Source organism: Microbacterium sp. 16-032, from assembly GCF_041079455.1.
GTDB lineage: Bacteria > Actinomycetota > Actinomycetes > Actinomycetales > Microbacteriaceae > Microbacterium > Microbacterium testaceum_A.
In genome coordinates this window covers 57,672-113,746 of the sequence record NZ_JBFYGQ010000007.1, presented here as the reverse complement: position 1 = coordinate 113,746, position 56,075 = coordinate 57,672, and the positions used below count along the sequence as shown (strand labels likewise).

The 56,075-nt window shown below is 71.2% G+C and carries 53 protein-coding genes, 1 tRNA gene and 1 pseudogene (1 of these 55 only partly in view); 28 read left to right on the top strand and 27 right to left on the bottom strand.

Annotation, left to right across the window (positions count from 1 at the left end; genetic code table 11):
• Positions 1-25: 25 nt before the first annotated feature.
• The 5 genes from AB6V31_RS15465 to AB6V31_RS15445 all read right to left on the bottom strand — a co-directional run bounded on the left by AB6V31_RS15465 (position 26) and on the right by AB6V31_RS15445 (position 4,758).
• Complete coding sequence (locus tag AB6V31_RS15465) at positions 26-1,000, bottom strand: WYL domain-containing protein (RefSeq protein ID WP_369366725.1); 975 nt, start codon at positions 998-1,000, stop codon at positions 26-28.
• The gene (locus AB6V31_RS15460) at positions 997-1,989 is read right to left on the bottom strand and encodes a YafY family protein (RefSeq protein WP_074694898.1); all 993 of its coding nucleotides are present in this window, start codon (positions 1,987-1,989) and stop codon (positions 997-999) included. The genes AB6V31_RS15465 and AB6V31_RS15460 overlap by 4 nt, the downstream gene beginning before the upstream one ends.
• A gap of 97 nt (positions 1,990-2,086) precedes the next feature.
• Entirely contained in the window at positions 2,087-3,034 is a 948-nt protein-coding gene (locus tag AB6V31_RS15455; RefSeq protein ID WP_156371760.1) for an FKBP-type peptidyl-prolyl cis-trans isomerase, read from the bottom strand.
• A gap of 9 nt (positions 3,035-3,043) precedes the next feature.
• Positions 3,044-4,063, bottom strand: coding sequence for a tRNA (adenine-N1)-methyltransferase (locus AB6V31_RS15450; RefSeq protein ID WP_144784873.1), 1,020 nt, complete (start codon positions 4,061-4,063; stop codon positions 3,044-3,046).
• Complete coding sequence (locus tag AB6V31_RS15445; protein ID WP_369366723.1) at positions 4,060-4,758, bottom strand: HAD family hydrolase; 699 nt, start codon at positions 4,756-4,758, stop codon at positions 4,060-4,062. The genes AB6V31_RS15450 and AB6V31_RS15445 overlap by 4 nt, the downstream gene beginning before the upstream one ends.
• 128 nt (positions 4,759-4,886) lie before the next feature.
• Between AB6V31_RS15445 and AB6V31_RS15440 the strand changes: the two genes are divergently transcribed.
• Entirely contained in the window at positions 4,887-5,753 is an 867-nt protein-coding gene (locus AB6V31_RS15440; RefSeq protein WP_056231963.1) for a PAC2 family protein, read from the top strand.
• A 210-nt stretch (positions 5,754-5,963) separates the two neighbouring features.
• On the opposite strand, the gene AB6V31_RS15435 is transcribed toward AB6V31_RS15440, so the two are convergent.
• Positions 5,964-6,809, bottom strand: coding sequence for an undecaprenyl-diphosphate phosphatase (locus AB6V31_RS15435; RefSeq protein WP_268103923.1), 846 nt, complete (start codon positions 6,807-6,809; stop codon positions 5,964-5,966).
• An 8-nt stretch (positions 6,810-6,817) separates the two neighbouring features.
• Entirely contained in the window at positions 6,818-8,119 is a 1,302-nt protein-coding gene (locus tag AB6V31_RS15430; protein ID WP_369366720.1) for a M20/M25/M40 family metallo-hydrolase, read from the bottom strand.
• 141 nt (positions 8,120-8,260) lie between these two features.
• Between AB6V31_RS15430 and AB6V31_RS15425 the strand changes: the two genes are divergently transcribed.
• The 6 genes from AB6V31_RS15425 to AB6V31_RS15400 all read left to right on the top strand — a co-directional run bounded on the left by AB6V31_RS15425 (position 8,261) and on the right by AB6V31_RS15400 (position 13,154).
• Positions 8,261-8,346, top strand: a tRNA-Leu gene (locus AB6V31_RS15425).
• Between the two features lie 203 nt (positions 8,347-8,549).
• Complete coding sequence (locus tag AB6V31_RS15420; RefSeq protein WP_369366718.1) at positions 8,550-9,494, top strand: metal ABC transporter solute-binding protein, Zn/Mn family; 945 nt, start codon at positions 8,550-8,552, stop codon at positions 9,492-9,494.
• On the top strand, positions 9,491-10,279 hold the full coding sequence (locus AB6V31_RS15415; protein WP_369366715.1) for a metal ABC transporter ATP-binding protein: 789 nt from the start codon (positions 9,491-9,493) through the stop codon (positions 10,277-10,279). The genes AB6V31_RS15420 and AB6V31_RS15415 overlap by 4 nt, the downstream gene beginning before the upstream one ends.
• Positions 10,276-11,145 (top strand): metal ABC transporter permease, encoded by an 870-nt coding sequence (locus AB6V31_RS15410; protein ID WP_369366714.1) that lies wholly within the window; start codon positions 10,276-10,278, stop codon positions 11,143-11,145. The genes AB6V31_RS15415 and AB6V31_RS15410 overlap by 4 nt, the downstream gene beginning before the upstream one ends.
• Entirely contained in the window at positions 11,145-11,957 is an 813-nt protein-coding gene (locus AB6V31_RS15405; protein WP_369366799.1) for a metal ABC transporter permease, read from the top strand. The genes AB6V31_RS15410 and AB6V31_RS15405 overlap by 1 nt, the downstream gene beginning before the upstream one ends.
• Positions 11,958-12,107: 150 nt before the next feature.
• Positions 12,108-13,154, top strand: coding sequence for an isopenicillin N synthase family dioxygenase (locus tag AB6V31_RS15400; protein WP_369366712.1), 1,047 nt, complete (start codon positions 12,108-12,110; stop codon positions 13,152-13,154).
• Between the two features lie 126 nt (positions 13,155-13,280).
• Here the strand turns inward: AB6V31_RS15400 and AB6V31_RS15395 are convergent, their stop codons facing one another.
• Positions 13,281-14,360, bottom strand: coding sequence for a VIT1/CCC1 family protein (locus AB6V31_RS15395; RefSeq protein ID WP_369366710.1), 1,080 nt, complete (start codon positions 14,358-14,360; stop codon positions 13,281-13,283).
• 202 nt (positions 14,361-14,562) lie between these two features.
• Complete coding sequence (locus tag AB6V31_RS15390; protein ID WP_369366708.1) at positions 14,563-16,767, bottom strand: DEAD/DEAH box helicase family protein; 2,205 nt, start codon at positions 16,765-16,767, stop codon at positions 14,563-14,565.
• Positions 16,768-17,116: 349 nt separating this feature from the next.
• Here AB6V31_RS15390 and AB6V31_RS15385 point away from each other — a divergent pair, with 349 nt between their 5' ends.
• Both AB6V31_RS15385 and AB6V31_RS15380 read left to right on the top strand, forming a co-directional pair.
• Positions 17,117-17,977 carry an SGNH/GDSL hydrolase family protein gene (locus AB6V31_RS15385; protein WP_369366706.1) on the top strand — a complete coding sequence of 287 codons (861 nt, stop codon included), beginning with the start codon at positions 17,117-17,119 and terminating at the stop codon, positions 17,975-17,977.
• On the top strand, positions 17,974-18,654 hold the full coding sequence (locus AB6V31_RS15380) for a hypothetical protein (protein WP_056232005.1): 681 nt from the start codon (positions 17,974-17,976) through the stop codon (positions 18,652-18,654). Before AB6V31_RS15385 ends, AB6V31_RS15380 begins: the two co-directional genes overlap by 4 nt.
• Positions 18,655-18,675: 21 nt before the next feature.
• Here the strand turns inward: AB6V31_RS15380 and AB6V31_RS15375 are convergent, their stop codons facing one another.
• Both AB6V31_RS15375 and AB6V31_RS15370 read right to left on the bottom strand, forming a co-directional pair.
• Positions 18,676-19,485 (bottom strand): RNA methyltransferase, encoded by an 810-nt coding sequence (locus AB6V31_RS15375; protein ID WP_056232010.1) that lies wholly within the window; start codon positions 19,483-19,485, stop codon positions 18,676-18,678.
• 34 nt (positions 19,486-19,519) lie between these two features.
• Positions 19,520-20,722, bottom strand: coding sequence for an amidohydrolase family protein (locus AB6V31_RS15370; protein WP_369366704.1), 1,203 nt, complete (start codon positions 20,720-20,722; stop codon positions 19,520-19,522).
• 125 nt (positions 20,723-20,847) lie between these two features.
• Between AB6V31_RS15370 and AB6V31_RS15365 the strand changes: the two genes are divergently transcribed.
• The 3 genes from AB6V31_RS15365 to AB6V31_RS15355 all read left to right on the top strand — a co-directional run bounded on the left by AB6V31_RS15365 (position 20,848) and on the right by AB6V31_RS15355 (position 22,817).
• The gene (locus AB6V31_RS15365) at positions 20,848-21,696 is read left to right on the top strand and encodes a Sir2 family NAD-dependent protein deacetylase (RefSeq protein ID WP_369366702.1); all 849 of its coding nucleotides are present in this window, start codon (positions 20,848-20,850) and stop codon (positions 21,694-21,696) included.
• Between the two features lie 113 nt (positions 21,697-21,809).
• Positions 21,810-22,190: a hypothetical protein gene (locus tag AB6V31_RS15360; protein WP_369366700.1), complete on the top strand. Its 381-nt coding sequence runs from the start codon at positions 21,810-21,812 to the stop codon at positions 22,188-22,190.
• 39 nt (positions 22,191-22,229) lie between these two features.
• Positions 22,230-22,817: a histidine phosphatase family protein gene (locus tag AB6V31_RS15355; protein WP_369366698.1), complete on the top strand. Its 588-nt coding sequence runs from the start codon at positions 22,230-22,232 to the stop codon at positions 22,815-22,817.
• Here the strand turns inward: AB6V31_RS15355 and AB6V31_RS15350 are convergent.
• The 5 genes from AB6V31_RS15350 to AB6V31_RS15330 all read right to left on the bottom strand — a co-directional run bounded on the left by AB6V31_RS15350 (position 22,814) and on the right by AB6V31_RS15330 (position 28,979).
• Positions 22,814-23,629 carry a CoA ester lyase gene (locus AB6V31_RS15350; RefSeq protein WP_369366697.1) on the bottom strand — a complete coding sequence of 272 codons (816 nt, stop codon included), beginning with the start codon at positions 23,627-23,629 and terminating at the stop codon, positions 22,814-22,816. The two genes, AB6V31_RS15355 and AB6V31_RS15350, sit on opposite strands and share 4 nt — an antisense overlap.
• A gap of 79 nt (positions 23,630-23,708) precedes the next feature.
• Complete coding sequence (locus tag AB6V31_RS15345; protein ID WP_056232031.1) at positions 23,709-24,176, bottom strand: MaoC family dehydratase; 468 nt, start codon at positions 24,174-24,176, stop codon at positions 23,709-23,711.
• Positions 24,173-25,351 (bottom strand): acyl-CoA dehydrogenase family protein, encoded by a 1,179-nt coding sequence (locus tag AB6V31_RS15340; RefSeq protein WP_369366695.1) that lies wholly within the window; start codon positions 25,349-25,351, stop codon positions 24,173-24,175. Before AB6V31_RS15340 ends, AB6V31_RS15345 begins: the two co-directional genes overlap by 4 nt.
• On the bottom strand, positions 25,348-27,360 hold the full coding sequence (locus AB6V31_RS15335) for a biotin carboxylase N-terminal domain-containing protein (protein WP_369366693.1): 2,013 nt from the start codon (positions 27,358-27,360) through the stop codon (positions 25,348-25,350). The genes AB6V31_RS15340 and AB6V31_RS15335 overlap by 4 nt, the downstream gene beginning before the upstream one ends.
• Positions 27,361-27,362: 2 nt before the next feature.
• Complete coding sequence (locus AB6V31_RS15330; protein WP_369366691.1) at positions 27,363-28,979, bottom strand: carboxyl transferase domain-containing protein; 1,617 nt, start codon at positions 28,977-28,979, stop codon at positions 27,363-27,365.
• Between the two features lie 118 nt (positions 28,980-29,097).
• Here AB6V31_RS15330 and AB6V31_RS15325 point away from each other — a divergent pair.
• Positions 29,098-29,409, top strand: a pseudogene (locus AB6V31_RS15325) (helix-turn-helix domain-containing protein); the annotation flags it as partial.
• Positions 29,386-29,979 (top strand): hypothetical protein, encoded by a 594-nt coding sequence (locus AB6V31_RS15320; RefSeq protein ID WP_369366797.1) that lies wholly within the window; start codon positions 29,386-29,388, stop codon positions 29,977-29,979. The pseudogene AB6V31_RS15325 and the gene AB6V31_RS15320, both read left to right, overlap by 24 nt.
• 126 nt (positions 29,980-30,105) lie before the next feature.
• Here the strand turns inward: AB6V31_RS15320 and AB6V31_RS15315 are convergent, their stop codons facing one another.
• The 3 genes from AB6V31_RS15315 to pdhA are packed head-to-tail and all read right to left on the bottom strand — an operon-like array spanning position 30,106 to position 33,757.
• Complete coding sequence (locus AB6V31_RS15315) at positions 30,106-31,596, bottom strand: dihydrolipoamide acetyltransferase family protein (RefSeq protein ID WP_369366689.1); 1,491 nt, start codon at positions 31,594-31,596, stop codon at positions 30,106-30,108.
• Positions 31,593-32,636, bottom strand: coding sequence for an alpha-ketoacid dehydrogenase subunit beta (locus AB6V31_RS15310; RefSeq protein WP_369366687.1), 1,044 nt, complete (start codon positions 32,634-32,636; stop codon positions 31,593-31,595). Before AB6V31_RS15310 ends, AB6V31_RS15315 begins: the two co-directional genes overlap by 4 nt.
• Entirely contained in the window at positions 32,633-33,757 is a 1,125-nt protein-coding gene (gene pdhA, locus AB6V31_RS15305) for a pyruvate dehydrogenase (acetyl-transferring) E1 component subunit alpha (RefSeq protein ID WP_369366686.1), read from the bottom strand. The genes AB6V31_RS15310 and pdhA overlap by 4 nt, the downstream gene beginning before the upstream one ends.
• Positions 33,758-33,931: 174 nt before the next feature.
• Between pdhA and AB6V31_RS15300 the strand changes: the two genes are divergently transcribed.
• Complete coding sequence (locus AB6V31_RS15300; RefSeq protein WP_056232426.1) at positions 33,932-34,405, top strand: Lrp/AsnC family transcriptional regulator; 474 nt, start codon at positions 33,932-33,934, stop codon at positions 34,403-34,405.
• Positions 34,406-34,420: 15 nt separating this feature from the next.
• Here AB6V31_RS15300 and AB6V31_RS15295 read toward each other — a convergent pair whose 3' ends face one another.
• A complete protein-coding gene (locus AB6V31_RS15295; protein WP_369366683.1) occupies positions 34,421-35,413 on the bottom strand; it encodes a DMT family transporter in 993 nt (330 codons plus the stop codon).
• 71 nt (positions 35,414-35,484) lie between these two features.
• Between AB6V31_RS15295 and AB6V31_RS15290 the strand changes: the two genes are divergently transcribed.
• Positions 35,485-36,039, top strand: a complete 555-nt coding sequence (locus AB6V31_RS15290) for a CGNR zinc finger domain-containing protein (RefSeq protein ID WP_056232055.1) — start codon at positions 35,485-35,487, stop codon at positions 36,037-36,039.
• Here the strand turns inward: AB6V31_RS15290 and AB6V31_RS15285 are convergent.
• On the bottom strand, positions 36,036-36,908 hold the full coding sequence (locus AB6V31_RS15285; RefSeq protein ID WP_369366681.1) for an alpha/beta fold hydrolase: 873 nt from the start codon (positions 36,906-36,908) through the stop codon (positions 36,036-36,038). The two genes, AB6V31_RS15290 and AB6V31_RS15285, sit on opposite strands and share 4 nt — an antisense overlap.
• A 247-nt stretch (positions 36,909-37,155) precedes the next feature.
• Between AB6V31_RS15285 and AB6V31_RS15280 the strand changes: the two genes are divergently transcribed.
• The 4 genes from AB6V31_RS15280 to AB6V31_RS15265 all read left to right on the top strand — a co-directional run bounded on the left by AB6V31_RS15280 (position 37,156) and on the right by AB6V31_RS15265 (position 44,100).
• On the top strand, positions 37,156-37,890 hold the full coding sequence (locus AB6V31_RS15280) for an exonuclease domain-containing protein (protein WP_369366679.1): 735 nt from the start codon (positions 37,156-37,158) through the stop codon (positions 37,888-37,890).
• A gap of 345 nt (positions 37,891-38,235) precedes the next feature.
• Complete coding sequence (locus AB6V31_RS15275) at positions 38,236-40,530, top strand: M1 family metallopeptidase (protein WP_369366677.1); 2,295 nt, start codon at positions 38,236-38,238, stop codon at positions 40,528-40,530.
• 411 nt (positions 40,531-40,941) lie between these two features.
• A complete protein-coding gene (locus AB6V31_RS15270; protein WP_369366675.1) occupies positions 40,942-42,804 on the top strand; it encodes a DUF222 domain-containing protein in 1,863 nt (620 codons plus the stop codon).
• 468 nt (positions 42,805-43,272) lie between these two features.
• The gene (locus AB6V31_RS15265; RefSeq protein ID WP_369366673.1) at positions 43,273-44,100 is read left to right on the top strand and encodes a carbon-nitrogen hydrolase family protein; all 828 of its coding nucleotides are present in this window, start codon (positions 43,273-43,275) and stop codon (positions 44,098-44,100) included.
• Positions 44,101-44,175: 75 nt separating this feature from the next.
• Here AB6V31_RS15265 and AB6V31_RS15260 read toward each other — a convergent pair whose 3' ends face one another.
• The 3 genes from AB6V31_RS15260 to glgA form a co-directional block, all read right to left on the bottom strand.
• On the bottom strand, positions 44,176-44,427 hold the full coding sequence (locus AB6V31_RS15260; RefSeq protein ID WP_013586710.1) for a type B 50S ribosomal protein L31: 252 nt from the start codon (positions 44,425-44,427) through the stop codon (positions 44,176-44,178).
• Between the two features lie 134 nt (positions 44,428-44,561).
• Positions 44,562-45,344, bottom strand: a complete 783-nt coding sequence (locus AB6V31_RS15255) for an ABC transporter ATP-binding protein (RefSeq protein WP_369366671.1) — start codon at positions 45,342-45,344, stop codon at positions 44,562-44,564.
• Positions 45,345-45,492: 148 nt separating this feature from the next.
• Positions 45,493-46,683: a glycogen synthase gene (glgA, locus tag AB6V31_RS15250; RefSeq protein ID WP_369366669.1), complete on the bottom strand. Its 1,191-nt coding sequence runs from the start codon at positions 46,681-46,683 to the stop codon at positions 45,493-45,495.
• Between the two features lie 76 nt (positions 46,684-46,759).
• Between glgA and glgC the strand changes: the two genes are divergently transcribed.
• The gene (glgC, locus tag AB6V31_RS15245; protein WP_056232086.1) at positions 46,760-48,004 is read left to right on the top strand and encodes a glucose-1-phosphate adenylyltransferase; all 1,245 of its coding nucleotides are present in this window, start codon (positions 46,760-46,762) and stop codon (positions 48,002-48,004) included.
• A gap of 83 nt (positions 48,005-48,087) precedes the next feature.
• Here the strand turns inward: glgC and AB6V31_RS15240 are convergent, their stop codons facing one another.
• A complete protein-coding gene (locus AB6V31_RS15240) occupies positions 48,088-48,561 on the bottom strand; it encodes an S-ribosylhomocysteine lyase (RefSeq protein WP_056232089.1) in 474 nt (157 codons plus the stop codon).
• A 327-nt stretch (positions 48,562-48,888) separates the two neighbouring features.
• On the opposite strand from AB6V31_RS15240, the gene serB reads away from it, so the two are divergent.
• Together serB and AB6V31_RS15230 are read left to right on the top strand one after the other, a co-directional pair.
• Positions 48,889-49,530: a phosphoserine phosphatase SerB gene (gene serB / locus AB6V31_RS15235; RefSeq protein WP_056232092.1), complete on the top strand. Its 642-nt coding sequence runs from the start codon at positions 48,889-48,891 to the stop codon at positions 49,528-49,530.
• Between the two features lie 95 nt (positions 49,531-49,625).
• Positions 49,626-50,303, top strand: coding sequence for an alpha/beta fold hydrolase (locus AB6V31_RS15230; RefSeq protein WP_369366666.1), 678 nt, complete (start codon positions 49,626-49,628; stop codon positions 50,301-50,303).
• Between the two features lie 299 nt (positions 50,304-50,602).
• Here AB6V31_RS15230 and fabG read toward each other — a convergent pair whose 3' ends face one another.
• A complete protein-coding gene (fabG, locus tag AB6V31_RS15225; protein ID WP_056232098.1) occupies positions 50,603-51,313 on the bottom strand; it encodes a 3-oxoacyl-ACP reductase FabG in 711 nt (236 codons plus the stop codon).
• A 135-nt stretch (positions 51,314-51,448) separates the two neighbouring features.
• On the opposite strand from fabG, the gene AB6V31_RS15220 reads away from it, so the two are divergent.
• The 4 genes from AB6V31_RS15220 to AB6V31_RS15205 all read left to right on the top strand — a co-directional run bounded on the left by AB6V31_RS15220 (position 51,449) and on the right by AB6V31_RS15205 (position 53,870).
• Complete coding sequence (locus AB6V31_RS15220) at positions 51,449-52,162, top strand: DUF4190 domain-containing protein (protein ID WP_369366665.1); 714 nt, start codon at positions 51,449-51,451, stop codon at positions 52,160-52,162.
• Positions 52,163-52,290: 128 nt separating this feature from the next.
• Positions 52,291-52,659 (top strand): DUF3099 domain-containing protein, encoded by a 369-nt coding sequence (locus AB6V31_RS15215; RefSeq protein WP_369366664.1) that lies wholly within the window; start codon positions 52,291-52,293, stop codon positions 52,657-52,659.
• Positions 52,656-52,862, top strand: coding sequence for a hypothetical protein (locus AB6V31_RS15210; RefSeq protein WP_369366662.1), 207 nt, complete (start codon positions 52,656-52,658; stop codon positions 52,860-52,862). Before AB6V31_RS15215 ends, AB6V31_RS15210 begins: the two co-directional genes overlap by 4 nt.
• 123 nt (positions 52,863-52,985) lie before the next feature.
• Entirely contained in the window at positions 52,986-53,870 is an 885-nt protein-coding gene (locus AB6V31_RS15205; RefSeq protein ID WP_369366795.1) for an SURF1 family protein, read from the top strand.
• Between the two features lie 148 nt (positions 53,871-54,018).
• On the opposite strand, the gene AB6V31_RS15200 is transcribed toward AB6V31_RS15205, so the two are convergent.
• Positions 54,019-55,617: an ABC-F family ATP-binding cassette domain-containing protein gene (locus tag AB6V31_RS15200; RefSeq protein ID WP_056232437.1), complete on the bottom strand. Its 1,599-nt coding sequence runs from the start codon at positions 55,615-55,617 to the stop codon at positions 54,019-54,021.
• A gap of 267 nt (positions 55,618-55,884) precedes the next feature.
• On the opposite strand from AB6V31_RS15200, the gene AB6V31_RS15195 reads away from it, so the two are divergent.
• A protein-coding gene (locus AB6V31_RS15195; protein ID WP_369366661.1) for an ABC transporter substrate-binding protein crosses the window boundary here: on the top strand, positions 55,885-56,075 show its 5' end (the start). Its footprint extends 847 nt past the window's final position; 191 of the gene's 1,038 nt are visible here — the first part of the coding sequence; it begins with the start codon at positions 55,885-55,887; its stop codon lies off the right edge, out of view.

Sequence of the window (56,075 nt, the reverse complement as noted above, 5' to 3'; positions counted from 1 at the left end):
ACGCGCGGGAATCCGGCGGGAACGGTCAGGATTCGTGCGCGTACTGCGCGAGACCCGCGGCCGCCCACGCGGCGGCGGCCCGGCGGGCTCCGGCGGGTTCGACGAGCTCGACCACTCCCCCGCGGCGCGCCGCGAGGCGCTTGAGACTCTGCTCGTCGGCGAGCCGGAGGGATGCCACGGCCCGGCCGTCGTCGGCGTCGTCGATCTCGGCGCGCTCGAGGTAGTCGGCCAGCAGGGGCGCCACCTCTCGAGGGAAGCGGAAGCGCGCGACGACCTCGTCGTCCGCCGGGGCGAACAGCTCGGGCACGGGGTCGGCGCCGTGCGCGGCCGGGATGTCGGTGACGCGGGCGTCGCCAACGCGGTCGAGGTGGAAGGTGCGCACGGCCTGGCGCAGGTGATCCCAGCCCTGCAGGTACCACTGCCCGTTCGCGATGTGGACCTTGATGGGGTCGACCGTCCGGCTGATCGGCTCGGCCCCGGGGGCGCGGTAGGTGAACGTGACCGCGACGCGCGAGCGCAGGGCCTCGTCGACCACGTCCCGGACGCCGTCGACCGGCCCGGGGGCGACGATCACCGCGGCGGGCGCGGTCGATGCGCCCCGCGCGAGCTTCGAGAGGAGCCCGGTGACGAGCTCGCTGTCGCCGAAGCCGGGAAGGCTGCGGGCCAACTGCAGCCCGGCCAGAAGAGCGGCCGCCTCCCGCGCGGTCAGGCGCGGGGAGCGCTCGAGCCCCACGGTGTTCGTGATGGCGATGACGTCGTCGCGGTCGAGCAGGTCCCAGTCGATGTCGAAGAGGTCGTGCGGGAGCTGCCAGTAGCCCTGCTCGCCGGGAAGGCCGATCACCGTGAGACGCTCGACCATCGCGCGCATCTGATCGGGGGCGACCTCGAACTCCGCGGCGGCCTCGGCCACCGACACCTCGCCCTTGCCGAGCAGGTACGGCACGAGTTGGAGCAGGAGCGCGGCGCGATCCAGTGCGGCGACGGGGCGATCGGTGCTCACTCGGCACCCCCGTGCAGGGCGAGGGTGGCCTCGAGCCGTCGGATGACCTCGGCGCGCAGGTCGGCGGGTTCGACCACCCGCACCTCGGGGCCGTACGAGGCGAGCTCGTCGGCGAAGACGTGGAGGTCGACGTAGGGCACGCGGATTCCCTGGGGCGCCTGTTCGGCGCGGCGGTCCAGGCGCAGGGCCGCCTCGGTGCCGGGGTGCACCTCGAGGAGGGCGCGCTGGCGTTCGGCGACGGCGCGCAGGCCCTCGAGGGCCCGTTCCCCGGCTCCTTCCCGCAGTTCTGCGGGAAAACCCTTGCGTGTGAGCGTCACCTCGCCGACGATCCGCGAGAGCAGGAACGTGCGGTCGGCGTCGACGTTCAGGTCGTAGCCGTAGACGTGCCACCGCGCCTCGTACTCGACGAGCGCGAGGGGCTGCACGCGGCGTTCGCGCGGTCGCGCTTCGCCGGGGCGCAGGTAGGTGAAGGTCACGACGCGGCACTGCTCGATCGCCCTCTGGAGCGCGGCGAACGACGCATCGCGGACGCGGATGCGCGGGGCGTAGCCGATGATCGGCTCGTCGACGGCGATGCCGAGTGCGCGGATCTTGCGCAGACCGCTTCGCGCGTCGGCGGAGAGGGACTCGCTCCCCCACACGCCGCCCGCGATGTTCAGCAGCGCCACCTCGGCGGGGCTGAAGGTGATGTCCTCGGGCAGCGCGTACTCGGCGGTCGGCACGCGATAGCGCGCCTCGCGGAGGTCGTCGGGGTCCGCGCGATTGCCGATCGTCTCGATCGGGACGCCGAGGCCGCGCAGGCTCTCTTTGTCGCGTTCGAACATCTTCTCGAGCGCGTCCTTCGACGCACCCGCCTCGAGCTGCTCCCGGTAGCCCGCGACGGACGACAGGATCGTGTCCTTCGTCAGCCCCTGCTCGGTCGCCATGAGGGCGACGACGAGGTTCACCAGACGCTCCTCGGGAGCGCTGCGGGACACGGTGGCGGGCACCCGCCCATCCTAGGCGTCGAGCGGCCGGCCGGAACGGCACGGGGCGCCACGCGACCTCCCGAGAGCCCGCTTCGCGCGGACCGATCGGGGATGCCGATCAGCCGACGGTGCCGAGGACGTCGATGACGTAGACCAGTGCGGAGTTCGCGGGAGCCTTGAGCACCTGCTGATCCTGGGCGGTCTGGTCGGCGGGGACGACGATCAGCAACTGCGATCCGACCGTCGCGCCCTCGAGGGCCGAGGCGATCGCCGGCGGGAGCTGCGACACGGTCGCCTGGCCGGGCGCGCCGTTCTTCCAGGTCGAGGCGAAGGTGGTCGTGGCACCCCACGCGACGCCCTGGACGTGGATGACGACCGAGGAGTCGCCGGTCAGCACCTCGCCGTCGCCCTTCTTGATGGTCTGCGAACGCTGCTGCGTGGGAGCGTCGCCGGCGGGCATGACCACACCGGGCGTGCCGTCCGGGGCGCGGACGACCGAGGGCATGCCCGAGTCCGCGTTGTACTGGTCGGCACCGTCGGCCGCGGGGAGGAAGACCTTGCGCACGTCGAAGACGAAGACCGCTCCGTCGCCCTCATTCACGCCGAGCGCCTGAGCGCCCTGGGCGCCGAGGTCGGAACCGGGGATGGCGACCGCGACACGCGAGCCCTCGGCCACGCAGTGCAGCAGCGGCGCGACGGCGGGGATGGCCTGCGTCAGGCGGGGCAGCGGCGTCGCCGACTTCACGTCGGACCCGTACGTGGTCGCCACGAGCTGCGAGCCGGTGGCGGCGTCGAGCACCGTCACGTCGACGAGCGAGAGCTGGTCGTCGCTCGTGATGCGCTGCCCGTCGCCCTCGATGAGGGTCTGGGTCCCGGCCGCCTCGGGCACGAAAGGAGAACGCACCGAGACCGTGGGGGCGGTACCGAAATCACCGCTGGCGTCGACCACCGAGGCGATCGCACTGTCGGTGGGCGTCGGGCACGACGAGGCGGCGGATGCCGAGCACCCGACGAGGCCGAATCCGGCCAGGGCGGTCACGGCAACGAGAGCGGGGAGTCTACGCACCGGATCAGTTTAGGCTGTCGAACCGGGCTCTTCCGACGAGGCGCCCGCGACGGACTGACGGACCCCCTCGGCGGACTTCTGCGCCTCGCGCACGCGCTTGCGCAGGTTCTTGTCGGTGATCTGGCGGTCGCCGACGGCACCGGGAGTCCACAGTTCGACGTCCTCGTCGCCGTAACTCGACTTCGAGGCGCGGCGCTTGACCTCGGGCGGGACGGCCCCCGGGGCGAGGCGGCGCGCGGTGATGAGGAAGCCCGTGTGAGCGACCATGCGGTGATCGGGGCGGACCGCGAGCCCTTCGACGTGCCACCCGCGGACCATGGTCTCGCTGGCATCCGGCTCGGTGAACAGTCCGGTGGCGCGGATGTACTCGGCGACACGGCTGAGCTGGGTGGCGGTGGCGATGTAGCAGAGCACCACGCCGCCGGGGGTCAGCGCGTCGGCCGCGGCGTCGATGCACTCCCAGGGCGCGAGCATGTCGAGCACGATGCGGTCGACCGAGGCCGGGGCCACGGCATCCGGGAGGCTCTCGACCAGATCGCCGACGACGACCTCCCACGTCGCGGGCATCTCGCCGTGGAACGTCTCGACGTTGGCGCGGGCGACGTCGGCGAACTCCTCGCGGCGCTCGAACGACAGCAGGCGACCGGCCGGACCGATCGCGCGCAGCAGCCACAGCGACAGCGCTCCGGAGCCGACACCGGCCTCCACGACCGTGGCCCCCGGGAAGATGTCGGCCTGCGCGAGGATCTGCGCGGCGTCCTTGGGGTAGACGATCGCGGCGCCGCGCGGCATCGACATGACGAAGTCGCGCAGCAGCGGGCGCACGGCCAGGTAGTCGTGACCGGAGCTGTTGGTCACCACGCTGCCGTCGGGCTGGCCGACCAGCAGCTCGTGCTTCAGCACGCCGTTGTGGGTGTGCAGTTCGCCCGCCTCGCGCAGGGTGATGGTGTGCATGCGGCCCTTGGGGCCGGTCAGCTGCACCCGGTCGCCGACCCGGAAGGGGCCGCTCAGGTGGGGGGTCTCGCTCATCGGGTGACTCGTGTCTCTTCGGGGTGGATCGGGGTGTGGGCGGCGTGGAGCGCCCGCAGGTCGGAGGTCGTGCGGCCCTCGAGGCTCGGCCACAGCGCGTGCGCCCCGAGCCCCTCGAGGGGCACCATGAGGGGCACGCCCAGCGACACGGCACCGCTCGCGAGGGCGGAGCGCAGACCGTTCGGCGAGTCCTCGATCGCCACGGTGTCGCGGATGTCGACGCCGAGCGCCGCGGCCGCCTGCAGGTACGGGTCGGGGTACGGCTTCGGGCGTTCGACGTCGTCGCCGGCGACCACGAGGTCGAAGGCCGGGAAGTCGATGAGCTCCACCACCGACAGCGCCATACGGCGCATCGACATCGTGACGAGGGCGGTCTTGACGCCCGAGGCGCGCAGATCGGCGAGGAGCTCGCGGGCACCGGGGCGGAACGGCACACCCGTCACGGCGAGCTGGCGCTGCACCTCGTCGGTCAGGTACGAGATGATCTCGTCGACGCCCCAGGGCACGCCCGCGTTCTGCAGCAGCCGGGCGGAGTCCTCGAGGGCCAGGCCGACCATCCCGAGCGCCTGCTCGTGCGACCAGGTCCCCCCGAAGCGCTCCACGAGCGGGGTCTCCGCGGCCATCCAGTACGGCTCGGTGTCGACGAGCGTGCCGTCCATGTCCCAGAGGACGGCGGCGGGAGCGGGGGAAGTCATCGCTCCATCCTATTGAGGGCCCGGTGCGCACCCGTCCGGCCCCCGTGCCGTTCGCCGGGCGGGACCGGCTCGCTCTCCGCGGGTGCGCCTATTCTGGAAGCCAGCCCCGACGGGGCAGAGGAGGTTGCGTGGACGCACTGGGTCGCCGGATCATCGTCGCCGCGTTCGACGGGTGGAACGATGCCGGAGAAGCCGCATCGGCGGCGGCATCGATGCTGCGCGCCGATGTGGAGTACGAGGTCGTCCACTCGGTGGACCCCGAGCTGTACTTCGATTACCAGTACACCCGCCCCCAGGTCGGATTGGATGCCGAGGGCCGCCGCACCCTCACCTGGCCCGAGGCCACGCTCCTGCGTCCCGTGAAGCGCTCCGACGACGCCGAGATCTGGCTGCTGGTCGGGGTGGAGCCCGCGCGCGCCTGGCAGGCGTTCGCCGCCGAGTTCATCGACGTCGCCCTGCGCGAGGACGTCACGGGCTTCGTCGCGCTCGGATCGATGATGTCCGACGTTCCGCACACGCGCCCCATCTCGGTCTTCGCGGGCAGCGACAACGAGGGCGTGCGCCAGAGCCTGGGCCTCGAGCGGAGCCTGTACGAGGGGCCGGTCGGCATCCTGAGCGCCATCGGCCATGTCTCGGAGACCGTGGGCATCCCGACCGCGAGCCTCTGGGCGAGCGTTCCCCACTACGTCGCCGGGCACACCCCCTCGCCCAAGGCCACGCTCGCCCTGCTCGAGAAGCTCGAGTCGATCACCGGCATCGCGGTCCCGCGCGGAGACCTCGAGAACGAGTCGCGCCTGTGGGAAGCCTCGATCGACGCGGCCGCGGCCGACGACGACGAGATGAGCGAGTACATCCGCCAGCTCGAGCAGACCCGTGACACGTGGGACTCGCCCGAAGCCTCGGGGGACGCGATCGCCCAGGAGTTCGAGCGCTACCTGCGCCGCGGCGGCGACGGCCCCACCAAACCCGGACGCGACGACCCGCCCCGACGCTGAGCGGGCGGGTCGGCGACGACTCCCCCGGTCCCTCGACAGGCTCAGGGACCTTCTGCGGTGCGCTCCGGTGGCCGTGCCGTTCGAGACCACCGCAAGCCGCGCGCGCGAGCCGGGGCGACCGAGCCCGTCGAAGCCACCGGACCCCACGGCCCGCCCGCACACGACGAAGGCGCCGCCCCGAACGGGACGACGCCTTCGCGGCATCCGGGGTCAGCCGGTGATGGCCGAGTACGCCGGCAGCACACCGAGGGTCAACAGCACCATGATGAGCACGCCGAGAGCGACGCGGTAGATCACGAAGGGCAGGAAGCTGCCGCGCTTGAGGTACTGCATGAGGAAGGCGATGACGACGTACCCGACGACGAACGCGATGATCGTCGCGATCGCGGTCTCACCCAGGCTGTACGGGCCGGTGCCCTCGTCGAAGCTCTTGTACAGCTCGAAGAAGCCGCTGGCGAAGACCGCCGGCACCGCGAGGAGGAACGAGTACTCCGCGGCCGCCGTGCGCTTGTACCCGAGGGCGCGACCGAGGGTCGTGGTCGCCCCCGAACGGGAGACGCCGGGGACGAGCGCGAGGGCCTGAGCGACACCGAAGGCGATGCCGTGCGGGTACGTCAGGTCGTCGAGGTCGCGACGGCGCTTTCCGTAGTGGTCGGCGAGGCCGAGCAGGATGCCGAACACGATCAGCACCACCGCGGTGATCCACAGGCTGCGGAAGTTATCGCGGATGAGGCTCTGCAGGAGCACACCCAGCAGCGCGATCGGCAGCGTGCCGATGATGACGAGCCACCCCATGCGGGCGTCGGGGTCGGTGCGCGGCACCTTGCCGGTGAGCGAGCCGAACCAGCGCGAGATGACGCGCACGATCTTCTTGCGGAAGTAGATCAGCACGGCGAGCTCGGTGCCGATCTGCGTGATCGCGGTGAAGGTCGCACCCGGGTCGGTCTTCGACGGGAGGAACTCTCCGACGATGCGGAGGTGGGCGCTGGAGGAGATGGGGAGGAACTCGGTCAGGCCCTGGACGAGCCCGAGGATGATGACCTCGAAGATGTGCATGCGGTCCTTCAGTACGTGCGGATGAGGTCGGCGAGAACTCGCTGACCGAAGGAGAGCGCGTCGATCGGGACGCGCTCGTCGACACCGTGGAACATCCCGGTGAAGTCGAGACCGGCGGGCAGACGCAGCGGCGCGAATCCGTAACCGGCGATGCCGAGGGTCGACAGCGCCTTGTTGTCGGTGCCCCCGCCCATGAGGTACGGCAGGACGGGCACGCCCGGGTCGTGACGGCCGAGCTGAGCGACCATCGCGTCAACCAGGTCGCCCGAGAACGGCACCTCGAGCCCGATGTCCTGGTGGACGATCTCGATCTCGACGTCGGGGCCGATGATGCGGCGGATGTCGGCCAAGGCCGCCTCCTCGGTGCCGGGCAGCACCCGCACGTCGATGAGCGCCTCGGCACGGTCGGGGATGACGTTGTGCTTGTACCCGGCGGTGAGACCGGTCGGGTTCGTCGTGGTGCGCAGGGTCGAGCGGATGAAGCTGGATGCCGCGCCGGTGCGCAGGGCGAGCGCGTCGGGGTCGCCCGCGTCGTCACCGGTGATCTCGGCCAGACCCTCGAGGAGCTGGGCGGTCGTGTCGGTCAGGCGGATCGGCCACTCGGTGCGACCGAGGGCCGCGACGGCCTCGGCGAGCTTCGTGACGGCGTTGTCGGCGTGCAGGCCGCTGCCGTGGCCCGCACGGCCGCGGGCGACGAGCTTGATCCACACGAGAGCCTTCTCGCCCACCTGGAGCAGGTACGCGCGGCGGTCGCCGACGGCGATCGAGTACCCGCCGACCTCGCTGATGGCCTCGGTCGCGCCGGCGAACCATTCGGGCCGGTCGCGGATGACGAGCGCCGAGCCCTCGACGCCGCCGTTCTCCTCGTCGGCGAAGAACGTGACGATGATGTCGCGCTCGGGCTGCTCCCCCGCGCGGAGCACGTCGGCCACGGCGGTGAGGATCATGGCATCCATGTCCTTCATGTCCACCGCCCCCCGACCCCACAGCACGCCGTCGCGGATCTCGCCGGCGAACGGATCGACGCTCCAGTCGGCGGCGACGGCGGGCACCACGTCGAGGTGGCCGTGGAGGATCAGGGCGGGCTTGTCGGGATTACGACCCGGGATGCGGGCGCAGACGTTGGTGCGGCGGTCGACGGGCTCGTAGTACTCGACCTCGAGACCGAGGGCTTCGAGGTACGCGCCGACGTACTGGGCCGCCTCGCGCTCGCCCTCGGCACGGCCCCCGCCGTAGTTCGAGGTGTCGAACCGGATGAGGTCGCGCGCGACGCGGGCGACCTCGGGGATGTCGGATTCGAGCTCGGGCATGCGCACTACGGTACCGGGGACGAGCGTCGCAGCCCGCCGCGCGTCGCCCCGAGACGCGCCCGGGAAGCGGCACCGATTCGAGGCGGGGTCGGGAGCGTGGTAATGTCGTTCTTCGTTGCGAAAGCAGCAAAACACCCAGATGCGCGGGTGGCGGAATAGGTAGACGCGCTAGCTTGAGGTGCTAGTGCCCTTTAACGGGCGTGGGGGTTCAAGTCCCCCCTCGCGCACACATGAGAAAGACCCCCCGGGTTCGTCCCGGGGGGTCTTCTTCGTTTCTGCGCCGGGTAGCGCTCGCAGCCCGCGTGGGGGTCCGCGCGCGTTCAGGGAACCGATAGCCGCCGCTTCTCTCGGCATAGCCTCCCTCCCTACGTTCCTTCGTGATAACGGTTCTCATTCCCAGAGAACCGATCGCGAAGGGACACCGACCTCCATGAAGACAGCGCGCACCGTCGTCGCCGCCACCGCCTCCGCCTCGCTACTAACCCTGGTCCTCGCCGGGTGTGCGACAGGCGCATCGTCGACCGCTCCCGCCGCGACCGCCGACTCGAGCCCGAAGATCACGGTCGTCGCTGGCGAGAACGAGTACGCCGACGTCGTGCAGCAGATCGGCGGAGATCGCGTCGACGTCTCGGCGATCCTGAGCGACCCCAACACCGATCCGCACACGTTCGAGGCGAGCGCGAGCGTGGCCAAGGAGATCGCCGGCGCGAAACTCATCGTGCAGAACGGTCTCGGCTACGACGACTTCATGTCCGATCTCGAAAAGGCCTCCCCCGACGAAAGCCGATCGGTGATCGTGGCACAGGACGTGCTGGGACTTCCCGACAGCACCGACAACCCCCACCTCTGGTACGACCCGAAGACCATGCCCGCGGTCGCCAAGGCCGTGGCCGACAGGCTCAGCGAGCTCGATCCGGCGAGCGCCGACGCGTTCCACGCGAACCTCGCCACCTTCACCGCGTCCCTGTCGGACTGGACAGACGCGCTCTCGGCGTTCGCGGAGGACCACCCGAAGACACCCGTCGCGGTGACCGAGCCCGTCGCGGACTTCATGCTGGACGCAGCGGATGCCGACGTCGAGACGCCCTGGAATCTGCAGGCCGCGATCATGAACGACACCGATCCCTCGGCGCAGGACACCGCGACGCAGGACTCCCTCTTCACCGGCAAGCAGGTGAAGGTGTTCCTCTACAACCAGCAGGTCACCGACGACACGACCGACAAGTACCTGCAGCTCGCCAAGGACAACGGCATCCCGGTGGTGGGCGTATACGAGACGATGCCGGCAAACCACCACTACCAGGACTGGATGCTCGACGAGGTGAAGGCTCTCGAGACCGCCGCCACCCAGGGCACCTCCACCGAGCACCTGTGAGCAAGGCGTCCCGGCTCCGCGATCCCGACGTCGTCCTCCGGGCGCGCGGGATCGCGGTGCGTCTCGGTGGCCGGACCGTCCTCGACGACGTCGACCTCGACGTGCCGCCGGGGGCGATCGTCGGGCTGATCGGAGCGAACGGCGCGGGCAAGACCACCCTGCTCCGGGTGCTGCTCGGTATCCTGCGCCCTCAGGCGGGAGGGGTGCGGCGTCCGGATCGACGCGCGGGCATCGGGTACGTGCCGCAGAAGATCAGCCTCGACCCGCAGGCGCCGCTGCGCGCCCGCGATGTCGTGATGCTGGGTCTCGACGGGGCTCGGCTCGGTATCCCTCTCGGTCGGCGTCGCCTGCGCGGGGCGGTCGACGCTGCGCTGGCGCAAGTGGGCGCGTCGGATTTCGCCGACGCGCGGGTGGGCGAGCTCTCGGGCGGACAGCAGCAGCGCGTCCTGCTCGCGCACGCGATCGTGAGCCGTCCGACACTGCTGTTGCTGGACGAGCCGCTCGCGAGCCTCGACCCGGTCAGCGCGAGAGACGTGGTCGCCCTCCTCGACGACCTGCGGCGCCGCTCGAACGTGGCGATCGTGGTCACGGCGCACGATCTGACCCTGCTGCTGCCGGTGCTCGACCGCGTCGCCTACCTGGCGGGAGGGCGCGCCGCGGTGGGCACTGCCGCCGAGGTGGTGCGCGACGACGTGCTGAGCGCGCTGTACCGCTCGCCGATGCGGGTGGTCGAGACGGCCGGGCGCACCTTCGTCGTCGCCGACGACGCCGTGACGCACACGTGAGCGCGGTGCTCTCGGCGTTCTTCGCGAGTCCGACGGTGCAGACGGCTCTCGCGGTCGGAACCGTGGTCGCCGTGGTGTCGAGCGTCGTCGGGGTGTTCACGATCACGCGGGGTCAGTCCTTCGCCGGTCACGCGCTCGCCGATCTGGGTGCGGTCGGGGGGTCGGGGGCGTTTTTACTCGGCGTGAGCCAACTGTGGGGGTTCGTCCTCGCGGGGGTGATCTCGGCGGTCGCGATGGAGGCGATCGGCACCCGGCGACTGGAGGGCCGCGATGTGGCCACGGGCATCGTCTTCGGTGCGGGCATGGGGCTGACCGCCCTGTTCCTGACCCTCGACACCCTCATCGGCGGATCCAGCAACGCCGCGATCTCGGTGCTGTTCGGCTCGCTGTTCTCCCTCGACAGCGCCCTCGTGCCCGTCATCGTCGCGCTGGGCGTGGTCACCCTCGCGATCATGACGGCGATCTGGCGGTGGGTGGCACTGGAGACCCTCGACCGCGATCTGGCCGCTGCGCGCGGTGTCCCCCCGAGAACGGCGAGCACGCTCTTCCTCGTCGCCCTCGCCCTCGCCGTCCAGTTGTCGTCCCTGTCGATCGGGGCGATCCTCTCGACCGCACTGCTGATCGGACCCGCCGCGACCGCGCTGCTGTTCACGCGGCGTCTGAGCACGGCAGCGGCGCTCGCCGCGGTCATCGCGGTGGTCGAAGTGTGGCTGGGGTGCCTGGTGGCCTTCGCGAGTTTCGACTGGTTCGGAGGCAGCAGCTGGCCCGTCAGTTTCACGATCGTCGCGGCGGTGTTCCTCGGGTACGTCGGGGCGCGGACCGTGACGGCCCTGCGTCCCTTCGGGCACCGGATGGCGGTGGGGTGATGTTCGCGCCGTACCTGATGACCGCGTGGGCGGGAGGGACGATCGTGGCGGTGGTCGCCGGTATTGTCGGCTTCTTCGTCGTGCTGCGCGGCAACGCCTTCTTCGCCCATGCCGTGCCGCACGGGGCGTTCGCCGGGGCGGCGGGGGCCGTCCTCGTCGGGGTGAACCCGCTGGTCGGGCTCGGCGTCTTCGCCGCGGGCGGGGCGGTGGGCATCGTGCTCCTCGGGCGCCGGGCGCGGCACGATGTCGTCACGGCCCTGACGCTGGTGACGATGCTCGCGCTCGGCGCCCTGTTCCTCAGCCGCTCGCGCGAGTACTCGGCGCAGGTCTTCGCCCTGCTGTTCGGCCAGATCCTCGGGGTGTCGCCCGATCAGCTCGCCACGATGGGCCTGCTCGGAGTCTGCTGTCTCGCGCTCGTCGCGCTCATCGCGCGGCCCCTGCTGCTGGCATCCGTCTCGCCCGCCCTCGCCGCCGCGCGCGGAATACGCGTCACGGGAGTGGACCTCGTGTTCGCCCTCGTGATCGCTGCGGCGACGACGGTGAGCGTGCCGATGGTGGGCGCACTGTTGATGTTCGCGCTGCTCGTCGGTCCCCCGGCAGCGGCGCAGGCTCTCACGCGCACACCCGGACAGGGGATGGCCCTCTCGGTCGCCCTCACGCTCGGCACGGTCTGGACGTCGATCGCGCTGTCGGTCGGCACCGACCTGCCGATCGGTTTCTTCGCCACGGCCATCGGGGCGCTGCTGTACGCGGGGGCACGCCTGGCGGCGCGTCGGCGTCGTCGCCGGGAGGGACGATCCCGGATGCCGTGACCCGGCGCCGTGACCCCGTGCGATGCGACCAGGTGCGATGCGACCAGGTGCGGTGCCCTCGCGGTGACGATGCGAACGACACGCGCCCCGTCACGCCGCCCGTGACGGCGCGGAAACACCCGCGTGACATCGGCCGCTTAGCGTCGGGGCATGCCCGCGTTCTCCGTGCCGACGATCGACATCTCCGCCTGGGTGGGACCCGGCTCCCCCGACGCGCGCGCCGCGGTGGTCGCCGCGATCGACCACGCGTGTCGCACCGTGGGCTTCATGCAGGTGGTGGGTCACGGCATCCCGGATGCCGTGATCTCGGAGCTGACGGAAGGGCTCGACGAATTCTTCGCCCTGCCCCTGGAGACCAAGAAGGCGTACGTGCGGCCCGCGTCCGAGAATCGCGGGTACAGCCCGCCGAAAAGCGAGTCCCTGAGCTACAGCCTCGGCGTCGACCCGGTGACGCGGATGAACGACTTCTTCGAGGCGTTCAACGTGGGGACCTCGGCCGCCGAGTATCCGGGGAGCACCGCGACGCCGGCGGACTACGCCGAGAACACCTGGCCCGCCGAGACGCGCATCTTCGAACCGGCCGTCCGCGCTTATTACGGCGAGGCGCGACGTGTCGCACAGACTCTGACGCGGATCTTCGCGGCAGCCCTCCGGGTGCCCGACGACTTCTTCGACGACGTGACCGATCACTCCATCGACGTGCTGCGCATGAACAACTACGCCCTCCCGCCGGGCTCGATCGAGCTGGGGGCGGAGCTGACCGGCATGGGCGAACACACCGACTTCGGTCTCGTCACCGTGCTCTGGGCGGATCAGATCGCGGGACTCCAGGTGCTCGGCCAGGACGGCTCGTGGAACGACGTCTCGCCCGCCCGAGGCGCTCTGCTCGTCAATCTCGGTGACGTCGCGGCACGCCTGACGAACGACCGGTGGATGTCGACCCTGCACCGGGTGAAGCCACCGGTCGTCGACGGGACGATCGAGCGTCGACGGTCGGCGGCGTTCTTCCACGACGGGAACGCGGACGCCGTGATCGCCCCGCTCCCCCACTTCGTCTCGGCCGGGGCCCCGGCGCTGTACGAGCCGGTGACGGTGCGCGAGCACATCGCCGCCAAGCTCGCCGGCTCGCGGGCGGGGCGGAAGAACGTCGGCGCCGCGCGCGAGGCCGCCCGGGTGACGGCGGCGAGCCGGGGCTGAGCGCGACGCGACAGCGGGGCCGCGGGCGGGGGTCGAGCGCGACGCGACCGCGGGGCACCGGCGGCGTGGTCGGGAGGTGAGCGCCGCGCGGCGGGCGCTGCCCCGAGGGCAGCGCCCCTCGCCGCGTCAGCCCGCCGACACGCCGAACAGCAGGCCGAGCACGTAGGTGACCGCGGCCGCGCCGAACCCGATCGCGAGCTGGCGGAGTCCCCGCTTGATCGGCGAGGCGCCCGAGAGCAGACCGACCATGGCGCCGGTGCCGATCAGCGCGATGCCGACGAGGCCCAGCGCGAGAGCCACGGCCGGGAAGCCGGCCATGCCGAAGATCCACGGCAGTACCGGGATGATCGCGCCCGAGGCGAAGAACAGGAAGCTCGACAGGGCCGCGCCCCAGGCGCTACCGACGACCTCGTGCGACGACTCCCCCGGGGCGGCTGCGGCGGGTGCGGTACCGGCCTGCGCCGCGGTGACCACGTCGCGGGCCTTGTCGAGAGCGGCATCCGGATCCATCCCGCGCGTGCGGTAGACGAGCGCGAGCTCGTTGGCATCCAGGTCGAGGTGAGGAAGAGCGGAGTCGGCGAAGTCGCTCTCCTCGGTGGCTTCGAGCAGCTCGCGCTGCGACCGCACCGAGACGAACTCCCCCGCGCCCATCGACAGGGCGCCGGCGAGCAGGCCCGCGATACCGCTGAAGAGCACGAAGCTGGGGGCCACGCCGGTCGCCCCGACGCCCATCACCAGGGCGAGGTTCGACACGAGACCGTCGTTCGCACCGAAGACGGCGGCGCGGAAGGTGCCCGAGAGGCGTCGGCGCCCGCGCGCGGCGAGACCGCGGACGACTTCGTGGTGCACGCGTTCGTCAGCGGCCATCGCGGGGGTCGCGTGAGGCTCGTCGGCGTAGGGCGAGCGGGCCTCGGCGTTCTGGGCGAGGGCGAGCACGAAGATCGAGCCGAAGCGGCGGGCCATCCACGCCAGGAGTCGGGTGCCGATGCCCGGCGCGGGCAGGCGCTTGGGCGCCTCGCCGAGGAGATCGAGCCAGTGCTGCTCGTGGCGGCCCTCGGCCTCGGCGAGGGCGAGCAGGATGTCGCGCTCCTCCCCGGTGCGGCGCGAGGCGAGCTCGCGGTACACGCGCGCCTCGGCGCGTTCGTCGACGAGATAGCGCGCCCAGCGGCGGCGATCACGGGCGGTGGGTGTGGCGGGGGTCGTCACGGGTGCTCCTTCGGGTCGTCCCCACCGTAGTGAGGCGGGTTCACCCCCTCGGGCGCGTCGGCCCACACTGACAGCATTTCGGCCCCCCGAAGCCCGGAAAGACGCGGATGCCGAGGGCTCGGTGCCAGCATTTCGGGGCCGCGAAACCGGGGGTCGCGGGCGGCGGGGAGGCGGGGCGGGGCCGAGCCGTTCCGGATCCGGGTCAGGAGTGCACGCGCTTGCGCAGCACGTCAATGCGCGCCTGCAGCTGCGCGACCGTCGCGTGCGAGACGGCGGGGCCGCCGCAGATGCGGCGGAGCTCGGCGTGCACCAGGCCATGCGGCTCGCCGCTCTGGCGGGCGTACAGACCGACCATCGTGTTGAGCAACTGGCGCTGCTCCTTGAGGGTGCGGTGCAGAGGCGCCGGGAGCCCACCGTCGTCGACCGAGGGCGGCTCACCGCTCTCCTTCTCGGTCGCCTCGCGGGTGGAGCGGTGGCGCGACTGCCGCGTAGCCCGCGACATGAGCACCTCGTGCACCTGTTCGGGTTCGAGAAGACCCGGGATGCCGAGGAACTCCTCCTCCTCGATGGTTCCCGGAACCGCGAGCTGGCCGAACTCCTGCCCGTCGAACAGCACGCGGTCGAAGTGCGCGAGCGAGCCGAGCGCCTGGTACTCGAATTCCTGCTCGAGCGCGTCGGAGGCTTTGTCCTCGCGCTCGGCGGCATCCATCATGTCTTCTTCGGCGTTCCACTGGTCTTCCGTGTCGCTGTCACGGTCGAGGGCGTGGTCGCGCTGCGCCTCCATCTCGCCGGCGAGGGCGAGCAGCTGCGGGACGTTCGGCAGGAACACGCTCGCGGTCTCACCGCGGCGGCGTGCGCGCACGAAACGGCCGATGGCCTGGGCGAAGAACAGCGGCGTCGACGCGCTCGTGGCGTACACGCCGACGGCGAGGCGCGGGACGTCGACGCCCTCGGACACCATGCGCACGGCGACCATCCAGCGGCTCGTGCCCTTCGAGAACGTCTCGATGCGTCCCGATGCTTCGGCCTCGTCCGAGAGCACGATGGTGACCTTCTCACCGCTGATGTCCTCGAGGATGGCGGCGTAGGCGCGCGCGGCGGTCTGATCCGTCGCGATGACCAGGCCACCGGCATCCGGAACCGTCTCGCGCACCTCGGTGAGGCGGCGGTCGGCGGAGCGCAGGACCGCGGGGATCCAGTCGCCGTTCGGATCGAGCGCCGTGCGCCAGGCCTGCGAGGTGATGTCCTTGGTGTTGTCCTGGCCGAGCTGGGCCTCCATCTCCTCGCCCGCCTTGGTGCGCCAGCGCATCTGACCGGCATAGACGAGGAAGAAGACGGGGCGCACGACCCCGTCGTCGAGGGCACGGCGGTAGCCGTAGGCGTAGTCGGTGCGCGAGAGGCGGATGCCCTTCGAGTTCGGGTGGTACTCCACGAACGGGATGGGCGCGGTGTCGCTGCGGAACGGGGTTCCCGACAGCAGCAGGCGGCGCGTCGCGCGGTTGTAGGCCTCGCGCAGGGCGTCGCCCCAGCTGAGCGCGTCGCCACCGTGGTGCACCTCGTCGAGGATCACGAGGGTCCGGGCATCCATGGTGAGGCGCTGGTGCACCTCGGCCTTCACCGCGACCTGCGCGTACGTGACCGCGACGCCGTGGTACTGCCGCGAGGGCGTGGCGTGCCGGTTGGAGAAGAACGGATCGAGCCGGATGCCGACACGCGCGGCCGCCTCGGCCCACTGGGTCTTGAGGTGCTCGGTGGGGGCGACGACGACGATGCGGTCGACCACGCGACGACGCATGAGCTCGGACGCGAGACGAAGGGCGAAGGTCGTCTTACCGGCGCCCGGGGTGGCCGCCGCGAGGAAGTCGCGCGGACCCTTGCCGACGCCGTCGGGCCCGTCGGAGCCGAAGTACTGATCCAGCGCCTCGGCCTGCCAGGCGCGCAGGCGCTGCGCTGTTCCCCACGGCGCGCGCTGCGGGAACGACGGCGAGAGGTGCTCGGCGGCGAAGGAGCCGAAGTGCGGCTCGACCCCGTCGAGAGCAGGGTCGGGAATCGCCCCGGGCGCCGGTTCGTCGGCGACGGGCGCGGTCGCGTGGGACGGGTCGACGACGGGGGCCGCGTCGGCGGGCGCGGATGCCGGGACGGCGGGCGCGGAGGAGGCGTCGGGGCTCGCGACCGGACCAGGGCTGGCGACGGGACCCGGGCTGGCAACCGGACCGGGGGTGGCAACGGGACCCGGGCTGGCAACCGGACCCGGGCTGGCAACCGGGCCGGGGCTCGCGACCGGACCCGGGCTGGCAACCGGGCCGGGGCTCGCGACCGGGCCGGGAGAGGCGATGCGCGGAGTCACCGCTTCGGCGGCCGAGCTCGTGTGCGGGAGGGCCGAGGTGCGGGCTTCTTCTTCCAGCATCGAACCTCCATCCTTCGCGAGCGCGAACATCCACGATAGGCGACAGCGGAGCCCGCCACGCCCGACCCGGAGGCGGATACGTCGCACCACCGGCCATAAACGCGATTCGTACCGAGAAACGCGTGCAGACGGCGTTTATCCGACGAAATCGCGTTTACGGATGTCCCCTGGGAGGCCGGACGCCGGTGGGTCGCGCGGGGACGTGAGCCGCGCACGCTCACGCGAGGAGCACTCGTTCACGCGACGGGATCGCGTTCCTGCGCGACCGGCCACGCGGATGCCGCTACCTCGCGCGCCCGCTCTCTCGCGGTGTCGGAGGCCGGGGGTACCGTGGAAGCCGGAGGTTTCGATGACACTCGATCCGCATTCGCCCCGCACCCCGTCCGCGTCCGACAACCCCGGCCCCCACCCCTGGCGGCGCTACGTCGCCCTCGGCGACTCGTTCACCGAGGGAATCGGCGACCCACTGCCCGACGGCGGTCACCGCGGGTGGGCCGACCGGGTCGCCGAGGTCCTCGGCGCGCAGGTCGACGATTTCGCCTACGCCAACCTCGCGGTGCGCGGAAAGCTCATCGCGCAGATCGTCGCCGACCAGATCGAGCCGGCGCTCGCGCTCAAACCCGACCTCATCACCATCTCCGCGGGCGGAAATGACGTCATCCGCCCGGGCAGCGATCCCGATGCCGTGTCGCGGCAATTCGAAGACGCCGTCGCGCGTCTGCGCGCCAGCGGGGCCACCATCGTCGTCTTCACGGCGATCGACACCGAGTTCACGCCGGTGTTCCGCGGCATCCGGGGCAAGGTCGCGATCTACAACGAGAACATCCGCTCGATCGCCGACCGCTACGACTGCGTGGTCGCCGACCAGTGGGGCCTCAAAGAGGTGCAGGACATGCGCTTCTTCGACGACGATCGCCTGCACTACAACTCCCTCGGTCATCACGAGGTCGCCCGCATGGTGTTGCGGGCCCTCAACGTGCCCAACGACCTCGAGCCGATGAAGGCCGAGACCAGGGCGATCACGACGTGGCGCGCCGCCCGCGAGAAGGACTTCGTGTGGGCGCGCGAGTACCTCGTGCCCTGGGTGCTGCGGCGTCTGCGACACCAGTCGTCCGGCGACCACATCCAGCCCAAGCGTCCCGAGCCGCTTCCGATGGTGACCCTCGCCCCGGGTCGGGATGCCGCGGGCTCCCGCGAGACGCAGGCGTGACGCCCGTGCACGCCCTTCCCGACGCGGTCGTCGCCCTGCTGCGCGTGGCCGACGCCGACACCCTCCTGCGAGACGCCGATGCGCTCGCCGAGACCCTCGCCGACACCGGGTGGGCGCCCGAGGTCGAAAGCGGTCGCTTCAGCGCCGCGGGGTGGGATGTCGTGTCGTCGGCGTGGCCGCCGAACCTGTCGGTGTTCCGCGACGGGGAGCTTTCCGACGTGCGCCGCGACGCGCTCGCGATCGCCGAGACGCTCAACGCCGAGCCGCAACGATGGGCCTTCGACACCGAGGGGCCGGACTGGTCGGGCTGGAACGCCGACGACCCGCGGTGGGACGACGAGCAGATCGACTGGCTCGAGTGGCGCGGCCGGGGTGTCGTCGTGCAACTGTTCACGGCGCCGGAGGCGCAGATCGGCCCCGACGCGCTCCCTCCGCATCTGCACCTCGCGATCGAACGGGACGATTCCCCGCCCGAGGGCCTGCCGCGCGACGACGCCCGCGACCGCCGCGTCGCCGCGGACGGAAGCGTCGTCGAGAGGTGGTACTTGGTCGGCGAGGACGATCTCCCCGACGATCTGCTCGCGGCGCTTGGCGCCGACCCCGACCAGCGCGTGAGCGCCGCTGCCGCGTCGGAGCTCCGCATGCGTGCGGGCGGGTTCGATGACCCGACCGGCTGAGCCGGTTCGAAGTCCCCCGCCTCAGGCCCGGCGTCCCCGTCCGAGTTCCCACAGCGCCACCGCGCTCGCCGCGGCGACGTTGAGCGAGTCCACTCCCCCGGCCATCGGGATCGTCACGACGGTGTCCGCCGCGGCGAGCGCGCCCCGGCTGAGTCCGTCGCCCTCGGATCCCATCAGCAGGGCGATGCGCTCGTGCCCCGCGGCAGAGAAAGCGTCGAGGGTCACCGCGTCGTCCGACAACGCCAGTGCGGCGAGGTGGAATCCGGCGTCGTGCAGCAGGGGGGCGGCATCCGACCACTCCGGCAGTCGCGTCCACGGCACCTGGAACACGGTGCCCATGCTGACGCGGACGCTGCGTCGGTACAGCGGGTCGGCGCAGCGCGGGGTGACGAGCACCGCGTCGGCGCCGAGGGCCGCCGCCGAACGGAACGCCGCTCCGATGTTGGTGTGATCGACCACGTCTTCGAGAACGACGACGAGCCGGGCGTCGCGCACGACTTCTTCGACGGATGCCAGCGCGGGGCGATGCATGGACGCCAGGAGCCCCCGGTGCACGGTGTATCCGGTCACCCGTTCGGCGACCTCGGCCGGGACGACGTAGACCTCGGCGTCCTCACCGACGAGCGCGAGCGCATCGGCGAGGAACTTCTCCTGCACGAGGACGGAGCGCGGCCGGTGCCCCGCGCGAAGGGCGCGATCGAGGACCTTCGAGGACTCGGCGATGTAGAGCCCGCCAGCCGGCTCCGACACCCGCCGCAGCGACACGTCGGTGAGATCGCGATAGTCGGCGAGGCGCGGGTCGGCGGCGGAGTCGAGGGGGATGACGGGCATCCCCCCATGGTGCCAGCAGCCCGCGCGCCAGACCTCACGCCACGTGCAGCGCCCGACCCCCGGCGATCACCAGGGCCCGCTCGGGCTGACGCACGAGCGCATCCATGGGGTTCTCGGCATCCACGAGGACGATGTCTGCGCGCGCTCCCTCGACGAGGTCGTGCACCTCTCGACCGACCGCCCACGCACCCGCGCGGGTGGCGAGCTCGACGACGCGGAGCAGCTCCTCGTCGCGCACGAGCCCTCCCGCGCGGGCGTACTGCCAGGCGATGCCAAGCGTGTCGCCGGTGCCGAAGGGGCTCCAGAGATCCCGGATGCCGTCGGTGCCGAGCCCCAGCCGGACTCCGGCCGCGTCGAGCTCGGCGAGGGGAAGCTGCGCCAGCCGCAGCGGGGCGACGGTGGTCATCGATACGCCGGCCGCGCCCATCGCGGCGAGGAGGTCGCGCCGGCGGGCGGGGTCGAGCTGGGCGACGGCGAACCCGTGGGCGATGTTCACCCGTCCGCCGAGTCCCAGGCGCTGCGTGCGCTCGATGAGCAGCTCGATCTGGAACGCGCCGAGCTCGGCCGCGTCGTGCAGGTGGATGTCGAGGTCGACCCCGGTGTCGGCGGCGAGCGCGGTCAGGGCGTCGATCTGTCCCACCGGGTCGCGGTCGATCGACGCGGGGTCGAGACCACCGATCCCCGTGACGCTGTCGCGGCCTGCGGCCTCGCGCAGCAGCTCGAGGACACCCGGGCGTCGAAGCACCCCGTCCTGCGGGAAGGCCACGATCTGCACGTCGAGGGCGCCCCCGTAGGCGGCCGCGGCTTCTTCGACCGCCTCGATCCCGCGCAGGCCCACCCCGTTGTCGACGTCGACGTGGGTGCGGATCGCGGTCGTTCCCTGACGGACGAGCTCGCGGAGCACGAACGCGCAGCGCTCGAGCGAGGGGATGCCGAGCGCCTCGCGCTGCTCCCGTTCGTGTCGGATGCGCCCCTCGGTCGACCCCTCGCCGCCGTACGACTGCCACGGCAGTCCCCACCACGACTTGTCCACGTGCGCGTGGGCGTTCACGAGCCCCGGCAGGGCGAGCAGCCCGCGTCCGTCGAATTCCCGGATGCCGATGGGGTCGGCGGCGGCGGGGGTGATCGCGGTGATCCGTCCCCCGTCGATGGCGATGTCGACGAGATCACCGCCCCACGGACGCACGCGGCGGAGGGAGGTGACGTCGAGCATGGCGGGCCGGGGGAAGGAGCTCATTCCCCCAGTCTCCCTTTCGCGCGCTCCTCCCCGCGACACGGACCCGTCGACGGGACGGGAGGAGGGGCTGCCGGCGCGAGCCGGTGTCGGCGCCCCGCCATAGACTCGACGGGACGGAGGTGTGCATGACCGACACGACGCAGGACGCCGAGTTCTCGGCATCCATCGATCGCGCCGTCGAGGTCCTCGCCGGGCGCAAGATCGCCGTCCTCACGGGCGCGGGCGTGTCGACCGATTCGGGGATACCCGACTATCGGGGCAAGGGGGCGCCGACGCGCACGCCCATGACGGCTCAGCAGTTCCTCTCGAGTGCCGACGCGCGCCGCCGCTACTGGGTGGGCAGCCACCTGGGGTGGAAGGTGTTCGCCGCCGCGCAGCCGAACGACGGTCATCGCGCCCTCGCCGATCTCGAGTCCGCCGGAGTCGCCAACGGCGTGATCACGCAGAACGTCGACGGTCTGCACGTACGGGCCGGCAGCGGACGCGTCGTCGAGTTGCACGGCACGATGCGCCGCGTCGGCTGTCTGCAGTGCGGGCAGGTGTTCGACCGCCGCGACCTGGCCGAACGCGTCGAGGCCGACAACCCCTGGATCTCGCTCCCCGAGAATGTCGAGCTCGGCCCCGACGGCGATGTCACCCCGGCGAGCGCCCACGGTTTCGTCGTGCCGGTGTGCTCGGTGTGCGAGGGCACGCTCAAGCCCGATGTCGTGTTCTTCGGCGAGTACATCCCGGTCGAGAAGTTCCGCGAGGCGGAGCAGCTCGTGCACACCAGCGATGCGCTGGTCGTCGCCGGCTCGTCCCTGGTGGTCAACTCGGGCATCCGGCTCGTCGAGCGGGCGCGACGCAAGCGCCTCCCCGTGGTCATCGTCAATCGCGGCGAGACGCGCGCCGACCAGCGCGCGGCGGTCAAGATCGACGGGGGCACGACGCACGTGCTGCGGGCGTTCGCCGATCGGCTGCCGGGGCTGCTTTGAGCCTTGACGTACCCCTGCCCTCCGAGGTCACCGGTCCCGGCGCAAGACCCCCGGACTCTCGACGTCGCGCGGTCACGATCGTTGGGCTGCTTGCAGCTCTGATCGTCATCGTGATGGTGGGACGGGCTTTCGGTGGCAACCCGAAGGTGATCGAGGACGAACAGGCGGCGGTCTTTGCCGACGGGGCCCTGCTCGCGGCGATCACGGCCGTCGCCCAGACAACCCCCGATCCTCGCTCCGCCGTGAGCGCAGCCCTTCAGAACGGGGAGATCGCGGCGCGGACCAGGGGGCTGCCGGACGTGTGGCGCGTGCTCTCGAGCGACGGTGACGCCCTCGTCGTCGTGTACGCGTACGCGAATCCGGAAGCCCTCGAAGGGCCGTTCACGCGGCGCGGGTGGGCGCGGGCTTGCCGGTCGTTCGACATTCGCACGGCGGGTGTCGTCGCCCGTGCTGTCGATTGCCCGGCCGGGACTCCCGAGCGGGTCGGCGACTGACTCGGCACCCCCGCACTCCCCGCCGGTTAGGCTCGACGCGTGACGATTCTGACTCTGGTGCGGCATGGCGAGACGGCGTGGAACTACGAGGGACGCATCCAGGGGTCGACCGACATCCCCCTGAACGACACCGGTCGTCTGCAGGCGCGCGGCATCGCCGAGACCCTCGCCGCGGAGTACGCCGGCCGTGAGGTCGTCGTCGTCTCGAGCGACCTGGGTCGCGCCGCCGAGACGGCCGACATCATCGCTGCGGCCCTCGGCACGTCGGTGACCCTGCGCCTCCCCGGCCTGCGGGAGCGCTCGTACGGCGAGGCCGAGGGCATGGACGCGCCCACCTTCTCCGACACCTACGGCCCCTGGCACGCGGCCGATGTGCCCGGCGCCGAGACCTGGCCGGTCGTGCGCGAGCGTGCGCTGGCCGCGCTCGCCGAGGCCGTGGCATCCGCGCCCGACGGCGTCGACGTGATCGCCGTCGCACACGGAGCGCTCATCCGCGAGGTCATCATGTTCGCCACCGACGGCGAGTTCCCCCGCGAGGGCGAACGCCTGCCGAACTGCTCGGCGACGACCTTCCGCCTCGACGGCGACCGCTGGGAGATGCTGGCCTACGCCGGCGTCGCGAGCTAAGCGTTTTCCGCCCGCGCGACGAGCGAGCGGGCGTGGCGCAGGATCGGCTCGTCGATCATTCGCCCCTCGTGGCGGAACACTCCCCGCTCCCCCTCGGCCGCGGCGAGCACTCCGCGCGCCCACTCGACCTGCTCGGGGGGCGGGGCGTACGCCGCGCGGATCGTCGCGACCTGCCCGGGGTGAATGCACGCGGTGGCCGTGAATCCGGATGTCACGGCATCCCGCGCCTCGTCCGAGAGGCCGTCGAGGTCGGCGATGTCGACGTGCACGGCGTCGATTGCCTGCTTGCCGAAGGCTCCGGCGGCGAGCAGCACCCGAGCCCGCGCGAGGCGTGCGACGTCGCGATACCCGCCGTCGTCGCTGCGGCTCGAAGTTCCGCCGAGGCTCGCGACGAGGTCTTCGGCACCCCACATGAGCGCGATCACCTGCGGCAGGGCGGCGAGCTGCTCGGCGGCGACCACCCCACGAGCCGTCTCGCACAGGGCGATCACCTCGTACCCCTCGAGCCGCGCGAGCGCGGCAGGATCCTCGGCCTTGGCGACCATTACGCGCCGCACGCGGGTCTCGGCGAGGGCGTCGAGGTCGAGCGCGAAGTCGGGCGTCTCGGGTCCGTTGACCCGCACGATGACGCGTTCGGGGTCGGGGTCGGCGGCGATCAACTCCGCGCGGGCGTGAGCCTTGGCATCCGGGGCGACGGCGTCTTCGAGGTCGAGGATCGCGGCATCCGCCCGCTCGAGAGCCTTCGACAGCCGTTCCGGCCGGTCGCCGGGTACGAACAGGAGTGCGGGACCGAGCGAGAACGATGCGCTCACGCCGCCCACCCCCGCAGCACCGCGGAGATACCCGCGGGGCCCTCGTCGAACGCGCCGCACGGGTCGGGAAGGGCCCCGCTCACGCCGCCGCCTCCTGCGCCCACACCAGTACCGTGCGGGTCGCGGTGGCGACCACCTCGTCGTTCTGCGAGCGTCCGGTGTGCTCCATGACGACGATCCCCTGACCGGGCCTCGACGCCGAGGGGCGCACCGAGACGATCTCGGTCTCGGCGATCAGGGTGTCACCGACGAACAGCGGAGCCGGGAAGCTCACGTCGGTCAGCCCGAGCTGCGCGACGAGCGTGCCCTGGGTGAGCTGCCCCACCGAGAGCCCCACGAGGGTCGACAGCGTCCACATCGAGTTCACCAGCGGACGACCGAACGGCTGGGTCGCCGCGTACGCCGCATCGAGGTGCAGGGCCTGCGGATTCATCGTCAGGGTCGTGAACACGACGTTGTCGGCATCCGTCACCGTCCGCCCGGGACGGTGCGCGTACTTCTCACCGACGACGAACTCCTCCAGATACAGGCCGCGCTGCTCGATCATGCCGCAACGGTACCCGTGAGCCCCAGCGCACGCGAGATCACCATGAGCTGCACCTCGGTCGTGCCCTCGCCGATCTCGAGGATCTTCGAGTCGCGGTAATGCCGCGCGACCGGGTACTCGTTGATGAAGCCGTTGCCGCCGAACACCTGGGTCGCGTCGCGCGCGTTCGCCATGGCGGCGTCGCTCGCGGTCATCTTCGCGACGGCGGCGTCGACCGTGAAGGGCTTGCCGGCGTCGCACAGGCGCGCGGCGTGCACCCACGCGAGGCGGGCGGTGTGCACGCGGGCGTGCATGCGCGCGAGCAGGAACTGCATGTTCTGGCGCGTCGACAGGCGCTCGCCGAAGACGGTGCGGCTGCGGGCGTAGTCGACGGCGGCTTCGAGGCAGCCCTCGGCGGCGCCGGTGGCGAGGGCGGCGATCGCGACGCGGCCCTCGTCGAGGGTGCGGAGGAAGTTCTTGAACCCGTGCCCGCGCTGGCCGAGCAGGTTCGCCTCGGGAACTCGCACGCCGTCGAAGGTGAGCGGATGCGTATCGGAGGCGTTCCAACCGACCTTGTCGTACGCGGGACCCACGGTGAAGCCGGGCGTGCCGTTGGGCACGATGATCGTCGAGATCTCGGGGCGGCCCGCGTCGGTGCGGCGGGTAACCGCGGTGACGGTCACGAATCGGGTGATGTCGGTGCCGGAGTTGGTGATGAACTGCTTCGTCCCGTCGATGACCCATTCGCCGCCCTCGAGCGTCGCGGTCGTGCGGGTGGCGCCGGCGTCGCTGCCGGCCTCGGCTTCGGTGAGTCCGAATCCGGCGAGCGCGCGACCGGCGACGAGGTCGGGAAGGTACTCCGCCTTCTGCGCGTCGGTGCCGTAACGGTAGATCGGCATGGCGCCGAGGCCGACGCCTGCTTCCAGCGTGATGGCCATCGACTGGTCGACGCGCGCCACCCCCTCGATCGCGACGCACAGGCTCGCGTAGTCGCCGCCCTGGCCACCGACCTCTTCGGGGAACGGCAGACCAAAGAGTCCGAGGTCGCCCATCTGCTCGACGAGGTCGAGGGGCAGCTGGTGCGCGCGGTCGGCTTCGTACGAGCGCGGCGCGATCACCTCGTCGGCGAACTCGCGCACCATCGCGCTCAGTTCGCGCTCGTCGTCGGTGAATACCTGCTGGCTGTCGATGCTCACGAGAGGGTCTCCTTGTGGGATGAAGCGGGGTGGGATGCCGGGATGCCGGCGGAATCGTGGGACTGGGGGATCTCAGGGCTCACCGTCGCGACCACCGCGTCTCGCGCGACCTGCGAGCCCGCGGAGGTGCGCAGCCGCACCGTCCCGACGTGCGGGGTCACGACCGTGTGCTCCATCTTCATCGCCTCGATCGTGAGGAGCCGGGCGCCGGCCTCGACGCTGTCTCCGTCGACGACGTGCACGGCGACGACGGTTCCGGGGAGAGGGGCGACCAGGTCGGGATCGACGGCCCCGGGCGCGCGGCCCGCGGCGGTCCGGCGGCGCTGGGCGGCATCTCGCCGCGACACGACTCGCAACCGGTGCGCTCCCCCGTCGGCGTGCACCCAGTACTCCACCGGTCCGCCCGTCACGCGCGCCTCGCCCGCGGGCGATGTCGCCGACGCCATCGCGGCGGACACCGAGGTCCCCCGATCACCTCGGATACCCACCGCGTCACCCGACGGCGGCGCCACCGCGTGCACCTGCCCGGCGTCGTCTTCGAGCGACACCGGGCGAGCGGCCGCCGCTCCCCCGGCCCGCCACGCCCCGACGCGTCCCCAGACGGAGCCGTCGGCCGGGGTCCCGGCATCCGCGGCTCTCTGCGCCACGGCGGCGAGCGCGGCCTGCGACGGTTCCGGAGCCTCCGGAGTCCCCCGCCGATCGAGCAACCCCGTGTCGAGGTCGCCCGCGCGCACGGCCGGGTCGGCCAGCAGGGCGCGAAGATCGGCGATGTTCGTGTCGACGCCGAGCACGACCGTGTCGGCGAGGGCCGCGTCGAGTCGGGCGAGGGCCGTCTCGCGGTCGGGGCCGTGTGCGATGACCTTGGCGATCATCGGGTCGTACAGCGAGCTGATGACGCTGCCGGTCTCGACGGCGCTGTCGACGCGGGCGGATCCCGGATGCCACAGGCTCACGGTCCCGGTCGCCGGGAGGTATCCGCGGGCGGGCGTCTCGGCGTACACGCGCGCCTCGATCGCGTGACCGTCGAGGCGGATCTCGCCGAGCTCGAGCGCGAAGCCCGCCGCGACCCGCAGCTGCTGCTCGACGAGGTCGATGCCGGTGACCATCTCGGTCACGGGGTGCTCGACCTGCAGGCGCGTGTTCATCTCGATGAAGAACGGCTCGTCGAGCCGGTCGCCCGCGACGAGGAACTCCACGGTCCCGGCGCCGAGGTAGCCGACGCTGCGGGCGGCGGCGACGGCGGCCTCGCCCAGGCGGGCGCGGGTCTCCGGGTCCACGACCGGAGAGGGAGCCTCTTCGATCACCTTCTGATGCCGTCGCTGCAGCGTGCACTCGCGCTCGCCGAGCGAGAGGGTCGTGCCGTGCGTGTCGGCGAGCACCTGCACCTCGATGTGGCGCGGGCGCTCGAGCAGCCGCTCGAGCAGCAGGGTGTCGTCGCCGAAGGCCGCGGCGGCGACCCGGCGGGCCGTCGCGAGCGCGTCGGAGAGGTCGGCGGGACCGGTGGCCACGGTCATGCCCTTGCCGCCCCCACCGGCGGAGGGCTTGACGAGCAGGGGGTATCCGGCGCGGTCGGCCTCGGCGGCGATCTCGTCGTCGCTCAACCCCGTCGCGGAGAATCCCGGCACGGTCGGCACGTCATGGGCGGCGACGTGCTCCTTCGCGCGGATCTTGTCGCCCATCACCTCGAGCGCCTCGATGCCGGGGCCGACGAACACGATTCCCGCCACGGCGCACGCGCGGGCGAAGCCGGCGTTCTCGCTGAGGAAGCCGTAGCCCGGGTGAACGGCGTCCGCCCCCGACGACACGGCGGCGGCGACCACCGCGTCGACGTCGAGGTACGAGGGCACGCGCACGGCGTGATCGGCTTCGCGGGCGTGGGGCGCGTCGGCATCCGCGTCGGTGAAGACGGCGACCGAGCGGATGCCGAGACGCCGCAACGTCCGAAACACCCGGCGCGCGATCTCACCGCGGTTGGCGACGAGAACGCAGGAGAAGGGGGGAATGCTCATGTTCACATCCGGAAGAGGCCGAAGCCCCGGTCGGCCAGCGGCACCCGGCTGACGACGTCGAGCGCAAGCCCGAGCATCGTGCGCGTGTCGGCGGGGTCGATCACGCCGTCGTCCCAGAGCCGGGCGGTGGCGTAGTACGGACTGCCCTGCTCTTCGTAGCGGTCGCGGATGGGTTTCTGGAAGGCCTGGTCGTCGGCATCCGTCCACTCCTCCCCGCGCGCGGCGCGCTGGTCGCGCGTGACGGTCGAGAGCACGGATGCCGCTTGCGCACCCCCCATGACCGAGATGCGGCTCGACGGCCAGGTCCAGAGGAACCGCGGGTCGTACGCGCGGCCGCACATGGCGTAGTTGCCGGCGCCGTACGACCCGCCGATGAGGACCGTGAGTTTGGGGACGCGGGTGGTCGCGACGGCGGTGACCATCTTGGCGCCGTCTTTCGCGATGCCTCCGGCCTCGGCATCCCGCCCCACCATGAACCCGGTGATGTTCTGCAGGAAGAGCAGGGGGATGCCGCGCTGATCGGCGAGCTCGATGAAGTGCGCGGCCTTGAGAGCCGACTCGCTGAAGAGCACGCCGTCGTTGGCGATGATCGCGACCGGGTGCCCGTGCAGGCGCGCGAAGGTCGTGATGACGCTCTCGCCGTACAGCGCCTTGAACTCGTGCAGGGTGCCCGCGTCGACGAGGGTGTCGATGATCGCGCGCGTGTCGACGGGCTGTGCGACGTCGGCGGGGACGATGTCGTAGAGCTCCTGCGGGTCGCGTGCGGGATCGGTCGGCGCCTCGACCTGCCAGACCGGCGCGGGGGTCGGCGGGAGGGTCGCGACGATGTCGCGGACGATCTCGAGCGCGTGCTCGTCGTCGTCGGCGAGGTGGTCGACCACTCCCGACCGGCGGGCGTGCAGGTCGCCGCCGCCGAGCTGCTCCGCGGTGACGTCTTCGCCGATTGCGGCCTTCACCAGGGGCGGTCCGCCGAGGAACACCGTGCCCTGGTTCCGCACGATCACGCTCTCGTCGCTCATCGCCGGGACGTACGCCCCGCCCGCGGTGCACGAGCCCATGACGGCGGCGATCTGCGGAATGCCGCGGGCCGACAGCTGCGCCTGGTTGCGGAAGATCCGGCCGAAGTGCTCGCGGTCGGGGAACACCTCGTCCTGCATGGGCAAGAACGCCCCGCCCGAGTCGACGAGGTAGATGCAGGGCAGGCGGTTGTCGAGGGCGATCTCCTGCGCGCGCAGGTGCTTCTTCACCGTCAGGGGGAAGTACGCCCCGCCCTTGACGGTGGCGTCGTTGGCGACGACCATGACGTGGCATCCGTGCACGAGGCCGATACCGGCGACGACTCCCGCGCCGGGAGCCCCGCCGTCGTAGAGGCCGTGAGCGGCGAGGGGGGCGACCTCGAGGAACGGGCTGCCCTCATCGAGAAGTCGGTCGATGCGGTCGCGGGCGAGGAGCTTGCCGCGAGCGGTGTGACGCTCTCGCGCGGCGTCGGACCCACCGCGGGCGGCCGTGGCAAGCGTCACGCGGAGCTCTTGCGCGAGGTCGCGCTGGGTGGGGGCGGCGGCGGGCGCGGCGTTCTGTGACGTCTCGGGCGCTGCCGCGGTGACCGGTGCTGTGCTCATGGCGGCTCCGTCTCGGTGCCGCATCGTCGACGGCACCGTCGTTCCGGTCGGGGTCGTTCCCGCCGGAGGGGTTTTCAGTTAATGTTGACTAACTGAGATTCCAGGCTAGCCCGAGCGGATGCCGATGACAAGAGCGAACGACGAGCCCCCCGCGGTTGCCAGCGAAGCGCGCGCTGACGCGGTTACCCCCCTCGCCCCCGCCGGCACCGCTCGCGACCGTGCGAAGGCCGACCGCCGCGCCGCACTTCTGGCCGCCGCCGCACGCCTGTTCGCCGAGCGCGGCTTCGACGGTGTGACCCTCGGCGACATCGGCGAAGCGGCCGGGGTGAGCGGGCCGGCGGTATACCGCCACGTCGCGGGCAAACAGGCGTTGCTCGGTGCGATCCTCGTCGACGTCAGCGAGCGGCTGCTCGAGGGCGGGCGCCGAGTCGCGAAATCCGCCGCCGCGAACACATCCGCGGAGCCCCCGCCCGACACGCCGCCCGCGACCACCCCCACCCCGCGTGTCGCCGAATCCCTCCGCGATCGTGCACACGAGGCATCCGCCGCCGCGAACACAACAGCGGGGATCCTGCCAGACACGCCTTCCTCGGCAGCCCCCGCCCGGCGTGTCGCCGAATCCCCCCGCGATCGTGCACACCCGGCATCCGCCCCGCATGGTGCCGATGACTCCGACGCCGTGCTCCGCGCGCTCGTCGACTTCCACGTCGCGTTCGCGCTCGCCGAGGCCGACGTGATCCGCGTGCAGGACCGCGACCTCGACCGCCTCTCCCCCGACGACCGCCGCACGGTGCGCCGCCTGCAGAACGCGTACGTCGCCGTGTGGACCGAGGCGCTCGCCACCGCGCATCCCGATGCCGAAACTCCCGCCGAGCGGCGCGTGCGAGCCCTGGCGTGCTTCGGTCTGATCAACTCGACGCCGCACAGCGTGCGCGGCGTGCCCGCGGCTCGCGTGCGCCCGACCCTGACCCGCATGGCGCTGGCCGCGCTGACGGCCTGACTCCCCGACGCGCGCCCCGGAGCCTGCACCCGCCCGCAACCGCAGCAGAACAAAGGTGCCGAGGGCGACCACTCCCTCGGCACCCCGTCGGTGCACCGCGCGACGGACTCACCGCCGCGGGTTCGCTCAGCGCAGCAGCATGGCCCGCCCGGGCTCGCGCAGCACGCCGGCGACGTCGGTGAGGAATCGCGCCGCCTCGGCTCCGTCGACCAAACGGTGGTCGAACGAGAGGCTGAGGGTCAGCACGTCGCGCAGGGCGATCTCGCCGTGGTGCTCCCACGGCGTGCGCCGCAGGGCGCCGACCGCGAGGATCCCCGCTTCGCCGGGGTTGAGGATCGGCGTTCCGGCATCCACTCCGAACACGCCGACGTTGGTGATCGAGAACGTCCCTCCGGTCATGGCGGCCGGAGCGGTGCGTCCGGCGCGGGCCGTCGCGGCGAGCTCGGCGATCGCATCGGCGAGGTCGACAAGAGCGAGCCGGTCGGCATCCGGGATCACCGGAACCACGAGACCGCGATCGGTCGCGGCGGCGATCCCCAGGTTCACGTAGTGGTGCTCGACGATCTCACCCGCCGCCTCATCCCACTTCGCGTTGAGCGCGGGCGTGCGCCCGAGCGCCAGGCACACGGCCTTCGCGACGATCGCGAGCACGCCGATGCGGTGCCCGTCGAGCGCGCGGTCGGTCTTGAGCGAGGCGAGCAGCTCGGTCGTCGCGGTGACGTCGAGGGTGAGGAACGTCGTCGCGTGCGGAGCCGTGAACGCGCTCTGCACCATCGCCGCGGCCGTGTGCTTGCGCACTCCGCGGATCGGCGTGCGGGTCACCCGGTCGCCGGACAGGCTGGTCGGGGGGACCGTCGACGTGGGGGCGGGGGCGGATGCCGTGGCCGCGCTCACCGGGCCGCGCGCCACCGTCCCACCGGGGTGCACTACGGCGGATGCCGTGACCTCGGGCATCGCCGAAGTGCGCGCCGCGAACTCCTCGACGTGGCCGCGCGTCACCATCTCGCCCGGGTGCGCGGCGGCGACCAGCACGAGGTCGACCCCAAGGTCCTTCGCGAGCTTGCGCACCGGCGGGGTCGAGCGCGGACGCTCGAGCGGCAAGTCGATCGGCCCGGTCTTGACGACGTCGTGCGGAGCGGCCTCGCGCACGGCGTGGTCGGACTCGATCACCGCGGTCCCGCCTCCGCGCGCGCGTCGCTTCGGACGGTTGCCGGATGCCGGAGCGGCGCCGTACCCGACGAGATTCGGGGTCGCGCGGGCGGCGATGTCGTCGGCGGGGGCGTCGAGCGGCGCGTCGGCGACCGTCTCGACGGCCGCGCCCGTCCCGGCCTCTCGGGTCGTCACAGCAGAGGGGGCCGCCGGGGTAGCGGCATCCGCCCCGCCCAGGTCGAACGACACCAGGGGCGATCCGACCTCGACGACGTCTCCGGCCGCGGCGTGTAAGCCCTGCACGGTGCCGGCGTACGGCGAGGGGATCTCGACGATCGCCTTCGCTGTCTCGACCTCGGCGATCGTCTGGTTGAGGGTGACCGTGTCGCCCTCGGCCACATGCCACTGCACGATCTCGGCCTCGGGAAGGCCCTCGCCGAGGTCGGGAAGCAAGAACTCCGCGATCATCGAACGCCTCCTTCGACGGTCGCGGCGGATGCGCCGCCGGTGGGCGAAGAGCCCGCACCGCGCTCGAGCACCAGGTCCACCGCGTGCAGGATCCGATCCAGGTCGGGCACGTGGTGCTTCTCGAGCTTCGACGGCGGATAGGGGATGTCGTGCCCGGTGACGCGCCGCGGCGGCGTCTCGAGGTAGTGGAAGCACTCCTCGGTGATGCTCGCGATCAGCTCCGCGCCGACTCCCGCTTCGCGCGCGGCCTCGTGCGTGACGACGACGCGTCCGGTCTTGCGGACGGATGCCGCGACCGTGTTCATGTCGATCGGCGACAGCGAGCGCAGGTCGATGACCTCGAGCGAGATGCCGTCATCTTCGGCGGCGACGGCGGCATCGAGGGCGGTGCGCACCTGGGCGCCGTAGGTGACGATCGTGGCATCCGTGCCCTCGCGGGCGACGCGCGCGAGGTGCATCGGCGGGGCGTCGGCGAGGTCGGCGTCGAGGTCGACCTCACCCTTGGAGTGGTACAGGCGCTTGGGCTCGAAGAAGATCACCGGGTCGTCGGAGGCGACCGCCTGCTGCAGCATGACGTAGGCATCCTGCGGGTTCGAGGGGGCGATCACGCGGAGTCCGGCGGTGTGCACGAAGTACGCCTCGGGCGACTCGGAGTGGTGCTCGGCCGCGCCGACGCCCCCGGCCCACGGGATGCGGATGACCAGCGGCATCCGGATGCGACCGTTGCTGCGGTAGTGGAGCTTCGCGACTTGGCAGACGATCTGGTCGAAGGCCGGGTAGACGAAGCCGTCGAACTGGATCTCGACGACGGGCCGGTAGCCGCGCAGCGCGAGTCCGACGGCCGTACCGACGATGCCGGCCTCGGCGAGCGGGGTGTCGACGACGCGCTGCGCGCCGAAGCGCTTCTGCAGGCCGTCGGTGACGCGAAAGACACCGCCGAGCTTCCCGATGTCCTCGCCCATGAGCAGGACCGTGTCGTCGTTCTCGAGCGCCTTCGACAGGCCCGCGTTGATCGCGGACCCGAGGGTGAGGGCGGTCACTTCTCGAACCCCGCGAGGTAGTCCATGTACTCGGCTTTCTGCCGTTCGACCGCGGCATGCGGTTCCGCGTACACGTGGTCGAACATGGTCTCGGGGGCCCGGGTGGTGGCCCCGATGCACGCGGCGCGCACCTCTGCGGCGAGAGCGTCTGCGGCACGGGCGACCTCGTCCATTCCGGAGTCGTCGAGCATCCCCTCGGCGCGCAGGTAGGCCTCGAGCCGGGCGATCGGGTCGCGTTGCGCCCACTCGTCGACCTCGGCGGCGTCGCGGTAGCGCGTGGGGTCGTCGCTCGTGGTGTGCGGTCCCATGCGGTAGGTCACGGCCTCGATGAACGAGGGTCCTTCGCCACGACGGGCGCGGTCGAGGGCCCAGCGCATGGCCGCGACGCAAGCGAGGGCGTCGTTGCCGTCGATGCGGAGGCTCGGGATGCCGAACCCTGGCGCCCGGCCCGCGATCGGGTACGTGGCTTGGACGGTGACGGGCTCCGAGATAGCCCATTGGTTGTTCGAGCACACGAACACCACGGGGGCGCGGAACGACGAGGCGAAGACCATCGCCTCGTTGACGTCGCCCTGGCTCGTCGCCCCGTCGCCGTAGTACGCGACGGCAACGTCGGTCGAGCCGTCGCGTTGAGCGCCCATCGCCCAGCCGGTGGCGTGCAGTGACTGCGCGCCGATGATGATCTGGGGAGGCGCCGCGTTGATGGTGGTGTGGTCGTAGGCGGAGTGCTCTTCGCCGCGCCAGGCCAGGACGTAGTCAGCGGGCTTGGCACCGCGGCCCAGCAGCACTCCGTGCTCGCGGTAACTGGGGAAGACGAAGTCTCCCGGGGCGAGGGCGTGGGCTGTGCCGACCTGGGTGGCCTCCTGTCCACGACACGGTGCCCAGAGGGCGAGCTGTCCTTGGCGCTGCAGGGCGACGCCCTCGGCATCCAGCCGACGGGTGAGGACCATGTCGCGGTGGAGGGCGCGCAACTCGTGCGGCGAGAGATCGGCGACCCAGGGATCGAGGGTGTCGTCGGCGATCCGGGAGCCGTCCGGCTCGAGGAGGCGGAGCACGTCGTCGACGGCGTCGTGGTCGTCGGCTCGTCCTGTCGAAGAGCCTCGGGTCTGGGTGTACGTCATCGTCATCCCTCCAGTGCGGCCCGGGCTCCTCGTGAGAGCCGGGGCGTACGGATGCCGGCAGCACCGCCGACGAGGCCGACCGTACGCGCGGAATGCACCCCGCTCAAGACCTCGCCGCCATATTGAGCATCGTGCCCACCATGACCGACCTTCACACTGCTAATGTTTCGCACCATGAGCAAGCTCGACGCGGTCGACCTCGACCTCCTCCGCGCCCTGTCCGCCGATCCGCGCGCCACCGTCGTCGCGCTCGCCGAGAAACTCGGACTCTCCCGGAACACCGTCCAAGCGCGCATGAGCCGCCTGGAACGCGGGGGCGTCTTCCTCTCGTACGAACGCACGCTGTCGGCCGAGGCTCTGGGCTTCCCCATCGAGGCGTTCCTGCAGGTGACCGTTCGGCAGGCTGAGCTGCCGGCGATCCGTGCGGAGCTCGCCAAGGTGCCCGAGGTCCTGCAGGCGCACGGACTCAGCGGTCAGGTCGACCTGCTCGTGCGCGTGGCGTGCCGCGACACCCAGCACCTGTTCGACACCGACGCCCGGATCCTGGCCATCGAGGGTGTCGAGCGCACCGAGACGTCGCTCGTGATGGGCGAGGTCATCGGCTACCGCGTCGGCCCACTGATGCAGCTGGCGCGCGAGGAGATTTAGTTTTCTACGGCGTTTCTACGGCGCCGGCACCACCGGGATGCTCGCCGTCTCCGTGCTCTGCTCGCTCGGGCTCCCGGCATCCATCCGCACGAGCACCACTCCCACGAGGATCAGGGCCCCGCCCACGAACTGGACCGGCGCCGGCGTCTCGCCGAGCAGCAGCCACGCGAACCCGAGAGCGAACAGCACCTCGCTCAGACCCACGAACGATGCGAGTCGCGAGCCGATGAGCGGCACCGCGATCACCCCGAGCGCGTAGCCGACGGTGGTCGCCACGCCGCCCACCCACAGCAGCGGCAGGATGCCGGGGAGCTCGAGTCCCGCGAGCGACACGGTGATCGAGGGGGCGGCGAAGGGCAGGACCCCCGTGGCCACCAGCACTCCTATGAGCAGGGTTCCCGTCAGCAGGCCACCCGCGGCGAGGGCGAGCGGGGGGAGGTCGTCGCCCGCGCGCCCGGCGATGACGAAGTAGGCCGCGGCGCAGACCGCCGCGCACAGCGCGAAGACCGTGCCGAGAAGGTCGAAGCGCGCCCCGCTGATGTCGACCACGAGCACGAGACCGGCCATCGCGACGACGGAGCCGATGAGCACCGCCTTCGACGGGGAGCGTCGGGTGCGCACCCAGACCGCGATGACGATGAGCACCGGCGCGATGTACTGAATGAGCAGGGCGACGGCGACCGGCATCCGCTGCATCGCGGCGAAGTAGAAGAGCTGGCAGCCGGCCACGGCCGTGAGCCCGAACGCGACGATGAGCAGCCCGTGTCGGCGGAGGAATCCGCGCTGACGGCGGATGGCGAGGATCAGCGCGGGCGAGAGCAGCAGGGCGGCGAGGCCCATGCGCACGAGGAGCACCGCGCCGAGAGACCAGCCGCCGTCGAGCAGCGGTTTGACGAACGGGCCGCTGGAAGAGAACGCCAGGGCCGAGGCGACGGCGATCGCGAGGCCGGTGACGGCGGTGGATCCGCGGTGGGTGGGACGCGGAAGGGTCACGGGAGACGTGGTCATGCGGGCCTGCTGTCACGAATGAAGGGGGTTTACACTCGTGACAGTACGGCCCCTACCTGTCAGGAGTCAACGTGGTCTTCATTCGTGACACCGAACTGGTGCTGCGCGCCGCCGTCGAACTCGTGAACACCCTGCCGCACACCGAGGTGAGCGGGGTCGACACCCTCGTCGACGTCGCGGAGCTCGAGGCCTTCACCGACCGTCACGGCTACACCGGTTCGCGCACGCGCGACGCCCGCGAGCTCGCCGCCGTCCGCGGCATCCGCCCCCGTCTGCTGGAGCTGTGGAGTGCGGATCGCGACGGGGCCGTCCCCCTGGTGAACGCCATGCTCGCCGATGGGCGCGCGCTCCCCCAGCTCGTGCGCCACGACGGACTCGACTGGCACATCCACGCGAGCGACCCCGCGGATCCCCTGGCGACGCGCATCCTGGTGGAGTCGGCATTGGCCTTCGTCGACGTCATCCGCGCCGATGAGTACGCGCGCGTGCGCGTCTGCGAGGCGGACGACTGCGAGGGCGTGTACGTCGACTTCTCGAAGAACGGATCGAAGCGCTACTGCGACGCGGGTAACTGCGGCAACCGGATGAACGTGAACGCGTACCGCAAGCGCCGAGCCGAGGCCTAGCCGAGGAACTCCGCGATCGCCCGCGCCGCGGCCTGCGGCGTCTCGTAGTGGATCAGGTGTCCGACCTCGGGGATCTCGACGAGCCGGGCGTCGGGGAAGAGCGTCGCCAGGTGCCGCTCGGCCTCGATCGGGGTGATGTCGTCCTTCTCGGCCGCGATGAGCAGCGTCGGCTGCGCGATGCGCGGGGCGAACTCGCGCACGTCGTGCGAGACGCTCGTGACGAAGGCCTCGTGCAGCACGTCGCGGTCGGCGAAGCGCGAGAAGTATTCGTCGTGCTGTTCGTGCACGAAGCGCCGTAGGTCGGGGTCGCGCGTCTTGGCCATGGCGTTGCTCATGACGCGCACGATGAGCCCGTTGCGCAGCAGTCCCTCGCCGATCGCGCGTGGCAGCTTCGCCCCGGCGAGGTAGTAGAACACCGCGAGCCGGGTCAGGATCCCGCGAGGACCCTCGAGCGCGGGTGCCCCGATCGGGTTGACGAGGATGAGCCGGGGCGTCGACAACCCGCCCGCCACCGCCGCCGCCGACACGATCGAACCGAACGAGTGGCCGAGCACGACGGCATCCGGAGCGACGCTCTCGACGAACGCGCGCAGCCAGGCGGCGTAGGTGTCGAGGTCGTGCGGGGGTCCGTCGAGGGGCGCGGTCTCGCCGAACCCGGGAAGGTCGGGAGAGACCACCCGGATGCCGGGAAGATGCGCGACCACCGGATCGAGCCCGTGGTGCTCGCCGCGGAAGCCGTGCACCGCGACGATCGTCGTCTCGGCGGCGTCGTCACCGTAGACCCAGTACGCCGTAGTGCCCCCGAGAACACTCGCCTCGCGCCGCACGACGGGGATCTGAGCGAGGCGGTCGGCGTAGGGGTTCGGCATGGGTCGAGTCTACGAGGGGGGTCTGACATCCCGTTTCCGGACCGCCGCCGGTGGCACGCTTCGGCGCTCGCCACCTCGCGGAGGCGTCCGTGGAATGCCCTTCACCGCGGGGTCTGCGTCGCGCCCTCGCCCCACCGGCGCCGACTCCGGCCGCGCGGGGCTTGCGTCGCGCCCGAGCCCACGGCATCCACCCCCCGTTCCTGCGCGCCTCGACGGCGATGTCGGAGGCCCGCTCTAGCGTGAGCCCATGACCACGTGGCAGGCCGAGCCGCTCCCCCTCTTCCAGACGCCCGAGTGGGCGCGCCTCGTGGGCGTGTTCGACCTCGAGACGACCGGGATCGACGTCGAGAACGATCGCATCGTGACCGCGCACGTGGGTGTCCTCGACGCCGACGGCCGCGTCGTCGACGCCCGCGACTGGCTCGCCGACCCGGGCGTCGAGATCCCCGCGGGGGCCGCGGCGATCCACGGGATCTCGACCGAACGCGCTCGCGCCGACGGCGCCCCCGCACCGCGAGTGGTAGCCGAGGTCGTCGAGGCCCTGGGGGCGCTCTTCGCCGCCGGCATTCCGGTCGTCGCGTACAACGCGCCCTTCGATTTCTCGATGCTCAAGAACGAGGCCGTGCGCCACGGCGTGGCGCCGATCGCCGCCCCTTCCCCCGTCATCGACCCCCTCGTCGTCGACAAGACCTTCGACCGCTACCGCCGCGGCAAGCGCACGCTCTCCGTCGTCGCCGAGCACTACGCGGTTCCCCTCGAGTCCGCGCACGAGGCCTGCGCCGACGCCGTCGCCGCGGGCCGGCTCGCCCTCGCACTCGCCGAGAAGTTCGGCCCGTGGCTGCCCCCGACCCTCGACGAGCTCCACACCCGCCAGATCGGCTGGGCGCGCGCGCAAGCCGAGAGCCTCACGGAGTACTTCGTGAAGATCGGTCGGCTGGATGCCACGGCTCCGGCGATCGACGGCGCGTGGCCGATCCGCTGAGCCCGGTTGGCGCGTTTCCCGCCTCATCGCGCGGCGTCGTCGTCGGCCGTGACGTCTCCGTCTTGTCCACCCCCGCCACCGAGCTGATCCGAGGCTGCCCGATGCGGCATCGCCTATGCATCGCCTGTGATGGATCCTGTCCTCGTTCGACACGCCGCCGAAACGTGCCGCCCCTACGGTGGCGACAACCATCTCGGCGGCGCTCTTTCGGACGAAGCTGCCGCATCTTCTGAACGGACGACAGAACCCATGCGCCAGGCTCCGCCAGCTCCGCCCTCGCACCCTCCCCTTCTCCACCGGTCCGTCCGGTTCCTCGGAACCGCCGCGCTCGCGGCGGGGCTCGCCGTGTCATCAGTAGCCGCGGTCACCCCGGCGCTCGCTGCCGACCCCGTGGACGGCGCGCGCACCTCGGGCGACGCCATGTTCCCGAACGTGGGCAACGGCGGCTACGACGCCCTCGACTACGACATCGACCTCGCGTGGACCCCCGACGCGGTTCAGACGGGCTCCGTCGTGGCCAGCTCCATCGTCGCGACCTCGACCATGACCGCCCGCGCCGCCGAACCGCTGCGCAGCCTCTCGCTCGACTTCGAAGGACTCGTGGTCGACTCCGTGACGGTGAACGGCGCGCCCGCTGCGTGGCTGCGTGAGACCGACGCCGCTGCGATCACACACAAGCTTGTCGTGACCCCCGCCACCCCGGTCTCCGGTGAGTTCCGCGTCACGGTCGCCTATCACGGAGTCCCGCAGGCCCACGTCGACGCCGACGGCTCGTACGAAGGGTGGAACGCCACAACCGACGGGGCGACGATGCTCGGTCAACCGGTCGGCAACATGACCGGGTTCCCGCACAACAACACTCCGGGCGACAAGGCGACCTACTCGATCTCGCTCGACGTCCCGACCACCCTCTCCGACGCGACCGGCGCGGGAGCGGCCCCGGCCGCCGCCATCAGCAACGGCGAGCTGCTCTCGAAGACGCCGTCGACCGACGGCACCCGCACGACCTGGGCGTGGCAGCAGACGAAGCAGATGGCATCCGAGCTGCTCATCATCTCGATCGGCCGCTACGACGTCATCGAATCATCGGTGACGCTCACCGACGGCAGCACCATTCCCGCGTGGTCCTTCGTCGACTCGACGTCGACGACCGCCAACAAGGCGACCGTGACCACGGCGGTGAGCCAGCTCGGCCCGATCATCCGCAACCTCGAGTCCGTGTACGGGCCCTACCCGGGCCGCAGCGCCGGCGTCGTCGTGGACCGCGTGCCGCGCGGCATCAACTACGCGCTCGAGACGCAGGACCGCTCCTTCTTCCCGACGCGTATCGGTTTCAGCACCCTCGTGCACGAGCTCGCGCACCAGTGGTACGGCAACAATGTGTCTCCCACGACGTGGACCGACATCTGGATCGCCGAGGGCATGGCGACCTGGTCCGAAAGCTATTACGCCGGCAGCGACGGGTTCGGTGCGGGCACTCCGTCGCGCGAGGCGCAGTTCGACGCGTGGATCAGCACCCCCGCGGGCGATGACAGGTGGACCATTGCGCCGGGTGCGCAGACCGACTCGGCTTCGCTGTACGACTACCAGACCTATGATCGCTCGGCGCAGTTCTGGGCGGCGCTGCGCGTCGCGATCGGCGACGACGCGTTCTTCCCGGTCGTCACGCAGTGGCAGCTGCGCAACGCTGGCACGAGCAGGACCGGCGCCGACCTCCTCGCTCTCGCCGAGGAGCTCTCCGGCCGTGACCTGCAGGCGTTCTACCGGGACTGGATCCTGGATGCCGACAAGCCCGCGTGGCCCGACCAGTTCACGCTCGCCCTGTCCACGAGCGCGACCGCCCCACTCGAGCGCGGCGGCTCGGCGAGCTACACCCTCTCGGCGGAGAACACCGGACTCGTCCCGCTCGCCTCGTCGACCGCGAGGCTCGATGTCCGCGGCATCCTGGATCGGGCCTCCATCGACCAGACGGCTTTACCCGCCGGCGTGACCCTGACCGGCGACGTGCTCGTCTGGACCATTCCGGCGACGGATCCGGGACGGACGGCCTCGACGACGTTCGCGGCGACAGTGGCCGAAGACGCCTCGGGCGGAGCGCTGACCACCGAGGCCGCCGCCAGCCTCGGCGGAACGTGCGCATCGTGCGCGAGCACCCTTGCCGTGCAGGAGTACCCGGTCGACGCGCAGGCACCGATCATCACGGGCGACACGGCGGCCGGTGCGACGCTCACGGCGACCACCCCCGGGTGGACCGACGGCACGTCGTTCGCGTATTCCTGGGCGGTCGACGGAACCCCGATCCCGGATGCCACGACCCCGACCTTCACGATCCCCGCCGCCGCCGTCGGACGGGCGGTGACGGTGACCGTCACGGGCAGCCTCGCCGGGTATGTCGCCCAGTCGCGCACGAGCGCGCCCTTCGGCCCGGTCGTCGCAGCGATCGTGCCCGCGCCTTCACCTTCGCCGTCGGCATCGGGAGCCGCCGTCGCCTCGCCCCCTCGCGGGCAGCTCGGAGCGACCGGCTCCGAAGCACCGATGGCGGCGATCATGTGGGCTCTCGCGGCTCTCGTCGGCGGCTCTGTGCTGTCGGTCGCAGCGGTGCGACGCCGGCGCGGCGCTCGTCGGGTCGAATCGGTCTGAGCATGTCGTGAGGATCGCCCCCGCCCCGGGTTGCCGGGTGCGGGGGCGATCCGTCGTGAGTCGGCCGGCTGTAGCCGCCTCCGTCACCCGTCTCACCCCGGAAGCGGGCGAGGCGGTGGCGATCGAGGGAACGGTCGCGCTCTGGTTCGCGGCGCGGCGCTCGCCTCTCGGCGAGCAGGACACGGCTGTCCCCTTTAGGAACGGTCGATGCTTCTCGATCGGCGCGGCGGAAGGTCGCATCGCGGCGCGGTCCCGATGCGCGACGCGCGAGGCTGGGGCCCTTGCGACGGGCGCCCGCGTCAGGGGCTGACGGAGCGACCCGAGGTGCTCGATCGGACGCCCTCCCCACGGCCGTGGCTCCGCCGAACCGACCCTCGACTCAATGTCGGAGGTCACCGATAGCGTTCTGCCATGACCCGCACCGCACACTCCGAAGGCCGGCCGACGCCGGTGTTCCGGGAGTGCGACGGGGCCCCGTGGCCGAGCGACGACGAGCTCGAACTCGAGGCAGAGTGGGCAGCTTTCCGCGAGAGCGGCGATGTCGAGTGGTGGACGGGCGAAGAACCCGCGCAGTCGGGCGAGGCATCTTCTGCAGCCGTCCCGGCCGCCACTCCGGGCGGAGCGACGGCGTCCGGCACCAGCGACAGTGACGACGTCTGGTCGATAGACGACCTGCTCTCGCCGCTCGACGGTGGCGCCGCCGCGGTCTCTGACATCGATGCGCGGCTGGGCCACCTCGAGTGCGTCGTCAACGACAGGCAGCGGGCAACCGCCGACGAGTACCGCTTGATTCTGGCGATCCTCGACGATGCCGCCTTCGACCCCACTCCCTGGGTCGGTCCCGACCCCACTCTCGACCGCGCGTGGAACGACCCCCGCGGACGTACCCCCGGCGCTGTGCGTCGCGATCGCACCGACCTCGCTGAGCGCGCCGCCGTCGCCGAGGTCGCCGTCCGCCTGCGTCTGTCCGAGCAGACCGTTCGGACGAGGGCCGCCCACGCGCGGACGCTGGCCGCCAATTGCCCGCAGCTGTGGACCGCCTTCAGCGAAGGCCGCCTCTCCGAGAAGCACGCGGTCGACGCAGCTCGACTGGCGTCGACGCTCCCCGCGGGCGATGACGCCGCCTTTAAACGCTTCGACGACGAAGCGTGTCCGCAAGCCCTCGTCCTCCCCCCGGCGAAATTCGCGGTTGCTGCTCGCGCGATCCGCGAGCGCGTCCATGCCGAATCACTCGATGCTCGTCATCGCCGGGCAGCCGAGGATCGCGGCGTCTGGATGAGGACCGAGCTCGACGGCATGGCATCCCTGCACGCCCTTCTCCCCGCGGATCGCGCCCGCGCGGTGATGTCGCGGCTGGATCGCGCGGCCCGACACCTTCGCGCGGGACCCGATGAAAAACGCACGCTCGCGCAGTTGCGGGCCGACGCCTTCGCCGACCTCGTCACCATGACGGAGGATCCGGGCCAGAACGCGACGGCTCCGTCCTCGAACACCGTGCCCGAGAATCCCCCGCCTGGTGCGGCCGTGCCCATGCCCCCGGTGGCCGGCACTGCGAAGCGAACTCCCGTCGCGGCCGACGCGAAAGAGCCCGCCCGACATGCGCTCGCGGGCCTCGCATCACGAGCGCCAGATGCTGAGCAGGCCGCATCGCACCCGGACACCGAACACCTCGCACCGCACCCACCGGGCCCCGAACGCCCCGCGCCGCGCGCACGCGATGCCGAACGCCCCGCGCCACACACACCCGCTGCTGAAAACCCCACACCGCATGAACCCGCGGCGGGGCGCACCTTCCGGTCTGCTCCCCCGGCAACCGTCGTCGTGACGATTCCTGCGCTTACTCCTCTGGGGCACGACACCGAGCCGGCGACGCTCGAGGGCTACGGACCGATCGACCTCGAGACCGCACGGCGGCTCGCCGGAAACGCCACCTCGTGGATACGGCTTCTCACCCATCCTGTGACCGGCGCTCCGCTCGTGCTCGACCGGAAGACGTACCGCGTTCCCGTGGCGCTCCGACGGTGGCTCGGCGTCACCTCGCCCACGTGCGTGTTCCCCGGCTGCGGCCGCGCCGCGCGGGAGTGCGACATCGACCATCTCACCGCGTGGGCCGACGGCGGCACCACCGACGACGACAACCTCGATCCCAAATGTCGCCATCACCACCGCCTCCGTCACGAGACCCGGTGGGACCTCGCTCGCACAGCCGGAGGCGACACCGCGTGGATCTCGCCCCTCGGCGGCAGGTACGGCACAGATCCGCCACCGTTCTAGAGGCGGCGGTCCTGACGCGTGCCCCTCGAGAGGGCTCCCTTCGCCCGCCGCCCTCGAAGAGCGAGCGACGGGACGGAACGCCCCCGCACCACGGAGTGACGGCCGCAATGCGCATCCGCGGAATCCTGCCGCCAGCACACCACCCGCAGCGCTGTCCCCTTGGCGCGGATGATGAGCGCTCGACATACGGCATCCGAAAAACGATGACGAACGGTGGGCGACGAACACCGAACACCGAACACCGAACAACGAGCGCCGCGCACCGAACCCCGAGCCGCGAACAGCGAACCCGGGCGATGAACACCCCGACACCCAACACCCAACAAAGGACATCCCGGTGGCCGGGCACCGGACAAGACGCTCCACACAAAGCGCAATCCCACCGCCTCAGCCCCACCGGCCCAACCCTCACCGCCACCGCGGCGCCCGCACGAAACTCGCCCCACCAGCCCTGTCAGACTGGTCCCCGTGACCGTCCGCATCGCTACCGTCCAGGCCGAGTCCGTCCCCGGCGCCGTCGACCGCAATGTCGCTCGCGCCGCGCAGTTCGTCTCTGCGAGCGCCGACGCCGGCGCGGATGTCGTCCTCTTCCCGGAGGCTTTCCTCACCGGGTACGACGAGCACGTCTTCACACGCCCCCTCCCGCGCATCGACGGCCGGGAGTGGTTGCGGCCGCTTCAGAGCGCCGTCGACACGACCGGTGTCGTCGCGGTGGTCAACACCGCGGTGCAGGCCGATGACGGCCACCGCACGCTGACCGACTTCTTGTTCATGCCCGGTCGACCCGCGCACCCGGTCTACGCCAAGCAACACCTGCATGCGCCCGAGCGCGCGATCTTCAGTCCGGGCACCGGCGGGTTCTCGTTTCGGGCGGGCGACGTCGAGCTCGCCCTGTCCGTCTGCTACGACGCCAATTTTCCCGAACACGCCGCCGCCGCGGCCGCCGCCGAAGCCACGGTCTATCTCAATAGCGGGGCGTACTTCCCAGGCGGGGAGCGACGTCGCGACCTTCACCTCGCCGCTCGCGCTCTCGACAACGGCATTTATGTCGTGTTCAGCGGTCTCGTCGGTGCTCCGAGCGACTTCATCGGAGGCTCAGCGATTTTCGACCCTCTCGGGCGTCGTGTCGCCCACGTCGTCGAACGCGAGGGTCTGGCCATCGCCGACATCGACCCCGCCGTCGTGCAAGAGGTCCGTCGCGATCAGCGCATGTGGATCGACCGCCGAGACGACCTGGGGTCCTTCGATCGCTCCGGACTCGTCGCACTGCAACCCGGCAGCGCGCCACGCTCCTGAAGCGAGCCCCCGCACACAACGCGAAAGCCCCCCGTCCCGAAGGACGAGGGGCTTTCGCTGCGAGAACCGCTGGGCTCAACGACCGCCGAAGTTCTTGAAGCGCTGGTTGAACTTCTCGACGCGACCGGCCGAGTCCATGATGCGCTGCTTGCCCGTGTAGAAGGGGTGCGAAGCGGACGAGATTTCCACGTCGATGACGGGGTACTCCACGCCGTCGAGCTCGATCGTCTTGTCGCTGGACACGGTCGAGCGGGTGAGGAACGTGTCGCCCGAACCGAGGTCGCGGAACACGACGGCCTTGTACGTGGGGTGGATGTCAGTCTTCATGGGAGGTCCTTTGAGAAGTGGTGTCCTGGATTCTGCCAGGACGTCAAAGTCTGCGGCGCCGATGGCACCAACGAGAGAGTCTACCAGGCCCGAGCGCTGCCCCGATACGAAGGCGCCGCTCGAGACGAAGCGGGTCAGACGGCGCGCGCCGCGTACCGGCCGGCTTCGTGCGTGAGTGCGATCTCGAGCCCGAACGTCTCCGTGAGGTTCTCGGCCGTGAGGGCTTCCTGGAGGGGCCCGGATGCCACGACCTCGCCGTCACTCAACAGCAGAACGTGCGTGAAGCCGACGGGAATCTCTTCGACGTGGTGCGTGACCATCACCATCGCGGGCGTCGTCGGCGCCTGCGCGTAGCCCGACAGCAGAGCGAGCAGCTCTTCGCGCGCGCCGAGATCGAGGCTCGCGGTGGGCTCGTCGAGCAGCAGCAGCTCGGGGTCGGTCATGACCGCGCGGGCGATCTGGACGCGCTTCTGCTCGCCGTCGCTCAGGGTTCCGAACGTGCGGTCGGCGAGGTGATCGAGCTTCCACTCGGCGAGCACGCGCAGCGCGCGACGCTCGTCGATGTCGTCGTAGTCCTCGCGCCAGCGACCCACGACCGAGAACGCGGCCGTCAGCACGACGTCGAGCACGGTCTCTTCCGGCGGCACGCGACGCGCCATCGCCGACGAGGCGAAGCCGATGCGCGGACGCAGCTCGAACACGTCGGTGCGGCCGAGACGCTCACCGAGGATCGTCACCGAACCCGAGGTCGGGTGAAGCAGGGTGTCGGCGAGCTGGAGCACCGTCGTCTTGCCCGCGCCGTTCGGCCCGAGCACGACCCACCGCTGATCGTCCGACACCTCCCAGTCGAGGTGGGACACGATATCCCGCGCGTTCCGGCGGACGACGACGTCGGAGAACTCGAGCACCTGGGGCATGGTCCTAGCCTACTGTCCGAGACAGCGGCATCCCGATGCCACGCGGCCTCTGTGGACAGTGCCGGACACGCCCGCGCGCGTCGCGCATGACCGCCCCGGCGATCCGCCACTGCGCCGCCGAAACGCCCCGGCCACCGAGGCGGACGCCCTACTTTCCTGCGACCTCCGCGTACAGCGCGGCGGTGGTCTCCGCGATCGCGGCCCAGCTGAAGTCCTCGACGGCTCGCGTGCGCCCGGCTTCGCCGTAGGCCCGGGCGGTGTCGGCATCCATCACGACCTCCGTCAGGACGCGGGCGAGATCGTCGACGAACCGCTCGGGATCGACGGGCGTTCCCGTTCCGTCCTGCACCTGCTCGATCGGCACCAGGCGCCCGGTCACCCCGTCGACGACGACCTCGGGAATACCCCCGGTCGCCGTTCCGACGACCGCAGCCCCGCACGCCATCGCCTCGAGGTTCACGATGCCGAGCGGCTCGTACACCGAGGGGCAGACGAACGTGGTCGCCGCGGTGAGGATCGCGCTGAGCTCGTTGCGCGGCAGGAGCTTCTCGATCCACACGACCCCGTCGCGGGTCACCTGAAGCCCGCGTACCAGCTCCTGCACCTCGGCCATGATCTGCGGGGTGTCGGGAGCACCGGCGCACAGGATCAGCTGCACCTCGGGCGGCAGCTGCTCCGCCGCGCGCAGAAGGTACGGCAGCCCCTTCTGACGGGTGATGCGACCGACGAAGACGACCGAGGGGCGCGATGGATCGATGCCCTGCGACGCCAGGAACGCGTCATCCGACACCGGATGCCACGACTCGGTGTCGATGCCGTTGTAGATGACCCGCACCTTGTCGGGATCCAGCGAGGGGTAGCTGCGCAGGATGTCGTCGCGCATGCCGGAGCTCACCGCGACGACGGCGGCCGCCCCCTCGTACGCGGTCTTCTCGATGTAGCTCGACACGGCGTATCCGCCGCCGAGCTGCTCGGCCTTCCACGGGCGCAGCGGTTCGAGGCTATGCGCGGTGACCACGTGGGGAATGCCGTGGAGGAGGGATGCCAGGTGCCCGGCGAAGTTCGCGTACCAGGTGTGCGAGTGCACGACGTCGGCGCCCGCGATGTCCGAGACGATCGCGAGGTCGGTGCCGAGGGTCTGGATCGCACCGTTCGCCGACGCCAATTCGGCGGGCACGCCGTAAGAGGTCGTGTCGGCCTCGTCGCGCGACGCGCCGAACGCGCGGACCTGCACCTCGGTGCCCTCGGCGCGCAGCGCCTTGACGAGTTCGGTGGCGTGGACCCCGGCTCCCCCGTAGATCTCCGGCGGGTATTCCTTGGTCACGATGTCGACGCGCATGAGACGAACCGTAGTACAGCGCAAGGCGCGCCGCAGACGTGTTTCCGCTCGCCCGCCGGAGCCCTAGGGTGGTGCCATGCCTGCAGCGCCGAAGGTCTTCGGAATCATCCTCGCCGGCGGCGAGGGAAAGCGACTCATGCCCCTGACGGCTGACCGCGCCAAACCCGCCGTGCCCTTCGGCGGTCAATACCGCCTCATCGACTTCGCGATCTCGAATCTCATCAATTCGGGGCTGCGTCAGCTGGTCGTGCTGACGCAGTACAAGTCGCACAGCCTCGACCGACACATCTCGCAGACGTGGCGCATGTCGCCGATGCTCGGCTCGTACGTCGCCTCGGTCCCCGCCCAGCAGCGTCTCGGCAAGCGGTGGTTCTCGGGTTCGGCCGACGCGATCCTGCAGTCGATGAACCTCATCCGCGACGAGAAGCCCGACATCGTCGTCGTCATCGGCGCCGACCACGTGTACCGCATGGACTTCAAACAGATGCTCGACGCCCACATCGCCTCCGATGCACGCGCGACGGTCGCCGGCATCCGTCAGCCGATCTCGCTCGCGAACCAGTTCGGCGTCATCGACACCGACCCCAGCGACCCGACGAAGATCCGCGCGTTCCTCGAGAAGCCGCAGAGCCCCGCGGGCCTCGCCGACTCGCCGCACGAGGTGCTCGCCTCGATGGGCAACTACATCTTCGACGCCGACGCCCTCGTCGACGCCGTCACGCACGACGGCGAGCTGCCCACCTCGGCGCACGACATGGGCGGCGACATCGTCCCCTACTTCGTCGACCGCGGTGAGGCGGCCGTCTACGACTTCCAGCGCAACGACGTGCCCGGCTCCACGCCGCGTGACCGGTCGTACTGGCGCGACGTCGGCACGATCGAGTCGTTCTACGACGCGCACATGGATCTGATCTCGACCCTGCCGATCTTCAACCTCTACAACAACGACTGGCCGATCTTCTCGCAGACCTTCAACGCCCCTCCGGCGAAGTTCGTGCGCGACTCGGTCGGCCGCATCGGCAACGCGATCGACTCGATCGTGTCGCTGGGCTCGGTGCTGTCGGGAACCCACCTCGAGCGCAGCGTCGTCGGCCCGTGGGCCCTCGCCGGGGGTGGCTCGACCATCACCGACTCGGTGCTGTTCGACAGCGTCCAGGTGGGCGCGGGGGCGCGCATCCACCGCGCGATCCTCGACAAGAACGTGGTCCTCGAGCCCGGGGCGACCATCGGCGTCGATCGCGAGCGCGACCTGGCCCGTGGTTTCACCGTCACCGAGACGGGCATCACCGTCGTCGGCAAGGACGTCCACGTCCACGCGTGATTCCCGTTGCCGGGGATTCCGGATGCCAGAAGGGGCGGTGACCGGGATGGTCACCGCCCCTTCTGGCATCCGGAACCGAGGTTCTACACTCCGACGCGCTCGAACGCGTCGCGCGAGATGCCCTTGGCGAGGACCTCCTTGGACCACTCCTTGGCGGTGTGCAGGCTGTGGTCGCGGTAGTTGCCGCAGCTGAACGCGTCGGTTCCGGGGACGTCGTCCCACTGCACGTCGTCGACGATGGCGCGGAGCGAGCCGGTGATCGCGTCGACGAGGTCGCCCACCGAGGGCTCTCCCCACATGATCACGTGGAAGCCCGTGCGACAGCCGAACGGCGAGATGTCGATGAGGCCGTCGATCCGGTCGCGCACGAGGCTCGCGAGCAGGTGCTCGATCGTGTGGAGACCGGCCGTGGGGATCTCCTGCTCGTTCGGCTGCACGAGGCGCAGGTCGAAATTCGAGATGACGTCACCTCGCGGGCCCGACTCTGTGCCGATGAGGCGCACGTAGGGCGCCAGGACGGCGGTGTGATCGAGGGTGAAGCTTTCGACGTCGGCCATGCGAGGTCCCTTCTGGAGAAGCGGGGTACCGCAGAAGCCTACGGTGGGTGCGGTGCGAGATGACCCCGCGTGACGCCGCCCGGATGCGTGGCGCGGGGTCCTCGGGAACCCGCGCGTCGGCTCGCTGGCGTCGGGCAGGTGCCTGCGACCGCAGGTCACCCGCACGACGGACCACCGTGCCGACCCGCTGGCGTCGGGCACGTGCCCGCGACCGCAGGTGACCCTCACGACACGCGACCGCACCGACCCGCTCGCGTCGAGCACGTGCCCGTGACCGCAGATCACCCGCACGACGGACCACCGCGCCGACCCGCTAGCGTTAAGCGCGTGCCTGTGACCGCCCGATTCCTCGTCGTCCTCGACGCCGATTCCACGCTGATCCGCAACGAGGTCATCGAACTCCTCGCCGACGAAGCCGGCCGAGGCCCCGAGGTGGCCGCCGCCACCGAGGCCGCCATGCGCGGTGAGGTCGACTTCGCGACGAGCCTGCGCTCCCGCGTGCAGGCGCTCACCGGCGTGCCCACCGAGGCCTTCGCGCGTGCCATCGCCCGTATCGAGCCCACGCCCGGCGTCCGCGATCTGATCGCTGCCGTTCACGAGCGCGGCGGAATCGTCGGCGTCGTGTCGGGCGGCTTCCACGAAGTCCTCGACACGGTCGCCCCCGAGCTCGGCGTCGACCTCTGGCGCGCGAACAGGCTCGGCGCCGTCGACGGCACCCTCACGGGAGAGGTCGAGGGAGAGATCGTGGATGCCACGGCCAAGGCCGACACGCTCCGTCGCTGGGCAGAAGAGCTCGGCGTCCCCCTCCCCCTCACGTTCGCGATCGGCGACGGGGCGAACGACCTCGAGATGATGGCGACCGCGGGGCTCGGACTGGCGTTCAACGCCAAGCCGGCCGTGCGCGAGCGGGCGGATCTGGTGATCGGCCCCGTCGACCTCGCCCACGTCGTCGCACTGCTCCCCCGCTGAGCGGATCGGGCTCGGTTCCTCGCCGGCGCGCGCGGAGTCGCCTGCCTCCGCACGGTGCCCTTCCCGATGTCGGAGGCCCGTTCTACGCTCGCCGCATGGACGTCATTCTGGTTCCCGGTCTCTGGCTCGACGCGTCGTCGTGGGACGACATCACCCCCGCCCTCGAGGCGGCAGGTCATCGTCCGCACCCCGTGACCCTGCCCGGGCCCGCGGTGGGCGACCTCGTGATCGACGACTGGGTCGACGCCGTCGTCAGCGAGATCGACCGTCTCGGCGAGAACGTGGTGCTCGTCGGGCACTCGGGCGGCGGCAACGTCGTGTGGGGCGCGGCGGATCGGCGACCCGCACAGGTCGCGCGCGTCATCCTCGTCGACACGATCGTCCCGCACCCGGGCGCGATGATCTCGGAGTTCCCCGTCGAAGACGGAGTCGTGCACTTCCCCGGGTGGGATTTCTTCGACGACGACGACGTCGCCGACATCGACGACGAGACACGTCGGCGGACCGCGCAGCAGGTCGTCGACGTTCCGGGCCGCGTTCCGACGTCGCCGATCACGTTGACCGACGAGCGGCGGTTCGCGATCCCCGTCACGATCCTGTCAGGGCAGCTCGATGCCGAGTCGCTCCACCGCGTCCTGGCCGACTGGGGGGCCTACGCCGAAGAGGTCGACTGCATCGAGAGCGTCGAAGTCGTCACGCTCGACTCCGGCCATTGGCCGCAGTTCTCGCAGCCGCAGAAGTTCGCCGAGACGCTGGCCGCCGCCGTGCGGTGAGACGGGCACTGCGCCGCACGAGAGCTCTCCCGGCGGCGAGGCGCGACGCGAGCCCCGACGCGAACCCCAGGACGCCGGAGAGCACCCCGGCGCGTCTCGCGGTCAGTGGCCCATGCCCAGATGGCGCCCGGGAACCGCCGCGGTCACGACTCGGCAGAGCGCGCGGATCAGCGCCCTACGCCCAGCCGCCAACGCGAATCACTGCGCCGGACACCCAGGCGAGTCTCGCGGTCAGTGACCCATGCCCAGCTGGCGCACCCGGGGATCGTCGCGGTCACGCCTCGGGAGAGCGCTCGCGGTCAGTGACCCATGCCCAGGCCGCCGTCGACGGGGATCACGGCGCCCGAGATGTAGGCGGCGTCATCGCCGGCGAGCCAGGTCACGACGCCGGCCACCTCGTCGGCCGACGCGAAGCGCCCGGCGGGGATGTTCTTCTTGTACTCGGCCTGCGTGTCAGCGGGGAGCTCGGCGGTCATGTCGGTCTCGATGAAGCCCGGGGCCACCACGTTCGCGGTGATCCCGCGACCTCCGAGTTCGCGGGTCAGCGACCTCGCGAAGCCGACGAGAGCGCTCTTCGAGGCGGCGTAGTTGATCTGACCGGCCGAGCCATACAGACCGACGACGCTCGAGATGAGGATGACGCGACCCCAGCGGGCCTTGAGCATGCCCTTCGAGGCGCGCTTGACCACGCGGAACGCACCCCCGAGGTTCGTGTTCACCACGCTGTCGAAGTCGTCTTCGCTCATGCGCAGCAGCAGGGTGTCCTTCGTGACCCCGGCGTTGGCCACGACCACGGCGATCGGGCCGAGCTCAGCCTCGACCTGGGTGAAAGCGGCGTCGACGGTGGCGGCGTCGGTCACGTCGGCACGCACGGTCAGCGTTCCCTCGGGGCCCTCACCCGAGCGGGCGGTCACGGCGACCTTCCACCCCTCGGCGACGAAACGCTCGGCGATGGCTCGACCGATGCCCCGGTTTCCTCCGGTGACGACGACGACGCGGTCCTGGGACATGGTGAGACTCCTGCGCTTGCGATGACGGAACCGGCCCAGCCTACCGAGGCCGCCCCGATCGCCTCGCGCAGCAAGGTTTGACACGGGGTCAGCGGCGCTGGAACGCTGGGAGGACGCGCGACGAAAGGGGCTCCCGTGAGCGACGACCGCACCACCGACCCGCAGCATCCCGACAACACCGGGTCCGACAGCAGCTCGGGAGGCGATAACTCGTCGTCCCCGTACGCTCCGCAGAGCGACGGCGTCCCCGGGTACGACTCCCCCGCGGCACCGGCGACTCCGCCCTCCGAGGCGGCCGGGTCATCGGCATCCGCTCCGCCCTACGGCTCCTCGACGGGGGGCTCCGCGACCGGCGGCGCTGCCCACTACGGCACCCCGGCCCCGGACGCCCCGGCGTACGGCACCCCCGCCGCCCCGGCATACGGCACCCCCGCGCCCCCGGCCTCCGGCACGCCCGCACCCGAGGCACCCGCCTACGGAGCCCCGGCGTACGGTCAGCCCACGACCTCGACCTACGGGCAGCCCGCGTACGGCACCCCGAACGCGGGGTACGGCTACGGCGGCGGCTACATCGCCCCCGCGCGCACCAACGTCCTCGCGATCATCTCGCTCGTGGCATCCCTCGTCGGTTTCGTCCTCATCCTCCCGGTGGTCGGATCGATCGCCGGTGTGATCATGGGCCACATCTCACTCAAGCAGATCAAGGATCGGGGCGAGCGCGGCCGCGGCATGGCGCTCGCCGGCGTCATCATCGGGTACGTCACGCTGCTGTTCGTCATCCTGTTCGTGATCGGGATCTCGATCCTCATCGCGAGCGCAGGGACCAGCGGCGCGCGCTACGGCGCCTGACCTTAGGCGGCGGGTCCGCCGGGTGCCTCGCGCCCCGGCGACCCGCCCTCGACGGCTTGTTACGACGTCGAACAGTCCGCGCAAGGCCGCGCCCTGCCCCACCGCCGCGGGCGTACCCTGATACCACTGTGAAGACATCGCACACCGCCCAGTCCGCGACGTCGCTCCCCAAGGCACCGAGGGAGGACGCCGACTCCCGCTTCGCCAAATACATGGTGATGATGGGCATCCGTATCGCGTGCTTCATCGCGATGGCCGTGATCACGCCCTACGGCTGGTACACCTTCGTGTTCGCCGCCGGGGCGATTTTCCTTCCCTACCTCGCGGTCATCGTCGCCAATGTCGGCGCCGATCAGGGGTCCGCCGAGGCGATCAACCCCGAACGGGCGATCGAAGCTCCCGCGGCGACTCCCGCCCCCGCGGTGGCGGCCGATGGCCCCATCGTCATCCGCATCGCAGAGACCCCGCGCCTCGAGTCACCGCGCGACCCGTCGTGACCGACGAGCCCGCGGAGTGCTCGCGGGCCGGATGCCGAGACACCGCCGCCTGGGCGATCCGCTGGCGCAACCCGCGCATCCACTCCGCTGACCGCCACAAGACCTGGGTCGCGTGCGACGAACACGTGTCCTACCTCCGGGAGTTCCTCAGCGCCCGCGACTTCCCCGTCGAGGTGTCAGCCCTTTCGAGAGATCGCGCGTGAGCGCCGCGCCGACCGACGTACCCTGGAAGACGTGGTCAGCTCTGTCGAAGTGCATGCGCGCGGTCGCCTCACGCCCGTGAGCTCCGCGGCGGCGAACGGAGACGCCTCGTGAGCGCGCGAGAGATGCCGGCCGCCGGGCGCTGGGCCGTCTACGTCGGAATCGCGATCCTGTTCGCGATCGCGTGCGGGTTCCTGTCGAACTGGCAGTTCTCGCGCAACGCCGAACGCAGCGAGCAGTTGCAGCTCGTGGCCGACAATTACGACGCCGCCCCCGTCCCGCTCGGCGAGCTCCTCGCCCCGGGGGCCGAGATGAACCCCGGCGACGAGTGGCGCCCCGTGCGCATGGAGGGGCAATACCTCGCCGACGAGCAGCTCCTGGTCCGCAACCGCGCGCACGGCGGTTCGGCGGCCTACGAGCAGCTCGTCCCCTTCCGCCTCGACGACGGCCGGACGTTCCTGGTCGATCGCGGGTGGCTGCCGCCGGGCAACCGGCAAGCGGAACCCGACGAGATCCCCGCGCCGCCCCAGGGCCAGGTGAGCGTCGAGGTGCGCCTCCGCCCCGAAGAGGCCGCGCCGACCTCGGGACGGACCGCTGAGGCCGGTCAGGTCCCGACCATCAACCTCGGTCTCGTCGCGGAACAGACCGGACCCCTCGAGCAGGGTGCCTACGGTCTGCTCATGTCCGAGACGCCGGCGCCGGCGACCACGCCCAACACGGTCGACCCGCCGAGCAACGACCCCGGGCCGTACCTGTCCTACGCCGTGCAGTGGATCCTGTTCGCCGTGATGGGGTTCGGCTTCATCACCTACGTCATCGTGAGCGAGCGCAAGCTCCGCCGCGAGGAACCGGATGACGAGGACGACGACGTTCTGCCCGAACCGATCCCCGCGCCCGAGAGACCCGCGGGCGAGAAGCGCCGCGTCGATCCGGTCGCTCTTCACCGGGCGCGGAAGCGGCCGAAAGATCGCGACGCCGACGACGAGGATGCCCTGCTCGACGCGCGGTGAGCGCGGGAGGGGATCCCGGGGAATCGGCGGACCCGCACAGCGATCGGTCTCGAGCGGAGGGCCGAAGGCCCCGACGCCAGCGTGATCACACCCGCGTGATCGCGACCCCAGATGTCCTCGACAGCACCGACCCCGAGGACGATCCCGATTACGCCAGCGTGATGAGGTCCGCGTAATCGCGGCCCCAGATGTCCTCGACACCGTCGGGCAGGATCAGCACGCGCTCGGGGTTGAGCGCCTCGACGGCGCCCTCGTCGTGCGAGACGAGCACGACGGCTCCCTCGTAATGCGACAGGGCGCCGAGGATCTCCTCGCGCGAGGCGGGGTCGAGGTTGTTCGTGGGCTCGTCGAGCAGCAGCATGTTCGCCGACGACACCACGAGCGTCGCGAGCGACAGGCGCGTCTTCTCTCCGCCCGACAGGACTCCCGCGGGCTTCAGCACGTCGTCGCCGACGAAGAGGAACGAGCCGAGCACCTTGCGGGCCTCGGTCGCGGTGATGTGCGGCGCCGACGACATCATGTTCTCGAGCACCGAGCGATTCACGTCGAGGTTCTCGTGCTCCTGCGCGTAGTACCCGATCTTCAGGCCGTGGCCCGGCTCGAGCTGTCCGGTGTCGGGCTGGTCGACGCCGGCGAGGATGCGCAGCAGCGTCGTCTTTCCGGCACCGTTCAGGCCCAGGATGACCACGCGCGAGCCGCGGTCGATCGCGAGGTCGACGTCGGTGAAGATCTCGAGCGAGCCGTACGACTTCGACAGACCGGATGCCATGAGCGGGGTCTTGCCGCACGGTGCGGGCTTCGGGAAGCGCAGCTTGGCGACGCGCTCGTCCTGACGAACGTCGTCGAGGCCCGACAGCATCTTCTCGGCGCGGGCGACCATCTGGTGCGCGGCCGCGGCCTTCGAGGCCTTCGCGCCGAAGCGCGCGGCCTGCAGCTGCAGTGCCGTGGCCTTCTTCTCGACGTTGACGCGCTCCTTCTTGCGGCGCTCCTCGTCGGCCACGCGCTGGCGCAGGTAGTTCTTCCAGTTCATGTTGTAGACGTCGATGACCTGGCGATTGGCATCCAGGTAGAAGACCCGGTTGACGGTCTCGCCGACGAGCTCGACGTCGTGCGAGATCACGATGAGCCCGCCCTTGTAGCCCTTCAGGAACTCGCGCAGCCACACGACGCTGTCGGCGTCGAGGTGGTTGGTCGGCTCGTCGAGGATCATCGTCTGCGCGTCCGAGAAGAGGATGCGCGCGAGCTCGATGCGGCGGCGCTGACCACCCGAGAGGGTCTTCAACGGCTGGTCGAGGATGCGGTCGGGAAGAGAGAGGTTGTGGGCGATGGATGCCGCTTCGGCCTCGGCCGCGTATCCGCCGGCCGACTCGAACTCCTCGGTGAGGCGGCCGTACTTCTTCATCGCCTTCGCCGCGACGGCGGGGTCGTCGTCGCCCATCGCCATCGACGCCTCGTGCATGCCGAGGGCGAGCGAGCCGAGCCCGCGCGCGTCGAGGATGCGCGTGCGCGCGAGCATCTCGGGGTCGCCCGAGCGGGGGTCCTGCGGCAGGTAGCCGAGCTCGCCGACGCGGTCGACGCCGCCGTTCGAGGGGAGCAGATCGCCGGCGAGCACCTTGGTCAAGGTGGTCTTTCCGGCTCCGTTGCGCCCGACGAGGCCGATCTTGTCGCCGTCGGAGACGCGGAACGCCACGTCTGACATGAGCACGCGGGCACCCACGCGGATCTCGAGGTCGTGCACGGCGAGCACAGCGAACGTCCGTTCTTCGGGGATGGGGAAGCAGGCCGACATGGCCAGCCACCCAGTATAAGACGCGCCCCTGCATGCCCGCCGACAGCGTGGGTTTCCCGCGGGCCCGAGGACCCGCCGCGGCCGGGCGTGCCGAGCGGCCGATCCCGGATGCCGTTACCTCGACACCGAGACGATCGCCCGGGTTCGCGGCATCCCGGTTTGCGTTACCACCCGAATCCTGAACTAAACTAAGCCTATCCTTACCTAACACGCAGGAGGCTCTTCGTGTCCCGATACCGCGCGCTGGCGGCACTCGCCGTCGGTACCGCCCTCGTCCTCACCGGCTGCGCCGGTACCTCAGCCGCCCCCGGCGCGCAGGAAGGGTCGTCGACGTCGGCAACGGGGTCCTTCCCCGTCACGATCGACCACGCCTTCGGCGAGACCACGATCGAGGCGGAGCCGAAGCGCGTCGTCAC

Bases quoted from the DNA above. Each gene is read 5' to 3' on its own strand.
- AB6V31_RS15335 (WP_369366693.1), bottom strand. From the start codon at position 27,360: ATGAGCATTCCCCCCTTCTCCTGCGTTCTCGTCGCCAACCGCGGTGAG.
- AB6V31_RS15345 (WP_056232031.1), bottom strand. From the start codon at position 24,176: ATGATCGAGCAGCGCGGCCTGTATCTGGAGGAGTTCGTCGTCGGTGAG.
- AB6V31_RS15285 (WP_369366681.1), bottom strand. From the start codon at position 36,908: ATGCCGAACCCCTACGCCGACCGCCTCGCTCAGATCCCCGTCGTGCGG.
- AB6V31_RS15280 (WP_369366679.1), top strand. From the start codon at position 37,156: ATGACCACGTGGCAGGCCGAGCCGCTCCCCCTCTTCCAGACGCCCGAG.
- AB6V31_RS15360 (WP_369366700.1), top strand. From the start codon at position 21,810: ATGGTGGGACGGGCTTTCGGTGGCAACCCGAAGGTGATCGAGGACGAA.
- fabG (WP_056232098.1), bottom strand. From the start codon at position 51,313: ATGTCCCAGGACCGCGTCGTCGTCGTCACCGGAGGAAACCGGGGCATC.
- AB6V31_RS15420 (WP_369366718.1), top strand. From the start codon at position 8,550: ATGAAGACAGCGCGCACCGTCGTCGCCGCCACCGCCTCCGCCTCGCTA.
- AB6V31_RS15385 (WP_369366706.1), top strand. From the start codon at position 17,117: ATGACACTCGATCCGCATTCGCCCCGCACCCCGTCCGCGTCCGACAAC.
- AB6V31_RS15260 (WP_013586710.1), bottom strand. From the start codon at position 44,427: ATGAAGACTGACATCCACCCCACGTACAAGGCCGTCGTGTTCCGCGAC.
- AB6V31_RS15300 (WP_056232426.1), top strand. From the start codon at position 33,932: ATGAGCAAGCTCGACGCGGTCGACCTCGACCTCCTCCGCGCCCTGTCC.
- AB6V31_RS15370 (WP_369366704.1), bottom strand. From the start codon at position 20,722: ATGAGCTCCTTCCCCCGGCCCGCCATGCTCGACGTCACCTCCCTCCGC.
- AB6V31_RS15230 (WP_369366666.1), top strand. From the start codon at position 49,626: ATGGACGTCATTCTGGTTCCCGGTCTCTGGCTCGACGCGTCGTCGTGG.
- AB6V31_RS15450 (WP_144784873.1), bottom strand. From the start codon at position 4,063: ATGAGCGAGACCCCCCACCTGAGCGGCCCCTTCCGGGTCGGCGACCGG.
- AB6V31_RS15270 (WP_369366675.1), top strand. From the start codon at position 40,942: ATGACCCGCACCGCACACTCCGAAGGCCGGCCGACGCCGGTGTTCCGG.
- AB6V31_RS15375 (WP_056232010.1), bottom strand. From the start codon at position 19,485: ATGCCCGTCATCCCCCTCGACTCCGCCGCCGACCCGCGCCTCGCCGAC.
- AB6V31_RS15240 (WP_056232089.1), bottom strand. From the start codon at position 48,561: ATGGCCGACGTCGAAAGCTTCACCCTCGATCACACCGCCGTCCTGGCG.
- AB6V31_RS15255 (WP_369366671.1), bottom strand. From the start codon at position 45,344: ATGCCCCAGGTGCTCGAGTTCTCCGACGTCGTCGTCCGCCGGAACGCG.
- AB6V31_RS15400 (WP_369366712.1), top strand. From the start codon at position 12,108: ATGCCCGCGTTCTCCGTGCCGACGATCGACATCTCCGCCTGGGTGGGA.
- glgA (WP_369366669.1), bottom strand. From the start codon at position 46,683: ATGCGCGTCGACATCGTGACCAAGGAATACCCGCCGGAGATCTACGGG.
- pdhA (WP_369366686.1), bottom strand. From the start codon at position 33,757: ATGACGTACACCCAGACCCGAGGCTCTTCGACAGGACGAGCCGACGAC.
- AB6V31_RS15205 (WP_369366795.1), top strand. From the start codon at position 52,986: ATGCCGGCCGCCGGGCGCTGGGCCGTCTACGTCGGAATCGCGATCCTG.
- AB6V31_RS15315 (WP_369366689.1), bottom strand. From the start codon at position 31,596: ATGATCGCGGAGTTCTTGCTTCCCGACCTCGGCGAGGGCCTTCCCGAG.
- AB6V31_RS15445 (WP_369366723.1), bottom strand. From the start codon at position 4,758: ATGACTTCCCCCGCTCCCGCCGCCGTCCTCTGGGACATGGACGGCACG.
- glgC (WP_056232086.1), top strand. From the start codon at position 46,760: ATGCCTGCAGCGCCGAAGGTCTTCGGAATCATCCTCGCCGGCGGCGAG.
- AB6V31_RS15330 (WP_369366691.1), bottom strand. From the start codon at position 28,979: ATGAGCACAGCACCGGTCACCGCGGCAGCGCCCGAGACGTCACAGAAC.
- AB6V31_RS15405 (WP_369366799.1), top strand. From the start codon at position 11,145: ATGTTCGCGCCGTACCTGATGACCGCGTGGGCGGGAGGGACGATCGTG.
- AB6V31_RS15295 (WP_369366683.1), bottom strand. From the start codon at position 35,413: ATGACCACGTCTCCCGTGACCCTTCCGCGTCCCACCCACCGCGGATCC.
- AB6V31_RS15435 (WP_268103923.1), bottom strand. From the start codon at position 6,809: ATGCACATCTTCGAGGTCATCATCCTCGGGCTCGTCCAGGGCCTGACC.
- AB6V31_RS15430 (WP_369366720.1), bottom strand. From the start codon at position 8,119: ATGCCCGAGCTCGAATCCGACATCCCCGAGGTCGCCCGCGTCGCGCGC.
- AB6V31_RS15365 (WP_369366702.1), top strand. From the start codon at position 20,848: ATGACCGACACGACGCAGGACGCCGAGTTCTCGGCATCCATCGATCGC.
- AB6V31_RS15390 (WP_369366708.1), bottom strand. From the start codon at position 16,767: ATGCTGGAAGAAGAAGCCCGCACCTCGGCCCTCCCGCACACGAGCTCG.